A 43042-nucleotide genomic window follows, 5' to 3' on the forward strand; every position below is an offset into this window, starting at 1 on the left:
GACCGTGGTCGCGCGACGCGGCGGCGCTGGACGTCCGGGGACCGGCGGCGGCGACATCGGCGGCAGCGGCGGCGGCGACATCGGCGGCAGTGGCGCGAGCGAGGCGGCGGCGGGCTCCGGCGTCGCTGCGCGCACCACGGTCGTCGTGGGCTTCGGTGGCAGCGGCCCGCCGGCGGGCACGATCTTGCCGGGCGGCGCGGGCTTCAGCGCGGCCGCGCCTTGAGGCGGCTGCGCGGCTTGCGCGGGCGGGGCGGGCTTCGGGGGCGCTGCGGGCTTGCCCTTGTCTGCCACGTCCCAGCCCGCGTCCACGGACATCATGGCGGGCCTTGCCTGCGGGGCGGGTTTGTCCTCGGCCTTCGGCTCGTCGGGGCGCTCGTCGTTCTCGGCCACGCGTCGATGCTACACGGCTTGCCCGTCGATCGAGCAAGCCCCGGGCAGCGGAGGACCGTCGTTCACCCGGGGACGGGCGTCAGTTGCATTGCGCGCCGATGCAGGCCGCGAACTCCGCGCCGCACTCGGTCTGGATGCACCCGAAATCTCCCCCGCAGACGGGAAGCACCTCGACGGCGCACGAGAGCACTTGATCCACGAAGAATTGCACGTCGGCGCAGCCCTGGGCCACGCAGTTCGCCACGCACGTCACGCTGAATTTCGGGGGATTCGCGCCGAGATCGATGCATCCGAGGGCGCACGTGACCACCTCGAGGCACCCCTTTGCCTCGCAGGTCCCGCAGTCCTGGGGGCAGATCGAGCACGTCTCGAACGCCTCGCACTTGCCGTTCGGGCACACCGAGCAGACGCCGCAGTCCGTCTGGCACGAAGCACACGTCTCGGTCCCGGTGCAGATCCCGTCGCCGCAGCCTGGGCATTTTCCGCAGTCGCCGGGGCATGTGAAGCAGCTCTCGGTGCCCGCGTCGCAGTCGCCGTCGCCGCAGCTCGGGCACGCGTCGCAGTCGGGCGCGCAGGAGAGGCAGTCCTCCGGCGCCGTGCAGAACCCGTCGCCGCAAGCCGAACACGCGCCGCAGTCGCCGGGGCACGACGCGCACGTCTCGCTCGGGTCACACGCGCCGTTGCCGCACGTCTGGCAGAGGCCGCAATCGAGGGGGCACGTCGCGCAGCTCTCGCTCGGATCACACGTCTTGTTGCCGCAGCTCTGGCACGCCCCGCAGTCGAGCACGCACGTGGCGCAGCTCTCTCCGTCGCCGCACGTCCCGTCGCCGCAGCTCGCGCACACGCCGCAGTCGACGGGGCAGTTCTCGCAGGCCTCGATCCCGGTGCACGTGCCGTCGCCGCACCCCGCGCAGAACCCGCAGTCCTCGGCGCAGCTCGCGCACGTCTCCTCGGGATCACACGTCCCGTCGCCGCACGCGCCGTCGCCGCCGATGCTCTGCCCCTCCGCGGGCGTGATGCTCGTGCGGCCGCATCCGGCGAAGGGGAACAACGCGCCGAGCGCGCCGAGCAACATCACCCCGACGAACGACCTCTGCACGAAGCGCCGCGAGCTCTGCATGGACCCACCTGTCGAAGAAAACCGAAGCAAGCGAGCTTCGATCCTACCCGACCAGGCTTCCCCGCGCTGCGTCCACGCGGCCGTCTTTCAGGCACACAAAAAAGGACACCCCGGCGACCCGCGAGAAGCGGATCGCCGGGGTGTAAGTCGTTTCACTTCGGGGCGGCCTGGTCGCCGGCGGGCGGCGGGGCAGCCTGGTCACCCGCCGGAGCAGCGCCCTCGGCCGGCTTCGCCGCGTCCGCCGGAGCACCCTCGGCCGGCTTCGCATCGCCCGCGGGGGCACCCTCGGGCGCCGCCGCCTCCGGCGTGCCGCCGCCGCAAGCGACCGCGAGGAGGGAGACCGAGAGGGCGAGGATGATGTGCTTGATCATGTTGTGATCCTCCGTACTAGCTAAAGAGCTCCCGCAGACGTCCGACCTGCGGCACTTCCCTCGACGCCTGAGGTCACCGGAACGGCTCACGTGAGCTCCCAAAAAAATCTTTGTGGCCGCCGTGAGCCACCTGCCACACCCTGAGCGTCCTTAGACACGCAGGATTATCGAAAATGGCGCCCAGGCTTCAGCGCGGTCGTTTGCGGCTCGTCGAGCCATCACCCCGCCCCACGAACGAGGGCGGCGAGGTGGCCGCGACGCCGACGCCCGACGATCGCGCCGAGGCCAAGCGCCCGCCCGAGACCTCGCGTGTCCCCAAAGGCAGCCGCTCCGCGCTCGCCGACCTGCCCGACGCGCAGCTCGTCGGGCTCGGCGCGGAGGGCGACGTGCAAGCCCTCGAGATCCTCTACCGGCGTCACGCGGCCTTCGCGATCAACCTCGCCACGCGGATCGAGGGCTCGCCGCGCGACGTGGAGGACATCGTCCACGACGCGTTCCTCCGCGCCTTCGAGCGCCTGCGAGATCTCACGGATCGCGCGGCGTTCCGCGGCTGGCTCGGATCGATCGTCGTGCACGCGGTGCGCTCGCGCATGCGCCGCGGCAAGCTCCTGAACCTCCTCGGGCTCGGTCGCGCGAGCGAGCCCGTGGACCTCGACGCGATCGCGAGCCCCGAGGCCTCGCCGCACGTGCGCGCGCAGCTCGCCCAGATCTACGCGCTCCTGCGGACGCTCCCCTCGGACGAGCGCATCGCCTGGACGCTCCGCTGCATCGACGGGCACGAGCTCGAAGCGGTCGCGGGGCTCACGCGGTGCTCGCTCGCCACCGTGAAACGTCGTATCACGCGCGCGCAGCGTTTCCTCGACGAACACTTCGTCGACCCGACCGGCAAGGAAGAACCGGTGAGCAAAGAGGTTGACCAATGACCCGCCGCGTGGTGCCTCCCCTGCGCCCGCAAGACCTGCGGGACCACGCGGATCCGGCGCGGATCGATCGCGTCTGGGAGCGGCTCGAGCACGATCTGCCCGGGCGCCGCGAACCCGATCGCTCCCGCATGACGGGCACGCTGCTCGCCGTCGCCGCCGCTGCGGTCGCCGCCTTCTGCACGGGTCTCTACGTCGGGACGAGCACGAGCAAGGACGGTGATCCGACGGAGGTCCGCACGATCGCGGCCGAGAACAACACGTCGCCGAGCGTGCTCGCCGCGGGCACCCGGCAGGCGAGTTATCCGCTGCCCGGCGGCGGCACGTTGACCCTCTCGCCCGGCGCCACCGTGGAGGTCGAGCGCGGCGAGGGCGAGGCCGTCACGCTGCGCCTGCTGCGCGGCGAGGCCTCGATGGACACGGCCGGCGCGCCCAAGGCCTCGGAGATCGCGCTCGTCGCCGAGAGCGCGACCCTCTTCGCCCGCGCGGGCAGCGTGGTGTTCGTCCGGCGAAACGAGGCGGACATCGACGTGCGCGTCGCGAGCGGATCGGCGCGCGTCTCCTGGCCCGCCGGCTCGCGCGAGCTCTCGGGCGGCGACGGCCTCGAAGCCGTGCCGATGATCGCGCTCGCCGAGGCCCCGCACGACGACGATCCGACGAACCCCGTCCGGCGCCAGCGCCGCGCGATCGCGCCGATGCCGCGCGACATCGACATCTCTTCGCGTCCGCTCGCGCTGCCGCTGCCGCTCCGCGCCGAGACGGAGGCGGTCGCGATCACCGCGCCCGACTGGCGCGCCAAGTACAACGCGGGGGAGCTCGCCCAGGCCCTCGAGCTCTTGCGCCAGCAGCCCGGCGGCATCGAAGGCGCCATCGCGTCGTCGAGGAGCGCCGCCGAGCTCGTGGTGATCGGCGACGTCGCCCGCGCCAAAGGCGGTGATCCTTCCGCCGCGCTGCTCGCGCTCCAGCGCGTCGTCGAGCACTTCCCGAACGATCCTTATGCGGAGATCGCGGCCTACACGCTCGGCGGCATGTACGAGAAGATGGGGCAGGCCGATCAAGCACAAAAGTACTTCGAGCGTGCGCGGAGCCTCAAAGGTGTTCTCGCCGAGGATGCCCTCTGCAAGCAGATGCGCGCCGAGCACCGCGCCGGTCGGAAGGATGAGGCGCAGCGCATGGGCACGGAGTATTTGAACAAGTACCCCGATGGCCGGTGCAAGGAGGACGTGGAGCGAATTCTCTCGGGCGAGGAGCCCGCGCAGGAGGAGCCCCAAGCTGCACCGGACGCGGGAGCAGGCGACGCAAGCGCGCCCTGAAGCACGTCGCGCGCGGCGCTCGCCGGTCGCGTACGCCGCCCTCGCCGCCCTCGTGACGTTCGCCCTCGGCCCGAGCGCCGCGCGCGCCGAAGGGCCTGCGCCCGCCACGACCGCGCCCGCCACGACCACGCCCGCCACCGCAGCCCCGCGCCGCGTCGAGGTACGCCTCTCGATCTCGCGCGCCGCCGCCGAGGCGCTCGGCGGTGAGCCCCGCGTGCGACGCTTGCTCGAGATCGAGCTCGACGACACGGGCACGCTCGCGCCCGGTCCGAGCGGCCCGCTCGGCGATGACGTGGCGCACGTCTGGATCGATCTCCCGAGCCCGTCCGAGGTCCTCATCGAAGCGAGGCTCGCCGAGCGCGCCGCCGGGCGACGTTTCATCCTGATCGGCGGCCTCAACCCCGACGTCGCCGCGCGCCTCGTGGCCATCGCCGCGAACGAGCTCGTCCGCGCGCAGGCGCGCCCCATCCGTCCGCGCAAGGCCCCGGCCCCGCGCACGCCCACGCCGAAGGAGCTCGAGCTCGCGGCGCGGCGCGCGCCTGCGATTGTCTGGTCGGTCGCGCCGAGCTTCGCCTTCTTGCCCGGTTCGTCCGGCACCTTGTGGGGCGCGGGCGCCTCGCTCGGCTTCCGCGGCGCGGGCGTGAGCGAACGCGCGACCGCCCGCTGGCTCACGGGCCCCACGAGCGCCGGCGCGACGCGCTGGTTCGAGGTCGGGCTCGCGGTCGACTACCGCGTCTACCTCGCTTCGTCGGTCCGCCTCATGCTCGGCGCCGATGCCGCGCTCGGCTTCTTGCACCTCAGCGACGTGCGCGCGACGGACGGCATCCTCCACGCGCGTGACGCGTGGTCCGGACGCGCGGGCGGCCTGCTCGGCGTCGACGTACGCGCGTTCGGCCCGGCTTGGCTCGGCCTCCACCTGAGCCCGGGCGCCATCCTCCGGCCCGCGCGCTTCGAGACTTCGGGCGGCCTCGACGGCGCCGTCCGTGGACTCTGGCTCGGCGTGGACCTCGCCCTGCAGCTCGAGCACCCGCTCGCCCGATCTGCTCCGACGAACCCTCGTTGATCGCTCGCGCGGGAGGGGGCCTTGTGCCTCGGCAGCGCGTCCCCATGAACCCGGGGGGAGCCTTTCGATGCGACACCAGGAAGAGCCCGAGGAGACCTTCGTGCTCGGGCCTGCGAGCGCGGGGCGAGCGCTGCGCGCGCGCTTCGGCACGTTCGTCGGCGCCGACTACCTTCCCGGCAAGACGGCGATGCGCGACGCCCTTTGCGAGCGGTTCGGCGTCTCGCAACTCGAAGCCGAGGAGCTTTGTGACGCGCTCGAAGCATCGGGCGCGCTGCGCTTCATCAGCACGCCCGACGGCGAAGGCTTCCACATCGACAGCGACGTGGTCGACGAGGCCGCGTAACGCGCCCCGAAGCTCGCCGCGTGTCGAGCGACCTCGGGGCACGCGTGTTGCCCCTGTCGGGGCGAGCAGCTCGGCCCGGCGCGCGCGCTGCCACCGGAGGAAGCACCATGTTGGACCGAGGCTGGACCATCTTCCGCATTCGCGGCATCCCGGTGAAGCTGCACATCACGCTCGTCCTGTTTCTCCCGTACGTCGCGTTCGTCACGTCTTCCCAGTTCAGGGCGATCGCCGAGGCCGTCGGCCTCCCGCGGAGCGAGCTGCACCTGCCGCCGCTCGTGTGGGGCGTGATCCTCGCGATCGGGCTCTTCGTCTCCATCCTGCTGCACGAGCTCGCGCACTGCCTCGTCGCGCTCTCGAACGGCGTCCGCGTCCGATCGATCACGCTCATGATGCTCGGCGGCGTCTCGCGGATGGAGCGCGACGTGCGGCCCGAGCGCGAGGCGTGGATGGCCTTCGCCGGCCCGCTGTCGAGCTTCGGCATCGCGGTCGTCTGCTGGCTCGTCTCGCTCTTGCCGCTGCTCGCCGAAGTGCGCGTCGCCTTCCTCGCGCTCGCGCTCGCGAACCTGGTGCTCGGCGCGTTCAACCTCCTGCCGGCCTTCCCGATGGACGGCGGCCGCGTGCTCCGCGGCCTCCTGTCCACGCGGCTCGGCCCCCGGCGCGCGACGAGCGTGGCCGCGACGATCGGCAAGGGCATGGCCGTGCTCTTCGGCCTCTTCGGCCTGCTCTCGTTCAACGTGCTGCTCGTGCTCATCGCGGTGTTCGTGTACATGGGCGCGGCGGGCGAGCAGGGGCGCAGCCAGTGGAGGCAGGTCCTCGAAGGTTTGCCCGTGGCCGAGGTGATGAACGATCGGCTCGGCGAGGCGCACGCGGACGAACGCGCGGGCGAGGTCGCGCGGCGGCTCTTCCGGCAGAACCTCGCGGGCGCGCTCGTGGTCGACGGCGAGCACGAGCACGCCGAGCTCGATCCGGATCACGTGCTCGGCGTGGTGACGGCGTGGGACCTCGCGCGGCCCGAGCTCCACCGCGCGCCCGACGCGACCGTCGGCAAGGCCATGCGGACGGACGTGCCACGTGTGCACACGCGCGACGACGCCGCGGCCACGCTCGACGCGTTGGTGAACGGAGACGCGGAAGCGGTGCTCGTACTCGACGAGGGCGAGCACGTCGTCGGCCTCGTGACGCCGGCCGACCTCCAGCGCGCGCTCGCGCTCCTCGGCGCAGCCGGCGGACGAGGTCGTTAGTCCCGAGGGGGACGCCTCGCGTCCCCCTCTCGGCCAGGCAAAGCCCGGCCGATTCACCCCCCGAGGCGAGCTCCCTTCGGGACCTCGCGGAGCAGCGAACGAGTCGCTGCTCTAGGCGCTCATCTTGGGAATGATCAGGCGCACGCGCGCGCCGCCGCTCGGAGCATCTTCGATCTCGAGCTGCATGCGCACGTGCGCCGCGATCGCCGTCGCCGCGATGAGCGAGATTCCCGCCGGACGACCTGCCGCGAGCACCTCGAAATCACGGCTCAGCACGCCGGTCCTCGCCGCCTCGGGCAGCGGATGCCCGGCGTCGTCGACCGTCAGCGCATACCCGCCGCTCGTATGCTCCGACAGCGTCAGCACCACCTCCGTGCCCGGCGGCGACGCGCTGATCGCATGATCGAGCAGCGCGTGCATCAGCACCGTCAGCGCCCCGATCTGCGCCACCTCGTACGCGCTCTGCGGCGCGTTCAGCTTCACGCGCACGTCGTGCCGTGCCGCGCGCCCCACGTCGTCGCGCACCACGTCCCGCAGCGCCTCCGCGATGTCCACGTGCCGCGGCAGCTCGCCGATCGGGCACGCGCCGAGCCGCGCGAGGTCCGCCATCGTCTCCGACGCCGCCGTCACGTGCCGCATCGCGCTCGCCACGATGTCGCCGACCTCGCCCTGCCGATCACGCAGCGGCAAGAGGTCTCGCGTGATCGCCGAGAAGATGCCGCGCAGCTCCGACACGAGCCCTCGCATGCCGGCCACGAGCACCGCGAGCCCCTCGCTGCTCACAGGCTCGATCGACGCGCTCGCCGGCGGCGGGCTCGACTTCGCGCCGCCGCTCGCGAACACCGCCGCGAGCTCTTTCGCGTACGCCTCGCCTTGCTCCTGCGCGGCCTTCAGCTCGCGCTTCAGGTTCTCGAGCTCCTGCCGCTGCATGTCCACGTCGGCCGGCAAGACCAGCGTCTGCATCGAGCCGTCGAGCTCGAGCCGCCCTCCGTGCCGGATCGCCATGCGCGACAGCCACGCGCGCTCCGACTCGAACGTCGCGGGCTGGTCTGGACCGAGCACCACGCTGACCTTCACCTCTTCGCCTTCGCGGCGCACGCTCACCTCGGAGGTGCCCTTCGCGTTCGCCGGATCGCCTGCTTGACCGACGAGCAAGAGCAGCATGCGACGCAGCTCGGCCTCGTCGCCGAACACCGTCGTGCCCTCGCCCATCTCGATCTGCACGCGCGCCTCGGGCGCGACCTCCCACATGAGCTGCGCGAGATCGATCTTGCCTCGCCGCCCTCGGCTCGCGGGATGCCCGTGGAGCGAAGCCAGCATGCCGACGGCCTCGTCGAGCTGGTTCAGCGTCGTCTCCACCGCGACCGTGCTCTCGCCGTCGGGCACGCGAACGGAGCCCGGGGGCCCGTCCTGGATGATCACTCCCTGGCGGAGCTTCTGCGCTGCAGTGCGGGCTTCCTGCGCGAGCAGCCACGTCAGCTCGTTGCGCGTCAATCGATCGCTCGTCACCCGATCTCCGTCCTCTGCGCTTTCTTCGAGAAATCGCGCCGACGCATGATGCCAGAACCCGTCCTGCCCTGCTACGCTGAAGGCGGACCTCGCCCCTCCTTCCTTGCCATGACGAGCGCCGAGACGAAGGACCCGCGGCCGCGGCTCTCGCGACATCTCCGCTGGATCGTGCCCCTCCTCCCCGCGGCCGCGCTCGCGAGCGCCTGTGGGCCATCCACCGCGCCGAACCCCTTCACCGTCGACGCCGGCCCCGACGCGGCGGACGAGCCCGACGGCGGTGGCGCCGGCGGCGGTAATCCCGACGACGGAGGCAAGCCCGACGACACCCTCGGCGGCCCTTGCAACGACGACGCCCAGTGTGACGACGCCCTCCCCTGCACCGTCGACACCTGCGACGTCTCGATCGCGCGGTGCCGCCACAGCCCCGACGACGCGGCTTGCCAGAACGGCGTCTACTGCGACGGCGTCGAGCGCTGCGAACCCAAGCTCGGCTGCCTCCCCGGCGCCCCCGTCGCTTGCTCCGACGGTGACGTCTGCACCATCGACACCTGCGTCGAGTCCACGGGCGCCTGCACCCACGCCTTGCGCGACGCCGACGGCGACGGCGCGCCCGACGGCCACTGCGTCGCGAAGGGTGACTGCGACGACGCCGATCCCAAGGTCTCCCCCGCGCTGCCCGAGGTCTGCGCGAACGGCACCGATGACGACTGCGACGGCGCCGTCGACGAGGCCGGCTGCGCCTCGCCCGAGCACGACGCTTGCGGCGATCCGCTCGTCATCGACGCGCCCGGCGCCTACACGATCGACACCACCGCCGCCGCCTCGAACTTCGCCGCCTCCTGCAACGTCGACAACCAGCCCGCCGCGCGGGACGTCGTCGCCGCGATCGTCCTCCCTGCGGGCCCGCCCCTCGACGTCGAGATCACCGCCCGGACGAACGGCCCCGACGTCGCCCTCGCGCTCCTCGGCCAGTGCGGCGATCCCTCCACCGAGATCACCTGCGGCAAGTCGTTCTTCCACCTCCAGGGCGGCCGCTTCGCCAAGATTCGCGGCCGTGGCCTCGGCGATCCGGCGAAGGCCCTCGCGCTCCCGCTCTACGTCTTCGCCGACGCGGACACGCCCGTCATCCTCGACGTCGCCTTCCTCCCGCCCGAGCCCGTTCCCACGAACGAGACCTGCGCCCTCGCCGAGCCCGTCAACTTCGGCGTCCCCTTCTTCTCCACCTTGATCGACGCCGCCACGGACGTCGGCATCGCCTGCACCCCGCTCACCGGCGAGCTCCTCTACAGCTTCGAGCTCGCCTCCCCTGCGAACGTCCACGTCTACGCGAGCTCCGTCGACGTCGACGGCTTCCCCGTGATCTCCCTCCGCGACGCGGCCTGCGCGCTGCCCGAAAATGAGATCACCTGCAAGAACGCGCCGATCGTCGACGTCTTCCGCCACGCGCTCCCGGCGGGCACGTATCACGTCGCCGTTGGGGCTTCCGCGCCCACGGTCGTCTCCACGACCGTCGTGATCGAGCCGCCCACCGAGCCTCTCCCGGACGAGACGTGCGAAGGCGCTCCCGTCCTCACGCCGAGCGTCACGCGTGACGTCGACCTCCTCGAGCGACAGGACGACGTCAAGCTCGGCTGCCTGCCGGGCGCCGTCGACGCCGCCTACACGCTCGCCTTGCCCGTCGCCTCCGACGTCCTCCTCGTCCAGCGAATCTCCCAGGGCGACACCGGCGCCGTCTCGCTCGCCCTCCCGCTTTGCGCGGACCCTTCCGACCAGCTCGTCTGCGATATGGGCGCGCAATCGCCGCTTCGCGTGGGCAAGCGCAACGTCCCGGCTGGCGATTACCGGGTCATCGCCGAATCTCTCCTCGGCCAGCCCGTACAGGTCACGGCGTTCGTCCGCAAGACCGCGCCGCCTTTGATCGTACCTTTCGCCGACGCTTGCGCCGACGTGCTCATGATCCCCGAGACGGGCGGTTTTTTCCAGGGCAACACCGCGAATGCCGCGGCGAGCTTCAATGCGGGCTGTGATCAAGGTGGAGGGCCCGAAGGCGGGGCACGTGACCAGCTCCTCGGGCTCTCGCTGTCTGATAAAAAACGCGTCGTGCTCGACATGGGCGGATCGGGCTACACGACGCTACTCGACGTCCGCAAAGGGCCCGATTGCCCCGGCGTCGAGGTCCCCAAGGCTTGCGCCGTCGGTTACGGCCAAAACAAGAGCTTCCTCGACCTCACCCTCGATCCGGGCATGTACTTCATCCAGATCGATGGGCTCGGCCAGGATAGCGGCCCCTGGTTCCTCGACGTCCGCGTGGTGGATCCGTAATCGCGCTCAAGACCCTCCTTTCTTTGGTTTCGACCTCGGCTTCCCAGCCTGCACGCTGACGGTCACGTTGAAGGCGAGCCGATGGATCTCCTCCACGGCTCGTTCTGCCTCCTCCGGTGTCATCGCGAATCCCGTGAACATCTTGCGCCCGGCATACCGCGCCGGATCGACGCCCTCGGCATTCACGTAGATCAGACCGTCACTGCCAAGCGCGAGCTCCGTCGGAAGATCCTGCGGAGCCTCGTCCTCGTCCGTACGTACGTTTTTCTTTTTTCGATTCGTCGCCACCGCCGTAGCGTTCCTGCTGGTGCTCGTTTTCGTCCGCGGTCGGATCGATTCCTTACGCATGTACGCGTCCTCATGGGGAAGACGCCAGCTGCGCACCTGACCAAGGCTCTTTCCATGCTCGGTTTTTCCCCGAACGTCAAGCATGGTTTTACCGGGGACTTCGGTTTGTCCGCGACCCGGTTTGTCCCAGGCCGTCCCGGCCGGCCTGGACCGGGCTTTCCACCCCCGAGGCGAGCTCGCTTCGCGATCTCGCAGAGCGCCCACAGTTCGGCGCTCTAGCCCTTCGCCTTCGCCTGCTCTGCGGCGAGCGCTGCGACGAACGCCCCGCGCAGCGCTTCGAAATCCTCGACCGAGAGCGTGTGGCTATCCTGGACGAACCCATTGAACCAGTGCTTCGGCGCGCCTGGCCGCAAGGACTCCAGGATCGGCCGCGTCCGGATCTCCTTGCCGAGCTCTCCCAGCACCACGAATTTTTTTCGAAATGGCTGCGCCCCGCCGTCCATCCCCCGGAACGTCGGCGCCTCGTCCCGATACGTCTCCCCCACGAACATCCCCATCGCCCGCAGCCCCCGACCGCGCCCGGTCACGTGGAAAAAAAACGGGTCGCCCTTGGTGTACCTTTCGAGCTCCCCTTGCCTGCGCCGGCCGAAGCTCTTCGTTTGCATACAAAGCGTGTAGTTCTTCGCCGTCACCACGAGCAAGTGCCGCCGCGCTGCGGCCTTGGCCCGCTGCTCGCCGAGCTTCTGCGCCACCGAGAAGTCGAGCCGCGCCTCGGCCGTAGGATCCGGCGCGCGCTCCATCGCCGCCCGGCGCACCACGCGCAGCGCCTCGTACTCGGCCTCGAATGCGTCCGACAAGGGCCACGAGAGCTCCGACCAGAAGAGCTCCTCGAAAAGCCGCATCGGCCGTTCGAGCTCCGGCTCCGATGCGCTCCCCTCGATCCGCACGTTCACCGCGAGGTCCCGCGCGAGCCCCGACGCCGCGAGGTCCGACGAGCCCACGTAGACCACGCGCCGCGCGCCGCTGTCGAGCACGTAGAGCCGCGGCAAGAACGCCGTCCCGCCCCAGGCATGGTAGATGCGGCACCGCGCGCCCGGCATCCGCTCGAAGCGGCGCAGCATCGCCGTCTCCGTCCCGTATCCGTCGAGCCCCGCGAGCAGCAAGAGCTCGCCGCCGCGCTCGACGAACCCCACGAGATCGACCACCGCGAGCGCGCTCGCCTCCGCGCGGCTCACCGCGATGCAGACCCGCGTCGCCTCGCCGAGGTCCGCGGCGAGCCGGGCCCCCATCTCTCGGCCGTGACGCAGGAGCTCGATGGTCGCCATGCTCCCCGCGTTTCTAGCAAGGGACCCCGCGCCGCGTCGAGCCTCTTTCTCGCGCGATCACGTTCCTGGGCAAACGGACCCCCGTCCGATTGACGCCCCTCTCCGGCTCGGGTCTCCTCGATGTCATGAGCCAAGATCCCGAACGCGAGCTCGTCTACTTCGACATCCGCGGCCGAGCCGAGTCGATCCGCCTCCTCCTCGCTTACGCGCGCGCCCCTTACGTCGATCGGGGCATCCCGCGCGCCGACTGGCCGAGCCTCAAAAAGACCGTCCCCCTCGGCCAGGTCCCCGTCCTCCTCGAGCGCTCGTCCGGGGGCGAACGCGTCATCCCCCAGAGCCAGGCCATCCTCCGCCACCTCGCACGCGTCTTCGGCCTCGACGGGACGAGCGAGGACGAGCGCGTCCGCGCCGACATCGTCGCCGAGACCGTCGTCGAGCTCCGCGCCGCGTGGAACCGCGTCGCCTACAACCCGGGTTGGCTCAACGATCAAGCCGCGACCGACGCGCATTTCCGCGACGTCTTCCCTCGCTTCCGCGCGCTCCTCGAAGGTTTGCTCGAACAATCCGAAGAGCGCGGCGCCCTCTACTTCGCCGGCCCCACGCCCACGCACGCCGACTTCCTCGCCTTCGACACCCTCGAATCGCACCGCGAGGTCGTCCCCTCCTGCCTCGACGGCCACGGCTCGCTCCAGCGCTTCCTCGACGACGTCCGCGCCCTGCCCCCGATCGCCGACTACCTCGCCCGCCGCCGCCCCTCGGATTTTCCGCAGCGGTCCTGATCCCCTTTCCTGGTAGTTTCGTATCACAAAAGGTCTAAAATAGATCTTGCCAGGGTCTCGTGTGTCTGCGACCGTGTACGCACCTTTCACAAAGGGTGTACAAACATGAGATCCTTGCGCCTATCTCAGCTCCTCGTGATCCTCGTTGGCTGCGCGCCTTTTGCCGCGGTTGCCTGCAGTGACGACCCGTCGAACCCCGGCACGAGCACGAGCTCGAGCAGCGCCTCCGGCAGCGGGGGCAGCGGCGGCGTCGGCGGCGCCGGCGGGACGGGCGGCGGAAGCTCGAGCACCGGCACCCCCGCGCTCGCCTGCGCCGACGCGCTCCTCCCCCTCCAGAACCCGCGCGCCCACACCCTCGGCGAGACGTTTTACCTGCCGCGCTTCCTCACGGACCCCGGCTGCCCCGCCGAGCTCGCGTGGCAGGTCGTCTCGGCCCCGCCGGACAGCAAAAACGCCGTCTACAACACCGGCGCCCCCGAACCGCGCTTCACGCCCGACGTCCCCGGCGATTACACCTTCCGCCTCGACGACCCCGCGCAAACCGAACTCACGCTCCGCGCCGTCGCGCGCACCTCGCAGGCGCGATTCCGCAACCACCACCTCACGCCGCTCCACGGCGCGACCGCGGTCGACGGCGAGCTCTGGACGGCGAACGGCGCCTCCTACACCGTCACGCGCCTCGTCGCCGACAACGGCCAGTGGAAGAAGGCCGGCGAAATCACGGTTGGCGCCTGGCCCGCCGCGATCGCGCATCAGCCTGGCAGCAAGAAGGTCTACGTCGCGCAGCGCGGCAGCGACACGGTCGGCATCGTCGATCGCGACCGCAACATCCTCGAAGACGCGCTCTGGGTCGGCGACGAGCCGAGCGGCCTCGCCATCTCGCCCGACGGAACGACGCTCTACGTCTCGCTCGCCACGATGCGCAAGGTCGCCGTGGTCGACCTCGACAAACGCGAGATCAAGGGCACGATCGCCGTCGGCTTCGACCCGCGCGCCCTCGCGCTCTCGGCCGACGGAAAGCGCCTCTTCGTCGCCTCGTATCGATCGGGCAACAAGGTCAAGGACACGCGCGGCACCTACGGCCCCGGCGACGACGAGGACATCTGGATCGTCGACACCGAGACGCAAGAGGTCTCGCTCGCGATCTCCGGCGTCGCCGCGGATCTCCGGTCGATCTCGCTCTCGGAGGACGGCAGCGAGCTCTACGTCGCCGCGACCGACGGCGACCCCGAGCCCTCGCAATCGGCGCCGAACGCCATGCCGTTCTTCCACGAGGTCGTCGTGCTCGGGGCCGACCCGGCCAAACCCGACTACGGCACCGTCCTTCGCCGCGCCGATCTCACGCGGCAATCGGGCTCCGGCGGCGCGGTCGTCAACCCCTCGGGCGTGCTCGGCGTGGGGGACACGATCTGGGTCTCGTCCGAATCCTCGGACGTCGTCGTGGCCCTCGACCGCGCCACGCTCGCCGAAAAAGGCCGCACCACCGTCGGCCCCGGCGCGCGCGCGCTCGTCAAGATCGGAAACGAGGTCGCCGTCCACAGCTACCAGAGCTTCGAGGCGAGCTTCCTCGACGCGGCCGGCGCCGTCGTGCAAACCGTCGCGCTCGCCGAGGATCCGCGCCCCGCGAACGTCGCCCTCGGCGAGCGCGTCTTCACGCGCCCCGGCGGCGGTTTTGCCGCGAACCATGCCTGCTCGAGTTGCCACGTCGAAACCCAGAACGACGGCATGGTCTGGCGCTTCGGCCCGCAGATCTGGCACAACGTCCGGCCGCTCCAGCTCCTCGACGCGACGACCCCGCTCGAATGGGGCGCGTACGTATCGAACGCAGACAATTTCGGCTATCAGGGCCCGAGCTCGATCGTCGGCCGCCCGGCGACGCCCGAGGAGGCGCTCGGCCTGCAGGCGTTCCTCGGCTCGCTCCTCGGCGCCCCGCGCGAGACGGGCCATACCCGCGTCGACGGCAGCTTCACGGAGGCGGCCCTCCGCGGCAAGGACATCTTCGAGGGCAAAGCCGCTTGTTATGGCTGCCACGCGCCGCCTCTCTACACGTCGCGCGAATACATCCCCGTCGGCAAATCGGGCGAGCCGGCCGACATCCCCTCGCTGCTCGGCGTCTACCGCCACGGCGTCTATTTCGTGAAGGGACAGGGGCGGAGCCTCGAAGCGGCGCTCGACGTGGCCATCCATTACGTACAGGCCGACCTCACGCCCGACGAGAAGGCCGATCTGCTCCAGTTCTTGCGCGAGCTCACGCCGAAGGGCGCGCACCCGCTCGCCATCTGGCCCGACATCGACAGCGACGACGCGGTGTACCCCGACATCCGCCCGAGCATCGCGTTCGCCGATCCGATCGACGACTCGCAGCCCGGGAAAACCGCGGCCGACGTCGCCGCGGACTACGTCATCCTCGAAACCGAGGCCGGCGAGAAGGTCGCCGGCTCGATCGTGGTGACCGGCGGCCGCGCCGAGTTCGTCCCGGCGGCGCCGCTCACGGCGGGCGCCAAGTATCGATTCCGCGTCTTGCCGGGCCTGCCGTTCCTCTCGGGCGGCGCGACCTCGGGCGAGCGGAGCACGGAGTTCGTCGTGGCGAACCCCCCGATCGGCACGTGGCCCAAGATCATGAAGATGACCGTCACGGTCCCTGGCCCGGGCGGCGTGATGACCCCGCTCGATTACGTGCTCGAAGCGAGCGACACCCCGCGCCCGGGCGGCATGACCTTGATGGTGAAACCCCAGCTCTTCGGCAACCAGCAGCGACAGGAGGTGTGGGCGCGGCTCGACGGCGACAAACTCTACATGCAGCCCGTCGCCCTGCCGATCAACCCCACCGGCGTGGCCGACGCCGCGATGATCGTGGGCACCGTGAAGACCGTGAACCAGGCCGATCAGAGCATCTCGCTCGTCGAGGGCACGCTCCGGCTCGGCGGCCCGGGCATCAACCTCCCGGGCGTCGCGTTCGCCATCGTCCCGAACTGATCCTCAAGGCGCCTTCGTATTCGCCTCGCCGGGTGTCGGCTCGCAGGCCTCGAAATCACCGATGCCGTTCGGCACCCGGCCGTACGTCTGCCCATCCGCCACGGCGGCCGGCGGATACTCCGCCTCCGCGACGATCGCGTCGCTCGGCGACAGGAAAAAGATCTTGTCGCCGTTCTTCGCGCTGATCCCGAATCCAGCGTGATAACAGGTCGCCGGACCGCCGCTCGACAGGCACTCCGATTGGGGTCCGGACCCGGGCGCGTCGAGGCCCGCGACGATGACGAGGTACGCGCCCGGCGAGAGCTTCGTCCCGGCCACGAAACGCACGGCCTCCGCGACCTTCGGCACATCGCCGTCCTGATCGGCGATCCCGTACCCGTCGAGATCCATCACTGCGTCGCCCACGTTGACGATCTCGATCCACTCCTCCGCGCCCGTCGCCGCGATCTCGTTGATCACGATTTTCGCCGCGCCGGAACCGCCCGCGCCCGCGCCGCCCTGCCCGCCTCCGCCGCTCCCGCCGCCGCCCTGCCCCGCAGAGCTGCTCGCGCTCCCCGTGGGAGGCGGATCCTCCGTCGCCTCCGAGCAGCCGAGCACGGCAGTTGCCGCGACGAACACACTTGCCAGGAAAAACTCCATTCTCGCCATCTCGTGGTCTCCTCTCAGAAAACGACCCGGCTCGCGAGCCGGAGCTCCCAAAAATCCGAGCCGGGCAACGCCGCCTGCGCGACCTCCCCCGGCACCTGCCGCGTCACGGCGACATGCCCTTCGAGCGGCTGCGCCACGCGATATCCGACCGAACCCGTCACCGTCGCGACCGTGTCCCCCGCCGCGCCGAGATCCCGGTTCCAGTAAGCGCCGCGCAGGCCGAACATCAGCCGATCCACGGGCTCGACCCGCACGAATCCATCGACGAGGAGCGACCTTCGCGCGCCGTCGTCCGCGAGCCCCCACGCATGCGTGACGGACGCGCCCGCGCGCACACGCGTGCCTTGCCACAGCACCGATCCGGTCAGCCTGTCCGCGCGGGAAAGCCCCGTGCCCGACGAGCCGATCACGTACGACCCGAAAATCGCGAGCGGCCGCGCAGCCCCGCCGGGCGCGGGATGCACGGACGCCGCGATTTCAATGTTTTTCCCGCGATTCAGCTCTCGATTCGTGTATCCCTCGCCGTTGTACGCACCGACGGCGACGAACCCATATTTCCGCGGCAGATTCACGCGTGCCGTCGCGCCGAGGTCCGCGGGCGAGAGCATCCCGGTTTGCTCGATCGGCGCGGGCCCGACGACCCTGAGCCTCCACGTCCCTTCCAGCTCGGGCACGGTGAGCGTCGGGACGACGCCGGCCGCGAATACGAACCACGACGAATACTTGACCCCGGCCCACGCCTCGCGGAGTCGCAGCACGATGCTATCGCCGGCCACGCCGATCAGCGCCCCCTCGCTCGCCGAGCGCACGCCTTCGACGACCACGCGCCCCACGGCCGGGCCGAACTCCCCCGTGATCGCGCCGTGCACGCGCGGCACCTCGAACAGGTGAAACCACGATCGTTGCCCCGGCTCGGTCGCGGTCCATCGAACCGCGTATTGCGCGAACATCTCGAGCCCCGGCGTCACCTTGAGCCCCGTGGTTCCCGCTGCGGTCGGAGGCGCCGCGGTGCCATTGAAATCGGGCGGGGGGGCGGAGGCGGACGCAGGGGCGCGCGCGGTCGCGGGGGCGGCCGCTTCCTGCGCCGCGGAAGGCGCCGCGGAGGCAATCGTCGCGGCCAGAATCGTCGTCAGGACCAAAATACGCATGCGGGCTCCGTGTCAGGGCACCTGGGCGTCGCCAAAAAGCGCGCGCAAATCGGGCGGCGGGGTATCCGCCGGATCCATCGGAATCCCCAGCCGCGGTCCGCGCTCCGCGAGCGCCTCCCGGAAGAGCCCCCAATCGACGAGCACCTGCGCCGCATATCGATCCCCGACCTCGACTTGCTCCGCGACGAACCCCGCCGGATCATGCCCGATCACCTCGGCCACGTCCCCCACCGCCCACGACGTCCCCAGGGGATTCGCCGCATGCGCGCGGGCCACCACGCCGCCGAGCCGGCGCCCGAGGCTCGCGAGCGCCGCCGGGCTGCCTCGCTCTTCGACCATGCGGCTCGTCCGCAGCGTCTTTTGCCCCTCGCTCTCGCGCTTGATCTGACAGACGAACCCCATCCAATCCGTCGTACCCCAGAGCGGCTCCGCGTCGGGCCGGGCCCAGGCCGCGCGCGACGCGCGGCGCACGCGCTCGGCGACGTCGTCGTAAAACACGCCCGGCGGATAAAGGCCCGCGAGCCCGCTGTCGGCGAGCTCCTTCAATTCGAGCACGACGTCGTCGTCCGGAGCGTCCGTCGGCCCGCGAACGAGCAAGATGACGCGCACCCGGGCCCAGCTCGCGACCCCCGAGCCGAGCTCGCGCGCGGCGTCGAGCAGCGTGAAGAATGCCGGCGGCGGCGGATCGAGGAGCGTTTTTCGATATCGCTCGATTGCCGCGGGAAGCTCCGCGTACGCCGCCAGCGGTACGTCGAGATAAACCCCCGTCGGCTCCTCCGGATCGAGCACACCACGACGAAGACGACGCTCCGGGCCTTCGAACATCGAAAGCTCGTCGAGCTCTGCGCGGGCATCCCGATCCTCGATCGAACGCTCGAACAGATCGTCGAGGTTCGGATCTCCCCCGCCCTCCGTGATCCGCTCGCGCGGCGCGCCTTTCGCGAGGGCGGCGATCGTCTCCGCATACCCTTCCGCCGCGGCGCGGGCAATCTCGCGCGACGCCGCAGCCGTCGCCGCCTGCGCGTTCGGATCGTCGGCGTTCGCGAGACGCGCGGCGAGCGCCATTCCTGCGACGAGGCGGCGGACGTCCCAGAGATACGGAGCAAAATCCGCGCTGTCGAAATCGTTCGGCTCCAGCGCGAGCGTGCCGTCGGCCGCGAGCAAGGCCCCGAAGTTCTCCGGGTGCGGGTCCCCGAGCGCGGGCACGAGTGGCCCGGCGAGCGCGAACGCGGACGCGCCGAAGCCGAAGTTGTTCCCTCGATAATCGTGGAGCGAGAGCGGCACGGTGCCTCGATAAAAATCGTACGCGCTCGCGGCCATCCGCGCGTATTTGCCCTCGCAGAGGCGCGGCCTCGCGCGGAGGAGCGGCTCGTCGGCCCGTGCCATCACGCTCGTGATCTCGGCTTTGCGCGCCTCTTCCTCGCTCCTCTCGCCGCACGCCGCGAGCCCGAGCCCGAGCCCGAGGCAAAGACGAAGACATCTCGAAGGCGGCGGCCCGTTCACGCGGGCGATGCCTAATCGAGCGGAAACGTCGAGGCAATCGCGCGGCGCACGCGACACCCTTCCGTCACGCCGCTGCCACGTCGTCTACGTGGCTGCCATCGACCCGTCACCGGGAATCATTACGCCGTCCCGAGCCACACACCCGAAAGCCTTCGAATCCGCACGTTCCCGGGGACACGCTCCACGAAGTGCCGCCGGTAGCTGGGATCCCCGATCGCCGCCTCGCGCGCGCCGAGCTCGTCCATCGCCTCGCGCAGCGTCACCTTCGCCGCCTCCACGTCCCCCGCCGCCATGAGAGCCTCGGCCAGCGTGAGCAGCACGCGCTCCACCCCGCGCGGCCCGATTTGCCGGTGCAGCACGAGCGCCTCGCGACAAACGTTCACCGCCTCGGCGGGGCGCCCCCGCGCGAGCAGCGCCCTCGATCGGAGCCACGCGCACGAGGCGGCGACGAGCTGGTTTCCGCGGCTGCTCGTGGCGTCGATCAGCGACTCTGCCGCCCCCAGGTCGCCGCGCTCGATATGGGCCTCGATCAGCGTGACGGAACCGAGCGCGCTGACGACGTTGCCGTCCCTGCCGTGCACCCGCTCCGCCACGGAGCGTGACATCGTGATGGCCTCCTCGAACCGGCCTTGCGCGAGCCGGAGCTGCGCGAGATACGCCGCGACCACGTTCGCCGCCATGCTCGGCGGCCGCGCCTCCGTGCGATCGAGCCAAACTTCGGCCTCCTCGAACGCGCCGAGGTCCGTGCAAATGCCGACGAGCACCGCCGTGACGATCGGCACCACGTGCCGCTCCCCGCCCTGCTCCAGACACCGCACGGCGTCGAGCGCGTGCTGCCGCGCGACCCACGGATTGCGGCCGAGGTTCTTCTCCACGATCGCCGACGCATACGCGAGCGCCCCGGCCCGCGACGGCTCCACCTCGATTCCAGCCCCCATGATCGCGCGCATTTTTTCGAGAAACAGGAACGCGTCCCCGTTCCCGCTGGCCGCCAGCGCCGCGATGAGCGGGGCGAGCGCCCGCGCCAGCGCGGAGAGCGCATTCGGAGCGGGCTCCGTCTGCAGCACCCGGCGGCTCAGATCCTGCAACGTGTCGTGCCGGCCGAGCAGCATCGCGCCCCCGATCGCGCCCTCCAGCGCGATGCAATGCGCCACGGACCCGGGCGTCGTGCGACGCAGCGCCTCTTCCGCCGCGGCGAGCGAGGCCTCGTAATCGCCCGAGGCCGAGGCGATGCGCGCCCTGAGCGCCCAGAGATCCGTCGCGACCTCGTCCGTCGGCCCCGCCGCGAGCCCCCGCTCGACCGCCCGCACGCCCGCTTGCAGGTCATTGCCACGCATCGCCGTCTGCGCCGCCCGCGCGTGCCAGTACGCGGCCCGCGGGCCCTGCCCGTCGCGCTCGAAATGCATCGCCAGCACCGACGGATCCGGCTCGCCCACGCGCTCGAGCCACGCCCCCGCGAGCCCATGCCCGAGCGCGCGATCCCGCTCCGTCAACATCGCATACGCCCCCTCCCGCAGGAGCGCGTGCCGAAATGCATACTCTTCCTCGCCGACGAACCGCCGCGAATTGCGGCGCGTCACGAACTCGCGCGCGACGGCATAATCGAGGGCCGCGTCCACGTTCACCGGCCTGCGACCGCCGAGCAGCCGCCTCACCCCGTTCGGCCAGAACACCTCCCCGTACACGCTGGCCGCGCGCAAGAAGTGCCGCACGTCCGGCGGGAGCGCGGCGAGCCGGGCCTCGACCATCCCGAGCACCGTCTCCGGCAATCCGCCGCGGCTGCGCCCCTCCGTGAATGCCCGGACCAGCTCTTCCAGGTAAAACGCATTTCCCTCCGACCGCGCCACGAGCCCCGCGACGAGCACGTCGTCGACCTCGGGCCCGAGCGCGGCGCGCACGAGCGCGGACGCAGCCCGGCGCGGCAGCGGACCGAGCCGGACCTCGTGCGTCCGCTCCGCCCAGATGCGCGGGAACAGGTCGTGGATCTCGGGCCGGGCAAACGCGACCACCGCGAAGGGCTCGTCCCGAAGCTCGCGCAGCGTCGTGTCCACGAGCTTCACGGACGAACCATCGCCCCAGTGCAAATCCTCCAGCACGAGCAGCGTCGGCCCCTTCCGGGCCGCGGCGCGCATGAACTCGACCCAGGCCGACTCGATCCGACCCGCCATGAGCGGCGCATTCTCGCGGGCCGACCGGAGCAGCGCATTGCGTTCGTCCGGGAACGACGCGCCCACGAGCTCGCCCAGAAACGGCGCCGTCCGCTCCGCCGCCTCTCCCGACAGGAGCGCGCGCACCGCCGACGACACCTTTTCCTGCTGCACCTCGCGCCGCTCGCCGACCTCGATCTCCATGAGCATCCGCAGCGCCGACGCGATCACCGAAAACGCCGCGCCCGAGCGCATCGCGTCGGCGCGACCGACCGCGAGGCAGAGATCCGGCAGCTTGACTTGCAGCTTCGCGATGAGCTCCTGACGCAATCGTGATTTCCCCATCCCCGCCGGCGCCGTGACGAGCACGGACTGCGCGCGCTGCTCGTCGAACTCCTGCTGCAGGAGATCGAGCATCGTGTTGAGCTCGCGCTCGCGCCCGACGAACGGGCTCGGATTGCCGAGCAGCGTGCGCGTCTCCTCGCCGCGCGCGTGCTCGTGCAGCAGCCACGCATGGCCCGCGTGCTCCTGCACCTCGAATCGCGGATCGAGCAGCGCGCGCGTGACCTCGTCGACGATCACCCCGGGCCGGCCGTCCTCGCGAGCGCGATCGACGAGCAGCGCCACGAGCTCGACGAGGTCCCCGACGGGGAGCCGATCCGCGAGGTCGCTCCGGCCCGTCACGAGCGCGATGGTCCTGTCGGGCGATGCCCCCTGGATCGCCAGCGCGGCGCGCGCCGCCCGCACCGCCTGATCGGCCGGGCTCCCGACGCCGGGCAGCACCATCAGGATCGTCCCGCCGGCGAGCATATCCACGAACGCGCCGAGCGGCTCCGCGATGCGGCGGACCTCCTCGAGCCCGCCGCGCGCCGTGCCGGCGATCGCCACGATCGAGAGCAGCCGCCGCTCCCGCTCGCTGAGCCGCGACGGCGTCATGCTGCGAACGGACGGCGAGCTCGACGAGGTCCCGCTGATGGCGGAGAGCTCGGCCACGAGCGCCGCGCCGTCGGCCGGCCGCTGGCTCGGATCCTTCGAGAGCATGCGCGAGCAGAGGGCCGACACGGACGCGGACACCTCCGGCCGCACGACCGCGAGCTCGGGCGGCTCTTCGAGCAGGAGCTTCGCGAGCAGCGCCATCGGGTGCGAGCCCTGGAAGGCCGGTCGTCCTGCCAAACACTCGAAGAGCACGCAGCCGAGCGAGAACACGTCGGCGCGCGGGCCCACGACCTCGTCGCCGCGCGCTTGCTCCGGCGCCATGTACCCGGGCGTGCCGAGCACGGAGCTCGACCGCGTGAGCACGGTCGATCCCGTCGATGCGCGCGCGATCCCGAAATCGAGCAGCTTGATGCGATCGACGCGCCGACCGACGAGGAAGATGTTGCTCGGCTTGATGTCGCGATGCACGATGCCCCGCGCGTGCGCCGCGGTGAGCCCTTCGGCGGCGTTCCGCACGAGCGCGAGGCCCGCGTCGATTTCGAGCGGCGCGCGCGAGAGGCGCGTGGCGAGGTCCTCGCCGGAGAGCCACTCCATGACGAGGTATGGCTCGCCGATGGCCGTGAGCCCGTGCCCGACGTGCCGCACGATGCACGGGTGTTCGAGCCGCGCGAGGATCCGCGCCTCGGACAGGAATCGCTCGGCGCCGTGCTCGGGATCGCGCAGGAGCTTGAGCGCCACGGTCTCGCTCGTCGCGAGATCTTTCGCGCGCCAGATGGTCCCCATGCCGCCGGAGTTCGCCTTCGACTCCAGCTCGAACCGCCCGTCCACGATCTCGCCGCTCCGCATGCGCGCCTCAGACCGGACTGTAAAGGATATCCGTGCGCAGGACGAACTTCTCGCCCCGCGCGACCTCGGTCGCGATATGAAGAATCCGGTGCTGGAACATCAATGCGCGCCCTCGCCGCGGGGTGATGCGCCGCTCGAGCTCCGGAAAATCGGTCTCACCGCCCTCGAAGTCGTCGTTCAGGTAAAAGACCAGCGTGACCAGGCTCTGCACGCCGCCGTCGAGGTGCACGACCGTGTCCCAGTGCGCCCCGTGCTGCTCGCCGGGCCCGTATCGATACAGGCGGATGCGCGGGTTGCCGCCCGCGAGCTTCATGCCCATCAGGAGCTTCGGCACGTCTCGCTCGACCCGCGCGACGAGGCCATCGGCCTCGACCGCGTCGTCCCACATCACGCGCGTGTTGTTCCGGACCGCGAGATCGACCTCCGGCTCGCCGTCCTCGCCCACGATCGGCGCGACCTCCTGATGGCCCGCGCGGATGCGCTCGATGTACGCGTCGCAGTCGGCGGGCGAGAGCGCGTCGTCCACGGTCCAGACGAGAGGCTGCGTCAAATCGAGGTGACCGGCGTACATGGCGGGGGGAGTATACGCGCGCGCTGGGCCGAAGGGGCCCTCGTCGTCGGGGCTTGCGTCCGGACCGACGCGACACCACCGTGTGGTCATGGCGCGCCGCTTCCTCGCCCTCCTCGCGGTCCTCGGCGCCCTCGTCCTCGCGTGTCCGGGCCACGCGCGCGCCGGCGCCCTCACCGCGGACGAAAAAACCCGCCTCGCGCGGGGGGAGGTCGTCAAGCGGACCTTCGACGTCGAGCTCTCCGAGGGCGATTTCATCGGCGGCCTCGGGTACGTCCTGATTGCCGCGCCGCCCGCCGAGGTCATGGCCGTGCTGCTCGACCCTGGCTCGTACCGGTATATTTTCCCGCTCACGCAGGAAGCGCGCCTCGTCGGCCGGAAGGGCGACGATTTTTTCCTGACGCTCCGCCAGGGCGGCGCCACGGTCTCGGGCGAATACACCGTCCGCGCGCGCCGGGAAACCCCGTCGCTCGTCCGATTCTGGATGGACCCGACGCGGCCCCACGACATCGGCGATTGCTGGGGGTTTTTCCGGGTCGACCCCGCCGACGACGGAAAAACCCTGCTCACCTACGGCGCGCTGCTCCACCTCGAATTCGGCGTGATCAAGCTCCTCTTCCAGGAGAAAATCCGCTCGTACGCCTTGCAGACGCCGGAGCTCTTGCGCCGCTACGTGGAGGATCGGCGGGGGCCGAGGCCCTGAGCAAGCGGTTCACCGCTTATCCGCGTCCTCCTTCACAACGCCGCGACGCAGCCTCGCATCCCCATCCTCGAAATCCGGCGCCGCGAGCCAGAGACGGAGCAGGTGGCGCTTGCGTTCGTCCTCGGGCCAATCCTCGTATTCCGTGCGCTTGTGCAGCACGACCGAGTTCTTCAGCCATTGCACGTCGCCGGGCTTGCGACGGGAGACGACCGACCGTTCTTGCGGGACGCGCTCGGCGATGGCGCCGACGTCGAGCGGTCCCTGGACGAGGAGCACACGGACGATCTGGATCCGTGCGGGCTCGGTCATCGCACGCAGGAACGGCGTGTGGAAGACTTCGAGGAGCGCCTGCGCCGCGCGCTCGCGCACGTTCGCCATGGCACGCGAGTCCAGTGGAGCCGCGTGGCCTCCGCCATTTCCTCGTCGAGGTGCGTGTCGCGTGTGCCTTCGAAAGCCGCCGCGCGCACGGGCCGGAGGGGTTGGAAGCAGTTGACGGAGCAGCCGGCATCCTGCACGTATCCAAGGCCAGCCGAGACGTACAACGTGAGAAACCGGAAGGAGACGGAGTCTTGACGCGCTTCCTGGAACAGCCGAGCCGTTTTCTGTTCTTCACGGGGAAGGGCGGCGTGGGCAAGACCGCGCTCGCGTGCGCGACTGCGATCCGACTCGCGGACGCCGGGAAACGTATCCTCCTCGTCAGCACCGATCCGGCGTCGAACCTGGACGAGATGCTCGGCGTGCCGCTGTCGCAACGGCCCACGCCGATCCCCGGCGTCGACCGGCTCTTCGCGCTCGACATCGACCCGGAGAAGGCGGCCGATGATTACCGAAAGCGCGTGGTCGCGCCCTATCTCGCGATCTGGTCGGAGACGCAGATCGCCGAGCTACGCGAGCAGCTCGCCGGAGCATGCACCGTGGAGATCGCCGCGTTCGACGAGTTCGCCGAGCTCCTCGCCGGGGACGAACAGAGCGTGCCGTTCGATCACGTGCTCTTCGACACGGCGCCCACAGGGCACACGTTGCGGCTCCTCAGCCTGCCGCGCGCATGGTCAGGCTTCCTCCAATCGACCCCGTCCGGGGCCTCGTGTCTGGGCCCCCATTCAGGGCTGAAAATGCAGGAGGCGCGCTTCGTCGCCGCGGTGGATGCTCTGGCCGACGCCGCGCGCACGACCATCGTGCTCGTCACGCGGGCGGACCACGCAGCCCTGCGGGAAGCGGATCGGACGTCGGGCGAGCTCGAAGCGCTGGGCCTGAAGAACCAGCGACTCGTCGTCAACGCCGTATTCGAGGCGACAAACCGTGCAGATTCAATGGCCCTTGCGCTCGAAGAGCGGGGGCGCGAGGCGCTGCGCGACATGCCTCCTCGGCTGCAAGGACTGCCCACGACGCGCGTCCCTTTGCGCGCTTTCAACATGGTCGGTCTTCCGGCGCTCCGTGCATTGCTGGACGATCGCGCGTCCGCAGCCCTCGCGCGTGCAGTCCCTCCGCTCGCGACGCCTTCGCTGCCGCCCCTCCAGTCCCTCATCGACGAGATCGCGGCGCCCGGGCGTGGGCTCGTGATGGTGATGGGCAAAGGCGGCGTAGGGAAAACGACGATTGCCGCGTCGATCGCCGCCGAGCTCGCGTCGCGAGGTCACGATGTCCACCTGAGCACCACCGACCCCGCGGCGCACGTCGCTGCGACGCTCGCGGGCGAACTTCCGCACCTACGGATCAGCCGCATCGATCCCGCCGTCGAGACGAAGGCGTACGTGGACCGCGTGATGGCGACGCGCGGGGCCAAGCTCGACGAAGCGGGACGAGCATTGCTGGCCGAAGACCTGCGATCCCCCTGCTACGAGGAGGTGGCCGTCTTCGCAGCCTTTTCGAGGACCGTCTCACAAGCGCGATCGAGCTTCGTCGTCCTCGACACGGCGCCCACGGGACACACGCTGCTCCTGCTCGACGCCACGGGCTCGTATCACCGGCAGACAGTCGTCGGAGACGTCGACGCGCAGCATGCGTCCGGCCGCATCGTGACCCCCCTCATGAAGCTGCGCGATCCGCAGTACACGAAGGTCCTGGTCGTGACGCTCGCGGAGACGACGCCCGTCTCCGAAGCGGCGCGATTGCAGGCGGATCTCAGGCGCGCCGGGATCGAGCCCTTCGGCTGGGTGATCAACAGCAGCCTCGCAGCCGCCGGCTCGACGGACCCCTGCCTCGCGCAGCGCATCGCGGCCGAGCTTGAGCAGATACACGTGGTGCGCGAACAGCACGCGCAGAGGCTCGCCATCGTCCCTTGGATGACCGAGGAGCCCGTCGGCCCCACGCGCCTGCTGGCGCTGGCGCGTCCCTCCGAATAGCTACCGCTGCGCGCCTTCGTTGAAGCTCGCGAGCGCTTCCGAGAGCACTCGCAGTGCTTCAAGCACCCCGTCGCGCTTCTCGGCCGGGATGCGTTCGGAGACCCGTCGTGGAGAGCGTCCCGGCGTCCTGCACCGCGCGCAGGGTGGCGAACTGCGTTGCCCGCGGTATCAGCCGCATCGAGCGCGAGGAAGTGTGCTGCGGGACGGTGAGTCGGTGGCGAAGTTGGGGACTTGGTCGTCCACGATGCTTGCACCATGCAGCAAGTATTGTGGTGATCCCGTCAAGCAACGGCGCCGGGATTGTCGCGGCACAACTCCTCGGGGCCGCGATACTCCTCATTTGGCTCTCGGGGCGCCCTCGTCCGCCGCTACGGTGAAGTGGTAGCGAGCGAGGCCGCGAGTTCCTCCAGACGAGCCTGGATCTGTCCGCGGGCCATGCGGAAACGCTCGAGCATCCGCTCGCGTGACAGCGAGGGATCGTCGCTCGCGGGATCGGGGATGGGCCAGTGGAGCCGCCGAACCTTGCCGAGAAAAACGGGACAAACCTCCTCGGCGCAAAGCGTGATGACCATGTCGACCGACGCAGGGTCGATCGTGTCCACCGACTTCGATGTGTGCGTGGTCAAATCGATGCCGATCTCCCGCGTCACTTCGATGGCGAAGGCATTGACGCGGGATGGGCAGCTGCCAGCGCTCTGAACCCGCACGCGATCTCCAAAGAGCTTCCGCGCGAGGCCTTCCGCCATCTGACTGCGGGCCGAGTTCGCGACGCAGAGGAAGAGAATGCTCTCGGGGGTGGACAACAGAGTCATCCGTGGACCTCCGATTCCCTGGCAGGCACTGCGCAGGGCGCCGGTACGACATCGACGCCGCCGGGGAAGAACCGCTTGCCGAGCCGGAGCGCGACGTTGACGAGCCCGATCAGGACGGGCACCTCGACGAGCGGACCGATGACGGCCGCGAATGCCGCCCCGCTATGGATGCCGAACGTCGCGATGGCGACGGCGATGGCGAGCTCGAAATTGTTCGACGACGCCGTGAAGGACAGCGTGGTGGCCTGCTTGTAGTCCGCGCCGACGCGCTTGCTCAGGAAAAACGAGACGAAGAACATCACGACGAAGTAAACGAGGAGCGGCACCGCGATCCGCAGCGCATCGAGCGGGAGCTCCACGAGGGTCTCGCCCTTCAGGGAGAACATCACCACGATGGTGAAGAGCAGCGCCACGAGCGTGATCGGCCCGATGCGCGGGACGAAGCGCGTTTGATACCAGTCCGCTCCCCTGGACGACACGAGCACCCGGCGCGTGAGAAACCCGGCCGCGAACGGGATTCCCAGGTAGATGGCGACGCTCTTCGCGATCTCGGGGATGGTGATGTTCACGACGGCACCTTCCAGCCCGAGCCAGGAGGGCAGGAGCGTCGCGAAAAAATACGCGTACACCGAGAAAAACAGCACCTGGAAGATCGAGTTCACCGCGACGAGCCCCGCGCAATACTCGGTATCCCCCTTCGCGAGGTCGTTCCAGACGATGACCATCGCGATACATCGCGCCAGCCCGATGAGGATGAGCCCGAGCATGTATTCGGGTTCGTCGCGGAGAAACAAGAGGGCGAGGCCGAACATCAGCGCCGGGCCGATGATCCAGTTCTGCACGAGCGACAGCGCGAGCACGCGCTTATCGCGAAAGACCTTCCCGAGCTCCTCGTAGCGGACCTTCGCGAGCGGGGGGTACATCATCACGACGAGCCCGATGGCGATCGGGATCGACGTCGTGCCCACCTGCAGGCGGTGCAAGAACGCCGCGAAGCCAGGCGCCGCGAAGCCGAGGACCACGCCGAGCCCCATGGCGAGGAAGATCCACAACGTCAGCCAACGATCGAGGAACGATAACTTGCGGGCGATGCTGTCCATGGGTTTCCAGCGCTGGAGAGGGCCACGGCGGCGGCGTGCGATCGGTCGCCGCCGCCGTGGGTTTCACCGAATCACTCCGCCGTTTTCGGACCGCAGCACGACGAGGCCGAAGGCTTGACCTCCGGCTTTCGCGAGAGGCCGACGGGCGTGCAGCACGCGCTCTCGTCCTTTTTCAGCGCCGCGGAATCCCCCATGATGTCTGCGTCCGCCTTCACGACGAACACCTCCCAGGAGTTCCCGTCCGGATCCTCGATCCACACCTTGTCCTGCACCGCATAACAGCAGGACGTATCTTCCTCCGTCATCGTCGTGAGCCCCGCGGCCTCGAAGCGGGCCTTCGCCTCGACGACATCGTCCGTCGTCGCGACCTGGACCCCGAAATGGCTGGCATTGACGCCCGTGCGAGGCGCCTCCTGCATCGTCAGGTTGAGCGAGGGAACCTCGAGGTCGAATTTCGCATATCCGGGGCGCCGCTTCGTCGCCGCGACGCCGAACGCCTTCTCGTAGAACGCGACGGATTGCTCGATGTTCGTGACGTTCAGGGACACGTGAGGCTTGAGGACGTTCATGCGGAGTCTCCTTTCTTCCAAAAAACTCGAACCAAGGCGCAAAAAAAGGGCGACATCATCAGCAGCAGCCGCCCTTTCCGCCTTTGCCACGCTTGCAGCAGTCCTCCCAGAGGTATTCGGTGAGGACGCGCAGCGCCGCGTAATCGGCCGCGTAGTAGTGGAACGTGCCTTCGAGGCGGGTCGTGAACAGGCCCGCCTCGACGAGCCGCTTCAGGTGGTGGCTCAGGGTCGACGGGGGCAGATCGACATGTGCCTGGATCTCCCCGGCGGACACCCCCTCGTCCCCACCCTGCACGACGAAGCGCAGGATCTGAAGGCGAACGGGATGGCCGAGCGCGCTGAGCTGCTGGGCGTGACGATCCAGCTTCGAGGTCACGGGCCTACTTCTAACATCCTCGAAGTAGGCCCGCAAGGGGAAGCTTCCAGAAAAGTGGAAGTTGTCCCGTGACAACCGGCATCAGTCGATGCCGAGGGCCGTCACGTCCATGATCGGCGTGGACGAGGCGATCGTGCGGATCTTGCCTTTCTTCGTGGTCACGATCCAGCCCGAGCCGCCGGGGATGCGCGTCTTCGTGCCCGGGCGCATGCGGCGCGCCCCGCCCTTCGGGGGATAAAGGATCTCGACCGACCGATCGTCCGCGGCGATCTGCACGACGTACACGTACGCGAGCCGATCGAGCTCGCCCTCGATCGCCACCTTCGTGCCCGCCTCGACGTTGAACTCGTTCATCGCCTCGTCACGCATCTCGCTGAGGAGCGCGTAGCCCCACGCGAGGCGCCGGAACGGTCGCCCCGTGAGGCTCGGCGGCGGCTCGTCGATGATCTCCACCGGCGCCGCGGCCGCGGCCCTCACCGCGGCCTTCGCCCTCGCCTCGACCTTCGCCGTCGCGCTACCCTTCGTCGCCCTCGCCGAGGCCTTCGCCTTCTTTCCCGCGCCGAGCACCTTCGCCTTCGTGGTTCCCTTCGTCGCCTTCTTTGCCGCGCCCTTGACCCCGCCCTGCGTCTTCCCCTTGGTCTTCATCGTGCCGCCCTTCGCGCTGCTCCTGGTCACCATCGCCGCCGCATTCTATGGCGGAGCGTCGAAAAACCCTAGCGCGACGAACATCCCCCCTGCGTGAGCGAGACCGCCCCGGCCAAGGGGGTGGCAGTGCCGGTTCCAGCGTGCTCTTCTTGACGCTCCCCACGAAAGGAGCTCGGCACGACGATTGCGTCGAGCACGTCCGCGCCATGGATCCGATGGAGCAAGCGCGCCACCGCATGGTGGACGAACAACTCGCACGCCGCGACATCCAGGATGCGCGGGTGCTCGATGCGATGCGTCGCGTCCCACGGCACGCCTTCGTGCCCGCCGGGCGCGAGCACGAGGCGTATCTCGACAGACCGCTGCCGATCGCAGAAGGGCAGACGATCTCGCAGCCATACATCGTCGCGCTCACCGCGCAAGCCCTACGGATCGGGCCGGACGCGCGGCTCCTCGAGATCGGCGCGGGCTCGGGGTACGCGGCGGCGGTGCTCGCCGAGATCGCGCGTGAGGTCGTCACCGTCGAGCGCCACCCGCTCCTCGCCGCCGAGGCCGCCGCGCGGCTCGCGTCGCTACGTTACGGGAACATCCGGGTGGTCACTGGAGATGGCACCCGTGGTTATCCCGAGCGCGCCCCTTATGAGGCCATCGCGGTGACGGCGAGCGGGCCGCGCGTGCCGAAGGCGCTTTTGGATCAGCTCGCGCCGGGCGGCCGCATGGTGATTCCGGTCGGGCCGGACGAACACCAGCAAGAGCTCGTCCTCGTGACACGGGGCCCGGAAGACGGTCGGTTCTCGGAGAAAAGGCTCGGCGCCGTGCGGTTCGTCCCGCTCGTCGGCGAGGACGGCTGGGCCTGCGCGGACGGCGGTTAGGATTGAGTGGATCTCTGTTGACGCTTGGGGCGTAACGCGGACGAGCCGCGTTACGCCCCAAACCCCATACCCTTCGCCCCTCCGTCCTGGTACGATGAACGCATGGCGCATCCGTACCGCACGAGGCCCACGGTGCCCCCAGACGGCTCGCCCGAGGACGGGCGGCTCGCCGGTCCGACGCTCGCGTTTGGTTTGGCCTGCGTCATCTCGGGCCTCGCGCTCGCGGACTCGTCGCGCCCGGGCGCGCTCTTGCTCGCGGGCGGCGCCGGGACGGTCGCGCTCGCGGCGCGCAAAGGCCCGCGCGGAGGGACGTACCCCCGTGACAAGGATTGAGCTCCTGCACGGAGGTTTCCTTCTCTTCCACGACCCGTTTCTCACGCCGGACGAGGCCCGCGGCTCGTTCACCGCGCTTCTCGCGGAGGTCCCGTTCCGGCAGGAGACGATCCGGCTCTTCGGCAAATCGATCCTGCAGCCGCGCCTCACGGCCTGGCACGGTGATCCGGGCGCGTCGTACACGTATTCGGGTTTATCGCTCACGCCGAACCCGTGGACACCCGCGCTCGCGGCGCTCCGCGCGCGGGTCGAGGCGGCGGCCGGCAGCACGTTCAACAGCGTGCTCGTGAACCATTACCGAGACGGCGACGATTCGATGGGCAAACACGCCGACGACGAGCCCGAGCTCGGCGAAAACCCGGTGATCGCATCGCTCTCGCTCGGGGTTCGGCGAAGGTTCGTCCTGGAACCGAAGAAGAAGGGCGGGGAGAAGGTGACGCTGGAGCTCGGCGAGGGGAATTTGCTCGTGATGGCCGGGACGACGCAGCACCATTATCGGCACGGGGTGCCGAAGCAGGCGGGGCGCGGGGCGAGGATGAATTTGACGTTCCGGCGGATCCTGCCCGCGCGGATCTGAAGGCGCTCCTCCTTCCCGGTTGGTCCGGGACGAACCAGCGGTTTGCCCGCGAACACGTAGGGTTCGTCCGGGGAGAAGGTTCGTCTTGACCGGCCAATGCTTCAGGGGGTAGGCTCGTTCTCATGAAGCACCTACACCTCGCAAGCATCGTTCTTTTCGCGGTCTCGGTCTCGTCGGGGGCTCTGGCTGCGGATCCTCCCGCTCCAGCTCCCGAGCCGATCAAGATCCCGTACACGTCGTACACGTCCGCTCGATCTCTCGCGATGTTCCCGCCGACGTCGCAGAAGCACCTGCGGGAAGCTCAGAGGCTCGAAAAGGAAGGGAAGATGCAGGAGGCGCTCGATGCGTACCAGACCGCCTACGACTATCAGCCCCTCTCGGACGTTCAAGCGGAGCTGGGGTTTGCACAGGCTCGAATGGGGCTCTTCTTGCCGGCAGCTCGGAACCTGGGCGAGGTCCTGATGTTCAGCCACGTGCGAGACAGGACCGTGCATACAGACGAGGAAGTGCGCGCCGTCTTCATGGCGGTAAAAGCTCGGGTCGGGGCGATCCTCCCGCGCGTCAACATCCCCGGCGCTCGCATCACCGTGGATGGTGAGCAAGTACGCGATTGGCCCTCTTCCGAGATCATTTACGTCGAGCCCGGAAAGCACCATGTCAAAGCGATTGCCGACGATTACTATTTTTATGAAACGAGCGTGGAGGTCAAGGCGGGCGAGGAGAAGACACTCAGTATCGCGATGCAGCGGCGGATCCAAAGTCACTATGTCGCGTTCCCGGCAACCCCGATGAACATTTCAATCCACGCGAATATATCGAAAGCGTCGACGGACGACCCGCCCACGTGGCCCAAGAACCTCATGATCGTCAGCGGCATTGGGATGGGGATAGGCGCTGGTGCTCTCGCTTTGGGCCTTGTCCTGCGAAGCGATGAGTCCCAACTACAATCCTCGGGGCTTTGGACGGGAGTTGCCGCCGGGGGTGGTGTTCTCGCTGGGCTCTCCCTGACGGGCTTGATTATCGGGCTCGCCAACCGTCCCGAGCCGCCTCCCCCGAACGTCATCATCACGCCCCAGTTCGCCAAGGGCGCGGGCGGCGTGCAGGTCACCGGCACGCTGCCCTGAGTGCTCGATGGGCGAGTCCCGGACGGGCATCTCGACGGCAAAGTCCTCGGCCCGGGACGACGCAGCACCATGATCGGCACGGGGTGCCGAAGCAGGCGGGGCGGGCGGCGAGGATGAATTTGACGTTCCGGCGGATTCTCGACTCACGCCACTGAAAAATCAGGCATGCCGATGTCCCTGCTCGGCTCCATCCCGTAGGATCGGCCCACCTTGTAGGGCAAGGACGTGGGCCCCAAGAGCTCATCCGACAGCGGCGCTTCCCAGCCTTCCGGGACCATGGCTTCGTAGGTCGCGCGCGCCAAGGCGAAGCCGTCCAGAAGTGCCTCGATGAAGTCCTCACCCGTGCCATGACGAACAGGCTCGTCGAGGGGCGAACCAAGGACGAACGCGCATTTCCACGTTCCGTCGTCGGCTCGAAAGGGCTTGTAAACCGTGAGGTCGAGTTCTCGCGAGCGACCCGTCTCATCGGGGCAGTCGAGGGTACCGACGGCGAGAGGTTCGAGTCCCCCGGGATTCTCCTCGGGCGGGGGGACGCTGGGGCGCTGGTAGGCCGCAGGCTTCTCGGCGAATCGCGGCAGGCCCGCGTGGACCATCCCTCGCCAGCTCGACCGTTCCTCCGTAGGATGCTCGATGTAGCTACGGGCGATCGTGAGGCAACTCAGGAGCGCCTGGATGGCGTCGACGCCCCTCACGTGGATCGTCCTCTGGTTGGGCGGCGGGCTGAACTGGAATCCGCACTCCCAGTCGTCCTGGTCCGTCTTGCGTGGGGCAAAGACCGTGAGGGTAACGTCCTTCACGGCGCCGCTGTCGCTGCGGTACTGGAGCACGCGTGTGGCGAGAACGTCCATCTCGTCCTCAATCTGCATAGGGAATCTTCTTCATGCAAGCTGCGAGCTTTTCGCTGCACTCCGCGTAGCAATTGCGGCCGAGCTTTCCTCTCGTGCACCAATCGCGGCAGGCCTCGAACAATGTCTCGCATTCCTGCACACGGCGCTCGCGCTCCTCCTCGCTGATCCCTCCCGTCGGTACCGCGGCCCCTCCACGAAGCCCTGGTTCTCTCGTGTCGGTCCTTGTCGACGTCAACGAGGATCCGGGCGATTCCGGTCGGACGTCAGCGACACCTGGCGCCATACCGAGCGACCCGTACAGAAAAAGCGCCCCGAGCCCCAAGACGAGCTTCGCCATGATCTCCCTCCGCTTCGTTATCCGAGATGCATCGGAGGCAGGTTATACGTAACCCAAGGTGGCTGATGCCCAAATTCCTGTCCCCCCGGCTCCGCCGAGCCGTCCGGGGGTCGCACGACGACCGCCGCGGGCTCGCGGGAGCCTCCGGGCGGTCACCCACCGACCTCCGAAGGTTGGCTTCATCTCAATTGAGGTCACCCATCGACCTCCCCGAGGCTCGGCGGAGCCTCCCGGCGGTCACCCACCGACCTCCGGAGGTTGGCTTCATCTCAAATGGGGTCGCCTACCGACCCTCCCGCGGCTCGGACGAGCCTCCCGGCGGTCGGTGGGTGATCGCCGCGGGCTCGCGGGAGCCTCCGGGCGGTCGACGGGGGCGTGGGCTTGCGACGTATGGTCGCTTTCTTGCCTAGTTTACCACCCGCCCGTCCCCATGATAGCGTCCCGCCCATGAGCTCTCCCCAAAAGAAAAAAACCCCGGTCGACCACGACGCCGCCAAGGCCGCATTCGAAAAGCTCCTCCCGCTCCTCGACCAGATCCCCAGAGACAGCCTTCAATCACCGAATACCAGCGTCGACGCCGCGGCCATCGTCGCGCTCGGCGTCGCCCGCGAGCTCACCGCGCCGGAGGCGCGCGCCCGCTTCGAGCTCTTGCCCAAGGAGCTCTTCGATATCGCCGCCTTGGACGACCTCGAACCCGCCGCCCTCGCGGCCTGGTATGCGGCGACCTCGCTCCTCTCCGCCAATGCCCAGGGCACCGAGGCCAAGCTCCCCGTCGAGCTTTCGGACGATGCGACCCGGCTCAAGGCGCGTATGCTCAAGGTCGGTGATTACCATTTCGACCCGGCCACGCCCACCGGTCGCGAGATCGCCGATATTCGCATCGGCACGGGATACCGCGACCTCGCCCAGGACCTCGCCCGGCTCGCCAGGATGTACCGTACCGAAAAGAAGCATCTCGAAAACGACAAGGTCCATTACAACGTCGAGGACGCCGCGCGCGCGGACGAGCTGTCTCACCGGATCCTGGAGGAGCTCTCGGCGTCCCGCAGCGCGGAGCAAGCGCTCTGGACCGAGCGTGTCCAGCGAGCCTGGGCGCTGCTCCTCGGCGTGTATGGAGAAGTGACGACCACAGCCGCATGGCTCTGGCGGAAGGAAGGCGGCGCGGCGTCGTATCCGTCGCTCGTCACGGCGGGGCGCGCGGCCCGAAAGGCGAGGAGCGAGGGCGCGGCCGAGGAGCCGCCGCCGGGCGGTTGACGCATTCGACCCCGAAGCCCCCGGACCCCGAAGGCTCCATCTCGCGCCCCGATTTCCATATTCACGCCCTGCATGGGTGACATCGCTCACGCCAATACATTCCGCGTTTGACAGTCGCGCGCCCGCCCCTTAGCTTCGCGTTGCTTTCATCCTTCGCAAGGAGCGAATTCATCATGAAGCAGGGTCTTTGGCTCGCGCTCGGCCTCGGCGCGGCGCTCGCGGTCGTGGCTTGCAGCGACGATACGAACAATAACAACAATTCGACGTCCTCCTCGTCGTCGGGCTCGGGCGGCAGCGGCGGCGCCGGGGGGAGCGGCGGCGCCGGTGGCAATGGCGGCAGCGGCGGCGGCTCGGAGATCGAGGTGCAGACGCACATCTCGCCCGATGGATTCGGCGTCGATTCGCACCTCATCGTGGGCCCGACCGAGGTCGTCCTCGTCGATGGTCAATTCTTCACCGCGGAGGCGCAGAAGGTCGTCGATCTCGTCAAGGGCACGAACAAGAAGCTCACGACCGTCTTCCTCACGCACGCCCACCCCGACCATTACCTCGGGATGGAGGTCATTCGCTCCGCGTTCCCGGACGCGCAGTTCGTGACGACGGCCGCGGTCCTCGCCGATTACGACGCGAAGAAAGACGGCACGCTCGCGTTCGCCCAGCAGAACTTCCCCGGCCAGGTGCCGGACAAGGTCGTGGCCTTCAACGCGCTCGCCGGGACCACGATCACGGTCGACGGGCATACGCTCGACGTCGTCGAGATCGGCGACGCGGGCGAGAGCGTGGAGGCCGCGGGCCTCGCGCTGAACGAGCAGAAGGCCTTTTTCGCGGGCGATCTCCTTTACAACAAGGAGCACCTCTGGCTCGCCGAGTGCAACTTCGACGGCTGGATCAAGAACCTCGACGCCCTCGCCACGAAGGGCTTCACGACGTTCTATCCGGGCCACGGCGAGAAGGCCACGGTGACGGTGATCGACGAGGACAAGAAGTACCTGAACGACGCGAAGCCCATCCTCGAGGCCGCGGCGACCGCCGACGAGGCCGTGACGCAGCTCAAGGCGGCTTACCCCACCTGGGGCGGCGAGGGCCTGCTCTCGTTCGGGCTCGCGAATTACTTCATGGCCTGCAAGATGCCCTGAGACGATCAAGGATCTAGAGGCGCGGCGCATCTCTCGGTATGCTGCCGCCATGCGCCGCGCCCTTGCCTTCCTCTTTCCCCTCGCCGCCCTGCTCCTCGCCGCCTGCAGCGACCCGGCGGAGCTGCCCGTGCCGCCGGAGACCGGCGTCGTCGCGCTCTACGGCAAGACCGCGGAGACGGTCCTCTCGCCCTATCCGTCCGATCGATACACGACGGCCGACACGGCCGCGGCCACGGGCCGGCGCGTGCGGATCGGGCCCGAGACGGCGGCCGATCCGCTGATCACGGGCTACCCGGGCACGGTCTCCCTGCTGAACGAAATGGACGGCTTCTCTACGATGGGCGGGGTCGTGGTGAATTTCAGCGGACCCATCGACGCGCGTTCGCTCGTGCTCGCGCCGGACGCGGAGCCGCCGCTCGTCGGGCCCATCCTCGACGCGGAAGAATACAAACAACCCGGCGCGCCGCTCTATCTCGTCGACGTGGACCCGGACTCACCCGAGCGCGGAAAACCCGTGGGGTTGATTCCCCGCTGGTTCCCGCAGCCCGACGACGGGTTTTACCCGGACGATTTCACCTTGGTCGCAGAGCCCGCCGTGCCGCTCCGGCCCGGGACGCGGTATCTGTTCGTCGCGACGAACGTTCTCCACGGGGACGACGGCGCCCCCGTGCGGCGATCGCCGGACATGCAGGCGCTGCTCGAAGGCGGCGCCGAGGGCGAATACGGCGACGAGGTGCGAAAGGCGATCGCCGAAGTCGAGCCGAGCGGCCTTTTCCGCGCCGACGACGTGGTGCTCGCCACCGCCTTCACCACGGCCACGGTGCGCGCGGGGATCGAGGCGATGGGCGTCGCCGCGCGAAAATCTCCGCCGCCCGCGCTGCTCACGCCGTTCGAGGTCGAGACGCCGGCCGAGCCGGGCGGGCGCGTGCGATTCCGCGGCGTGTACGAGGCGCCCGAGTACCGCGGCGAGGCGGGGAAATGGTCCTTCGAGGGAGGGACGCCGGTCGCGAGCAAAAAGGTCGGGCTCGAGGTGTTCCTGGCGTTCTCGAAGGCCGAGGTGAGCGGAAAACGTCCGGTGGTCATTTACGGGCACGGGCTCGGCGGCGACAAGGACGGCACGTGGGGCACGGCCCAGCGGCTCGCGGCGATTCACCCGAACGGCGCGGCCGTCTTCGGGATCGACTCGCCCGAGCACGGCTCGCGCGCGAAAAATCCCGACCAGAATGCCCTGATCGCCGCGTTCGGCTTCTTCGGCATCGATAACGCGACGGGCGACTTCGACATCGGCAAGGCGCGGGACAACTTCCGGCAGATGGCCTCGGATCAGCTCGAGCTCGTGCGGCTCCTCGGGACGCTCGGATCGCTCGACCTCTTGCCCGCGGGCGCCCCGGATGGTGTGCCCGACCTCGATACCTCGCGGATCCTTTACATCGGTCATTCGTTCGGATCCGTGCAGGGGCCGACGATCCTCGCGCTCGCGCCCGAGATCCGGCAAGCCGTCTGGAACGTGGGCGGCGATGGGCTCATGATGCTGCTCCGCGACTCCGGCACGTTCGGCCTGCTCGTCGACGCGATGCGTCCGCCCAAGACGCCGGACGGCGCGCTCGCTCGCTTTTTCGCCGTGACGCAGGCGATCGTGGACCCGGGCGACCCGATCAACTACGCTCGGTTCGCGTCGGGCGAGCCGTTGCCCGGCGCCCCCGAATCGAAGCCGCGCGACGTGCTCTTGCAGGTGGTCATGAACGACACCATCGTCCCGAACTCGACCAGCGAGGCGCTCGCGCGCGCGTCGGGGATGACGCTCATGAATGCCATCCGCCCGGTGAGCGGCCTGCCCGTCGCGGAGGGGCCGCTTTCGGGCAACGGCGAAACGGGGTCGACGCTGGTGATGTCGCAGTTCGACCGGATCGAGGGGACGAAGCTCGCCGTGCACGGCGAGCTCATCTTCTCGCCGGAGGGACAGGCGCAGTACGTGGAGTTTTTCCAGACGGGGCTCGCCGAGCCGTACGCGACGGCGAAGCCGCCCTATTGAAACGAATTGCAGGGGTCGAGGAGAGTTCGAGGAATGTCGCATTTCGACGGGCTGCCGGGCAAACCGCCGCGCGAGCGGGGCATCTTTTGCAACCGGACCATGAACATGCGGTCGATCAAGGCGATCGGCTACGACATGGACTACACGCTCATCCATTACCAGGTGAAGGAGTGGGAGCGCCTGGCGTACGAGCACCTCCGGACGCGGCTGCTCGCGCGCGGCTATCCGGTCGAGGGGCTCCACTTCGACCCGGAGCTCGTGATCCGCGGGCTCATCATCGACACCGAGCTCGGGAACCTGCTCAAGGTGAATCGCTTCGGGTACGTGAAGCGCGCGATGCACGGGACGTCGATGCTCGATTTCGAGCCGATGCGCGCGGCCTACGCACGGACGATCATCGACCTCGCCGAGCCGCGGTTCGTCTTTCTGAACACGCTCTTTTCGCTCTCCGAGGCGTGCATGTACGCGCAGCTCGTCGACCTCGCGGACGCCGGAAAAATGCCGGCCGGGACGGGCTACGAGCAGCTTTATCGGCTCGTGAAGAGCGGCCTCGACGAGGCGCACATGGAGGGCCGCCTGAAGGCCGAGATCATCGCGGATCCGGATCGGTTCGTGGTGCTCGACCCGGAGGCGCCGCTCGCGCTGCTCGATCAGCAGCGCGCGGGCAAGAAGCTCTTGCTCATCACGAACTCGGAGTGGGGATACACGGACGCGATGATGCGTTATGCATTCGAGCGTTTCCTGCCGAAAGGGATGCGGTGGCGTGATCTCTTCGACGTGGTGATCGTGCAGGCGCGGAAGCCCGATTTCTTCATGCAGAAATCGCCGCTGTTCGAGGTCGTGAGCGAGGACGGGCTGCTCCGGCCCTGGATCGGGCCGCTCAAGGAAGGTGGCTCGTACCTCGGCGGCGACGCGACGCAGGTGGAGCGCTCGCTCGGGATCTCGGGTGACGAGATCCTTTACGTGGGCGACCACATCTGGGGCGACGTGCGGGTGTCGAAGAGCGTCCTGCGCTGGCGAACGGCGCTCATCCTGTGGGAGCTCGAAGAGGAGGTGCGGTCGGCGTACGCGTCGCGCGTGGACGAGGCGCGGCTCGGTGCCCTGATGGAGGAAAAAGAGGCGCTCGAGCTCGCCTCCTGCCAGCTCCGGCTCCTTGCCCAGCGGCACAAAGAAGGGTATGGTTTGCCCGAGGACGCGCCGTCGTGCGACGAGGTCCTCGCGCGGCTCGGCGCGATCAAGGTGGCGATCGCCGAGCTCGATGATCGAATCGCCCCGCTCGCGAAGGCCGCGGCCGAGGTGTCGAACCCGCGCTGGGGCCTGCTCCTGCGCACGGGCAACGACAAGAGCCATCTGGCGCGGCAGATCGAGCGTTCGGCGGACATCTACACGTCGCGCGTGTCGAACTTCCTACGCTACACCCCTTATTCGTACTTCCGCTCCCGCCGCGGAAGCCTGCCGCACGATCCGTCCGGAGAAGCGCCGAGCCCGAATCCAGGGCCTTGATGAAGACCTCGGCGTCGTGGTTTGGCCCGACGCCGAGGTGTTCGTCCTGCTGGAACCCGGCACGGCTCGCGTCCGTGGACGGTCAGGGAGGGTTCGCGTGGTCCCGCAGGCGGATCTTCGAGCAAGACTGAGCCACCCCGGGGCCTTGACCGGCCACTCCCTTGGCGAGAGAGTGTCCGGGACATGGCGAAGCAAGACGATTCCCCGAGCGAGCTCGCGAGCGAGCTTGCCCGTGCCAAACAACGCATCGCGGAACTCGAAGCCCAGCTCGCCGCCGAAGAAGCGGAGCGCGCGAAGCAATCCCCCTGGATCTACGACGCGCTGGCGAGCGCGGGGATCGGCGTGTGGACCTGGGACATCCCGCGCGACGTCATCACGTGGACCGACACCGTCCTCGCCATCTACGGCCTCACGCGCGAGACGTTCGGGAACAACATGACCGATTTCATCTCGCGCGTGCACCCGGACGATCAGCATATCGTCGAGGCGGCCGTGGCGCGCGTGTTCACGGAGAGAAAGACATCGTATCGCGTCGAGCACCGCGTCATCCGTCCCGACGGGGAGCTGCGCTGGGTGCGAGGCACCGGCTACGCCTATCACGACGCGAACGGCAAGCCCTATCGCCTCGCAGGCGTGACCGAGGACATCACGGAGCGGATCCGCGAGCAGGACGAGCGCTGTGCGATGCAGCAGCAGGTGATCGACGCGCAACGCGAGTCGCTGCGTCAGCTCGGGGCGCCGATCATCCCGCTCACGAAAAACGCGCTCGCCATGCCGCTCGTCGGGACGCTGACGGCCGAGCGGGCGACGCTCGTCACCGAGACCTTGCTGCACGCCGTGACGGAGCGCGCCGCCGAGCACGTGATCCTCGACGTGACGGGCGTGCCGTCGGTCGACAACGAGGTCGCCGACGGGCTCTTGCGCGTGGCCCAGGCGGTGCGGTTGCTCGGCGCGGAGGTGGCGCTCACGGGTATGCAGCCGGCCGTGGCGCAGGCCCTCGTGGAGCTCGGCGTCGACATGAGCACGTTCGTGACGAAGGCGGATCTGCAATCGGGGATCCGCTGGGCGTCGAAGCGCGCGCAGCGCTAGGGTTTTTCGCGGCCGCGCGCGCCTCGGGTTTTACTTGGCCACCTCGGTCTTGCAGCCGAGGCCGATCTGCACCTTCGCGCCGAAGTCCTTGCGGACGGCGTCGCAGGTGGCCGAGCAAAACGAGATCTTCGAGGGGACGACGGGATTGTCGTAATACCAGCCGAGGCCGTTCGTGCAATCCTTGTCCTGGAGGATCGTCTCCGGCTCGCCGCCGCCCGACGGCGTGAAGAGCACGTTCACGAACCCGGGATCGACCTCGCCGCCCGAGACCTTCGTCGGAATCTCGTAATCGCAAGGCAGCGCCTTTCCGCGGGCCTTCGCGAGCGCATTCTGGAACTCGACCTGGACGTTCACGCTGCCGACGAGGATGGCCGAATCGGTGCCGCCCGCCTTCGCGATGAGGTTCGCCGTGTCCTGCGGGACGCCCTGGAGTCCGATCACGAACGTGCGGACCTTGAATTGCGAGAGGCCCGTCGCGGCGAGGTTCGCGATGACCTGCGGGTCCTCCGGATTGACGCCGCTGCACACGGGCGCGGGCCCGACGGGCGCGCCGTCCGTGACGAGGAGCACGGCGCAGCCCGTGCCCGGCTTTTGCTGCAATGCGTCGGCGCAGGCGAGGATGGCGCCGCCGAGCGCGGGGTAGATCGGGGTCTTGAAGCCGTTCGGGTCCTCGGCGGCGATGGCCTGAATGATCGGCTCGGCGTTCGTCGGCAGCTCGCCGAAGGGCACGACGGGCGGCTTGTAGAGCATCTGGTCACAGGTGGACTCGGCCGGCAGGGGGAAAAAATTGAGCGCGACCGAGGTGCCCGCCGAGTTCGGATCGTTGACGAACGCCGCGAGCCCCGCCTCGCCGCTGTTCCACTTCGTTCCGACCATCGAGCTCGACTTGTCGAACGCGATGTAGAGCGCGAGCGGCACGGATTTTCCCTGCTCGGTGAGGAGGCCACATCCGGGGTCCACGATGCCGCTCGAGCTCGAGCCGCCGCCGCTGCCGACGAAGATATCTCCGCCCGAGCCCATGCCGCCCGTGCCACTTGCCCCCCCCGCGTTCCCCGCGCCGGCGCCGCCGGGATTGCCCCCGGGAGGCAGGTTCGAGTCGGGCGCACAGGCAACGCCGAGGGCGCATGCCGATAGAACAAGCAAAGCGGCGTGGATACGGTTCATGTCTCGATGGTGCACGATCGGGGGGAGAGACGTCAACCAGGCCGGGGCGCTCGCGCCGGCGTTGCATTCTGCAACGGACCGGGACGACTCAGGTCGGACGATCACATTCGGGCTGTACGGCGTTCGTCGAAATGGAAAAAATTCCTTGCCAAGGGTAGCTGCGGGAGAGAAAGATCCCCGCATGCGCGCTCGTCTTCTTCTTGGTACGACACTGGGTTTGATCGGGTTGGTAGGAGCCGTTTCCATCACCGGCTGCGCCGAAGGCGGGTCGGTGACGTCCGGAGGCGGCATCACCGGCGGCACCGGCGGATCCGGCAACGCAGGCGGCTCGGGCGGCTCGGGCGGCGAGGCCGGCGCGGGCGGTTCGGGCGGCGACTCGGGCGCGAGCTCCAGCGCGAGCGCGTCGAGCGGCTCGGGCGGAGCGGGCGGCGAGGCCGGCACGGGCGGCACCGGGGGGACGGGCGGCGCAG

General features: G+C 69.2%; 37 protein-coding genes and 2 pseudogenes. 20 read left to right on the plus strand and 19 right to left on the minus strand.

Features of this window, described 5'->3' with window-relative positions:
• The 3 genes and pseudogenes from QHF83_RS43080 to QHF83_RS43090 all read right to left on the minus strand — a co-directional run.
• Positions 1-390, minus strand: a pseudogene (locus QHF83_RS43080) (hypothetical protein); the annotation flags it as partial.
• Between the two features lie 79 nt (positions 391-469).
• On the minus strand, positions 470-1510 hold the full coding sequence (locus QHF83_RS43085; protein WP_282423922.1) for a hypothetical protein: 1041 nt from the start codon (positions 1508-1510) through the stop codon (positions 470-472).
• A 152-nt stretch (positions 1511-1662) separates the two neighbouring features.
• Positions 1663-1881, minus strand: a complete 219-nt coding sequence (locus QHF83_RS43090; protein ID WP_282423923.1) for a hypothetical protein — start codon at positions 1879-1881, stop codon at positions 1663-1665.
• A 173-nt stretch (positions 1882-2054) separates the two neighbouring features.
• On the opposite strand from QHF83_RS43090, the gene QHF83_RS43095 reads away from it, so the two are divergent.
• The 5 genes from QHF83_RS43095 to QHF83_RS43115 all read left to right on the plus strand — a co-directional run bounded on the left by QHF83_RS43095 (position 2055) and on the right by QHF83_RS43115 (position 6761).
• Positions 2055-2804 (plus strand): sigma-70 family RNA polymerase sigma factor, encoded by a 750-nt coding sequence (locus QHF83_RS43095; RefSeq protein WP_282423924.1) that lies wholly within the window; start codon positions 2055-2057, stop codon positions 2802-2804.
• Positions 2801-4114 carry a tetratricopeptide repeat protein gene (locus QHF83_RS43100; protein ID WP_282423925.1) on the plus strand — a complete coding sequence of 438 codons (1314 nt, stop codon included), beginning with the start codon at positions 2801-2803 and terminating at the stop codon, positions 4112-4114. The genes QHF83_RS43095 and QHF83_RS43100 overlap by 4 nt, the downstream gene beginning before the upstream one ends.
• Before the next feature lie 52 nt (positions 4115-4166).
• The gene (locus QHF83_RS43105; RefSeq protein ID WP_282423926.1) at positions 4167-5177 is read left to right on the plus strand and encodes a hypothetical protein; all 1011 of its coding nucleotides are present in this window, start codon (positions 4167-4169) and stop codon (positions 5175-5177) included.
• Between the two features lie 67 nt (positions 5178-5244).
• A complete protein-coding gene (locus QHF83_RS43110) occupies positions 5245-5520 on the plus strand; it encodes a hypothetical protein (protein ID WP_282423927.1) in 276 nt (91 codons plus the stop codon).
• Between the two features lie 107 nt (positions 5521-5627).
• On the plus strand, positions 5628-6761 hold the full coding sequence (locus tag QHF83_RS43115) for a site-2 protease family protein (protein WP_282423928.1): 1134 nt from the start codon (positions 5628-5630) through the stop codon (positions 6759-6761).
• A 111-nt stretch (positions 6762-6872) separates the two neighbouring features.
• On the opposite strand, the gene QHF83_RS43120 is transcribed toward QHF83_RS43115, so the two are convergent.
• Entirely contained in the window at positions 6873-8270 is a 1398-nt protein-coding gene (locus QHF83_RS43120) for a sensor histidine kinase (protein ID WP_282423929.1), read from the minus strand.
• A 108-nt stretch (positions 8271-8378) separates the two neighbouring features.
• On the opposite strand from QHF83_RS43120, the gene QHF83_RS43125 reads away from it, so the two are divergent.
• Complete coding sequence (locus tag QHF83_RS43125) at positions 8379-10592, plus strand: putative metal-binding motif-containing protein (RefSeq protein WP_282423930.1); 2214 nt, start codon at positions 8379-8381, stop codon at positions 10590-10592.
• A gap of 6 nt (positions 10593-10598) precedes the next feature.
• On the opposite strand, the gene QHF83_RS43130 is transcribed toward QHF83_RS43125, so the two are convergent.
• The gene (locus QHF83_RS43130) at positions 10599-10880 is read right to left on the minus strand and encodes a hypothetical protein (RefSeq protein ID WP_282423931.1); all 282 of its coding nucleotides are present in this window, start codon (positions 10878-10880) and stop codon (positions 10599-10601) included.
• A gap of 275 nt (positions 10881-11155) precedes the next feature.
• Entirely contained in the window at positions 11156-12205 is a 1050-nt protein-coding gene (locus tag QHF83_RS43135) for a hypothetical protein (protein ID WP_282423932.1), read from the minus strand.
• 125 nt (positions 12206-12330) lie between these two features.
• On the opposite strand from QHF83_RS43135, the gene QHF83_RS43140 reads away from it, so the two are divergent.
• Positions 12331-12984 carry a glutathione S-transferase family protein gene (locus QHF83_RS43140; RefSeq protein WP_282423933.1) on the plus strand — a complete coding sequence of 218 codons (654 nt, stop codon included), beginning with the start codon at positions 12331-12333 and terminating at the stop codon, positions 12982-12984.
• Positions 12985-13098: 114 nt separating this feature from the next.
• On the plus strand, positions 13099-15960 hold the full coding sequence (locus QHF83_RS43145) for a YncE family protein (protein ID WP_282423934.1): 2862 nt from the start codon (positions 13099-13101) through the stop codon (positions 15958-15960).
• A gap of 3 nt (positions 15961-15963) precedes the next feature.
• Here QHF83_RS43145 and QHF83_RS43150 read toward each other — a convergent pair whose 3' ends face one another.
• From QHF83_RS43150 to QHF83_RS43170, 5 genes are all read right to left on the minus strand, one after another.
• Entirely contained in the window at positions 15964-16608 is a 645-nt protein-coding gene (locus tag QHF83_RS43150) for a lamin tail domain-containing protein (RefSeq protein ID WP_282423935.1), read from the minus strand.
• 14 nt (positions 16609-16622) lie between these two features.
• Complete coding sequence (locus tag QHF83_RS43155; protein WP_282423936.1) at positions 16623-17756, minus strand: hypothetical protein; 1134 nt, start codon at positions 17754-17756, stop codon at positions 16623-16625.
• Positions 17757-17768: 12 nt separating this feature from the next.
• Positions 17769-19259 carry a DUF2252 family protein gene (locus QHF83_RS43160; protein ID WP_282423937.1) on the minus strand — a complete coding sequence of 497 codons (1491 nt, stop codon included), beginning with the start codon at positions 19257-19259 and terminating at the stop codon, positions 17769-17771.
• 119 nt (positions 19260-19378) lie between these two features.
• Complete coding sequence (locus QHF83_RS43165) at positions 19379-23188, minus strand: protein kinase (protein ID WP_282423938.1); 3810 nt, start codon at positions 23186-23188, stop codon at positions 19379-19381.
• Positions 23189-23195: 7 nt separating this feature from the next.
• Positions 23196-23759: a 2OG-Fe(II) oxygenase gene (locus QHF83_RS43170; protein ID WP_282423939.1), complete on the minus strand. Its 564-nt coding sequence runs from the start codon at positions 23757-23759 to the stop codon at positions 23196-23198.
• A gap of 88 nt (positions 23760-23847) precedes the next feature.
• Here QHF83_RS43170 and QHF83_RS43175 point away from each other — a divergent pair, with 88 nt between their 5' ends.
• Entirely contained in the window at positions 23848-24459 is a 612-nt protein-coding gene (locus QHF83_RS43175; protein WP_282423940.1) for an SRPBCC family protein, read from the plus strand.
• A gap of 9 nt (positions 24460-24468) precedes the next feature.
• Here the strand turns inward: QHF83_RS43175 and QHF83_RS53605 are convergent.
• Positions 24469-24654, minus strand: a pseudogene (locus QHF83_RS53605) (hypothetical protein); the annotation flags it as partial.
• Positions 24655-25028: 374 nt separating this feature from the next.
• Between QHF83_RS53605 and arsA the strand changes: the two are divergent.
• Positions 25029-26801: an arsenical pump-driving ATPase gene (gene arsA, locus QHF83_RS43185; RefSeq protein ID WP_282423942.1), complete on the plus strand. Its 1773-nt coding sequence runs from the start codon at positions 25029-25031 to the stop codon at positions 26799-26801.
• A gap of 368 nt (positions 26802-27169) precedes the next feature.
• Here the strand turns inward: arsA and QHF83_RS43190 are convergent, their stop codons facing one another.
• The 5 genes from QHF83_RS43190 to QHF83_RS43210 all read right to left on the minus strand — a co-directional run bounded on the left by QHF83_RS43190 (position 27170) and on the right by QHF83_RS43210 (position 30336).
• Positions 27170-27613, minus strand: a complete 444-nt coding sequence (locus tag QHF83_RS43190; protein ID WP_282423943.1) for an arsenate reductase ArsC — start codon at positions 27611-27613, stop codon at positions 27170-27172.
• A complete protein-coding gene (gene arsB, locus QHF83_RS43195; protein ID WP_282423944.1) occupies positions 27610-28713 on the minus strand; it encodes an ACR3 family arsenite efflux transporter in 1104 nt (367 codons plus the stop codon). The genes QHF83_RS43190 and arsB overlap by 4 nt, the downstream gene beginning before the upstream one ends.
• A gap of 71 nt (positions 28714-28784) precedes the next feature.
• A complete protein-coding gene (locus tag QHF83_RS43200) occupies positions 28785-29282 on the minus strand; it encodes an ArsI/CadI family heavy metal resistance metalloenzyme (protein ID WP_282423945.1) in 498 nt (165 codons plus the stop codon).
• A 58-nt stretch (positions 29283-29340) separates the two neighbouring features.
• Entirely contained in the window at positions 29341-29658 is a 318-nt protein-coding gene (locus QHF83_RS43205; RefSeq protein ID WP_282423946.1) for a metalloregulator ArsR/SmtB family transcription factor, read from the minus strand.
• Between the two features lie 81 nt (positions 29659-29739).
• Complete coding sequence (locus QHF83_RS43210; RefSeq protein ID WP_282423947.1) at positions 29740-30336, minus strand: DUF4384 domain-containing protein; 597 nt, start codon at positions 30334-30336, stop codon at positions 29740-29742.
• A gap of 107 nt (positions 30337-30443) precedes the next feature.
• Between QHF83_RS43210 and QHF83_RS43215 the strand changes: the two genes are divergently transcribed.
• The 4 genes from QHF83_RS43215 to QHF83_RS43230 all read left to right on the plus strand — a co-directional run bounded on the left by QHF83_RS43215 (position 30444) and on the right by QHF83_RS43230 (position 33209).
• On the plus strand, positions 30444-31175 hold the full coding sequence (locus tag QHF83_RS43215) for a protein-L-isoaspartate(D-aspartate) O-methyltransferase (RefSeq protein ID WP_282423948.1): 732 nt from the start codon (positions 30444-30446) through the stop codon (positions 31173-31175).
• Positions 31176-31277: 102 nt separating this feature from the next.
• Positions 31278-31508 carry a hypothetical protein gene (locus tag QHF83_RS43220; protein WP_282423949.1) on the plus strand — a complete coding sequence of 77 codons (231 nt, stop codon included), beginning with the start codon at positions 31278-31280 and terminating at the stop codon, positions 31506-31508.
• Positions 31495-32085 carry an alpha-ketoglutarate-dependent dioxygenase AlkB gene (locus QHF83_RS43225; protein WP_282423950.1) on the plus strand — a complete coding sequence of 197 codons (591 nt, stop codon included), beginning with the start codon at positions 31495-31497 and terminating at the stop codon, positions 32083-32085. Before QHF83_RS43220 ends, QHF83_RS43225 begins: the two co-directional genes overlap by 14 nt.
• A gap of 122 nt (positions 32086-32207) precedes the next feature.
• Positions 32208-33209, plus strand: a complete 1002-nt coding sequence (locus QHF83_RS43230) for a hypothetical protein (protein ID WP_282423951.1) — start codon at positions 32208-32210, stop codon at positions 33207-33209.
• Positions 33210-33352: 143 nt separating this feature from the next.
• Here QHF83_RS43230 and QHF83_RS43235 read toward each other — a convergent pair whose 3' ends face one another.
• Complete coding sequence (locus QHF83_RS43235; protein WP_282423952.1) at positions 33353-34075, minus strand: hypothetical protein; 723 nt, start codon at positions 34073-34075, stop codon at positions 33353-33355.
• A 766-nt stretch (positions 34076-34841) separates the two neighbouring features.
• Here QHF83_RS43235 and QHF83_RS43240 point away from each other — a divergent pair.
• The 5 genes from QHF83_RS43240 to QHF83_RS43260 all read left to right on the plus strand — a co-directional run bounded on the left by QHF83_RS43240 (position 34842) and on the right by QHF83_RS43260 (position 41408).
• Positions 34842-35648: a hypothetical protein gene (locus QHF83_RS43240; protein ID WP_282423953.1), complete on the plus strand. Its 807-nt coding sequence runs from the start codon at positions 34842-34844 to the stop codon at positions 35646-35648.
• A 173-nt stretch (positions 35649-35821) separates the two neighbouring features.
• On the plus strand, positions 35822-36784 hold the full coding sequence (locus QHF83_RS43245; RefSeq protein ID WP_282423954.1) for an MBL fold metallo-hydrolase: 963 nt from the start codon (positions 35822-35824) through the stop codon (positions 36782-36784).
• A 49-nt stretch (positions 36785-36833) separates the two neighbouring features.
• On the plus strand, positions 36834-38816 hold the full coding sequence (locus QHF83_RS43250) for a hypothetical protein (protein ID WP_282423955.1): 1983 nt from the start codon (positions 36834-36836) through the stop codon (positions 38814-38816).
• Positions 38817-38849: 33 nt separating this feature from the next.
• Positions 38850-40319 carry an HAD-IG family 5'-nucleotidase gene (locus tag QHF83_RS43255; protein WP_282423956.1) on the plus strand — a complete coding sequence of 490 codons (1470 nt, stop codon included), beginning with the start codon at positions 38850-38852 and terminating at the stop codon, positions 40317-40319.
• 183 nt (positions 40320-40502) lie between these two features.
• Entirely contained in the window at positions 40503-41408 is a 906-nt protein-coding gene (locus QHF83_RS43260) for a PAS domain-containing protein (RefSeq protein WP_282423957.1), read from the plus strand.
• A gap of 30 nt (positions 41409-41438) precedes the next feature.
• Here QHF83_RS43260 and QHF83_RS43265 read toward each other — a convergent pair whose 3' ends face one another.
• Positions 41439-42572, minus strand: coding sequence for a vWA domain-containing protein (locus QHF83_RS43265; RefSeq protein ID WP_282423958.1), 1134 nt, complete (start codon positions 42570-42572; stop codon positions 41439-41441).
• 271 nt (positions 42573-42843) lie between these two features.
• Here QHF83_RS43265 and QHF83_RS43270 point away from each other — a divergent pair.
• The coding region (locus QHF83_RS43270; protein WP_282423959.1) for a hypothetical protein at positions 42844-43042 on the plus strand (199 nt) is incomplete at its 3' end.

The sequence above is a fragment of the Polyangium sp. 15x6 genome (assembly GCF_029960785.1).
GTDB lineage: Bacteria > Myxococcota_A > Polyangia > Polyangiales > Polyangiaceae > Polyangium.

Bases quoted from the DNA above. Each gene is read 5' to 3' on its own strand.
- QHF83_RS43085 (WP_282423922.1), bottom strand. From the start codon at position 1,510: ATGCAGAGCTCGCGGCGCTTCGTGCAGAGGTCGTTCGTCGGGGTGATG.
- QHF83_RS43090 (WP_282423923.1), bottom strand. From the start codon at position 1,881: ATGATCAAGCACATCATCCTCGCCCTCTCGGTCTCCCTCCTCGCGGTC.
- QHF83_RS43095 (WP_282423924.1), top strand. From the start codon at position 2,055: ATGGCGCCCAGGCTTCAGCGCGGTCGTTTGCGGCTCGTCGAGCCATCA.
- QHF83_RS43100 (WP_282423925.1), top strand. From the start codon at position 2,801: ATGACCCGCCGCGTGGTGCCTCCCCTGCGCCCGCAAGACCTGCGGGAC.
- QHF83_RS43110 (WP_282423927.1), top strand. From the start codon at position 5,245: ATGCGACACCAGGAAGAGCCCGAGGAGACCTTCGTGCTCGGGCCTGCG.
- QHF83_RS43115 (WP_282423928.1), top strand. From the start codon at position 5,628: ATGTTGGACCGAGGCTGGACCATCTTCCGCATTCGCGGCATCCCGGTG.
- QHF83_RS43125 (WP_282423930.1), top strand. From the start codon at position 8,379: ATGACGAGCGCCGAGACGAAGGACCCGCGGCCGCGGCTCTCGCGACAT.
- QHF83_RS43135 (WP_282423932.1), bottom strand. From the start codon at position 12,205: ATGGCGACCATCGAGCTCCTGCGTCACGGCCGAGAGATGGGGGCCCGG.
- QHF83_RS43140 (WP_282423933.1), top strand. From the start codon at position 12,331: ATGAGCCAAGATCCCGAACGCGAGCTCGTCTACTTCGACATCCGCGGC.
- QHF83_RS43150 (WP_282423935.1), bottom strand. From the start codon at position 16,608: ATGGCGAGAATGGAGTTTTTCCTGGCAAGTGTGTTCGTCGCGGCAACT.
- QHF83_RS43155 (WP_282423936.1), bottom strand. From the start codon at position 17,756: ATGCGTATTTTGGTCCTGACGACGATTCTGGCCGCGACGATTGCCTCC.
- QHF83_RS43165 (WP_282423938.1), bottom strand. From the start codon at position 23,188: ATGCGGAGCGGCGAGATCGTGGACGGGCGGTTCGAGCTGGAGTCGAAG.
- QHF83_RS43170 (WP_282423939.1), bottom strand. From the start codon at position 23,759: ATGTACGCCGGTCACCTCGATTTGACGCAGCCTCTCGTCTGGACCGTG.
- QHF83_RS43175 (WP_282423940.1), top strand. From the start codon at position 23,848: ATGGCGCGCCGCTTCCTCGCCCTCCTCGCGGTCCTCGGCGCCCTCGTC.
- QHF83_RS43190 (WP_282423943.1), bottom strand. From the start codon at position 27,613: ATGACTCTGTTGTCCACCCCCGAGAGCATTCTCTTCCTCTGCGTCGCG.
- arsB (WP_282423944.1), bottom strand. From the start codon at position 28,713: ATGGACAGCATCGCCCGCAAGTTATCGTTCCTCGATCGTTGGCTGACG.
- QHF83_RS43200 (WP_282423945.1), bottom strand. From the start codon at position 29,282: ATGAACGTCCTCAAGCCTCACGTGTCCCTGAACGTCACGAACATCGAG.
- QHF83_RS43210 (WP_282423947.1), bottom strand. From the start codon at position 30,336: ATGGTGACCAGGAGCAGCGCGAAGGGCGGCACGATGAAGACCAAGGGG.
- QHF83_RS43220 (WP_282423949.1), top strand. From the start codon at position 31,278: ATGGCGCATCCGTACCGCACGAGGCCCACGGTGCCCCCAGACGGCTCG.
- QHF83_RS43230 (WP_282423951.1), top strand. From the start codon at position 32,208: ATGAAGCACCTACACCTCGCAAGCATCGTTCTTTTCGCGGTCTCGGTC.
- QHF83_RS43235 (WP_282423952.1), bottom strand. From the start codon at position 34,075: ATGCAGATTGAGGACGAGATGGACGTTCTCGCCACACGCGTGCTCCAG.
- QHF83_RS43240 (WP_282423953.1), top strand. From the start codon at position 34,842: ATGAGCTCTCCCCAAAAGAAAAAAACCCCGGTCGACCACGACGCCGCC.
- QHF83_RS43245 (WP_282423954.1), top strand. From the start codon at position 35,822: ATGAAGCAGGGTCTTTGGCTCGCGCTCGGCCTCGGCGCGGCGCTCGCG.
- QHF83_RS43250 (WP_282423955.1), top strand. From the start codon at position 36,834: ATGCGCCGCGCCCTTGCCTTCCTCTTTCCCCTCGCCGCCCTGCTCCTC.
- QHF83_RS43255 (WP_282423956.1), top strand. From the start codon at position 38,850: ATGTCGCATTTCGACGGGCTGCCGGGCAAACCGCCGCGCGAGCGGGGC.
- QHF83_RS43260 (WP_282423957.1), top strand. From the start codon at position 40,503: ATGGCGAAGCAAGACGATTCCCCGAGCGAGCTCGCGAGCGAGCTTGCC.
- QHF83_RS43265 (WP_282423958.1), bottom strand. From the start codon at position 42,572: ATGAACCGTATCCACGCCGCTTTGCTTGTTCTATCGGCATGCGCCCTC.